The organism is Mojavia sp., from assembly GCF_059505145.1.
In genome coordinates, this window is record NZ_JCACKA010000115.1 from 56423 (window position 1) to 113827 (window position 57405).

Below are 57405 nucleotides of genomic sequence, written 5' to 3' on the forward strand. Positions count from 1 at the left end.
CTGTCCCCCCAATACCAGCGCCATCAAGCCGTGACCCATTTCGTGAAACCAAGTTGCTAGGATAGTAAACGGGTATAAAATATAATCACCTCCCGGCACTTGCCACAGCAAAGTAGTAGCGATCGCTGCGGCAATCAGCCAGGTTAGCCCCATTCGTTCTACTTCTGGGGGAGCTTCTTGGGGGAGCAAGTTTTCAAAACCTTTTCCTGGTTCCCTCATGGGTCACTTTCCTTAACGTAATTACCTCAACGGCTTGAGTGTAGTTTAATCCATCCTAGCTTGAAAAAGTATTGAGTGCTGAGTGCTGAGTATTGAGTAATAATTTCTCCCCTTGTCCCCTTGTCTCCTTGTCCGCTTCAAGCGACGACGGAAAACCAAGCTACTTTACAGAATGACTATGGTTTTCCGTCACTGGTGCATTGCGGATGATGGGGTTCATCCTCAACAGTTATTGGGTATTAGCTAAGAGACTTGAAACAGGAATGTCATTAAGTCTCCCTTACCCAAACTAATGCGATCGCCTGGTCGCAAGCGGTGGCGATTTCCTGGTAGTAACGGCAAATTGTTGATGTATGTGCCATTGGAACTACCGACATCTTCTATATAATGAGCGTCTCCCTCAACGCGAATATCTGCATGAATCCGCGAGACAATTTCCGAATTGGGAAATCCTGAAACATCCACATCTGGGGGAATACGGTCATTAGGCTTACCAATGTGAATCACAGACAGCGTTTGTGGCAATTCAATGTCTCTGTCGGTTTGGACGTGGAATAACCGCGCTGTTATCTGCTGTAATTGCGTCCTGGAAGCACTGGCGGGTGGTGTTGCTGCTACTGGTTGGGGTGCAGTCGCTGGTTCCGGTTCAGGTGCGGCCACTGGTTCTGGTGGTGGTGTAGGAGTTCCTTGCCCAGAAACTATAATTTGAGCAGCAACCGTTGGCTCTGGCTCTGGGGGGTTGCTTTCTGGGGCTACCTGTGGGGAAACTGCCACTGCTGTCGGTGGTAAAGGTGAAACAGCAGGGGGATTGGGGCTGGCGAGTCCCAAGGGATCTGGTTGTAACAGTTCTAAAATCGGGTCAGGGGTAACTAACGGCGGTACTTCTAGAGGAACATCGGGAGCGACAGTTGCTGCTACCGCTGTTGCAGCCGTGGACGCACTAGAGCGCAGGTTATGACCACACTGACCACAGAAAGCGGCATCTGCCTGCACAGTGGCCCCACAATTGGGACAGTTATTAGTCGCTGGTAACGGCGTATAACATGCTTCACATTGGACAGCGCCGTCTGGGTTGGGGTGATTGCAATTAGGGCAGACGATCATGGATTTAAGCCTTTGTTCAAGCTCATCTTAAAATATTACTGGCAAGCAGAGAGAATTCCGAATAGCGAAAACCGCTGCTCGGAAGTTCGGCAGAGGAGCAACTCTAGCTTTCGATTCTAACAAGTACTCCTGATGGATAAATTAGGATTGTAGTTCCAAACCCGCAGCTGCATCCAGCAGCCACCAAAGCTCTCCTTGGGGTCGAATCAAGCGAGATGGGTAAGTGAAGTCATCAGCTACAGGTGCAAATACTTGCGCTAAAGCTGGTCGTTTATTAGCACCTGCAACAACAAAAATCACGCTATGAGCCGAGTTGATGAATGGGTAGGTAAAAGTGATGCGGATGCTGCTGTCTTTATTACCTACGGTAATTAGGCGATCGCTGACTTTTAATGCTTCTGTGTGTGGAAACAAAGATGCCGTATGTGCATCATCACCCATTCCTAGCAACACTACGTCCAAAGCCGGAAAATTTCCGGGTGCAGAGTGGAAAAATTCTTGTAGATGTTGTTCATACTTAGTAGCTGCAACTGTGGGGTCAGCTTCTAAAGTTGGGATGGCGTGAATGTTAGCGGCTGGGATATCAACGCGATCCAGCCATGCACGACGCGCCATCAGTTCATTGCTATCAGGATGATCTGGTGGCACATAACGTTCATCGCCCCAGAACACATGAATTTTATCCCAAGGCAGTTTTTGATTAGCGATCGCTTCGTACAACGGCTTAGGTGTACTCCCACCAGATAAGGCGATCGTAAATCGCCCCCGCTGCTCAATAGCAGTATCTATCTTAGACAGGATCAAGTCTAGCGCCCGTGCAATCAGCGCTGCCTGATCTGGTAGAACTTCAACCGTTTTGTTCATGGCTTCATCATCATTTTGCCTGCTTCCAGCAATACAATACCCAACTTATTGCAATCCTCCTTTTTAACTTTTGAAACTTTTAACATCAATATTGGGCATGGGGCATTGGATGAAGAGGACAAGGAGCATGGGAGATAGGGGGACAAGGAGCAAGAGTTAATCATAGTTCTTTCCCCTTGTCCACCTGTGTCAACTTAAGCTTATATAGCTTCACGCTTGGCCTTCTCACCCGCCTGGGAATTTATTCCCAGGCTAATAGCTAAAGTCTACTTTAGTAGACTCAAGATTTTAGGGAATATATAGTCATCTGAAGATGACTTTTGCTATAAGCAAGGAACTGAAGTTCCTTGTGGGACAACGGTTTTGCGTTAAGTTGACACCAATGCCCCTTGTCTTCCCTGCTCCCTGCCCAATGCCCCATGCCCCATTCCCTAATCTCCACCAAACAGTACATCCCAATCGACGATCGCATTTCGTTGCGCGATTAACAATTGCTGTATTCCTTTTTCTGCGAAATCTAACAACTGATTCAATTGGCTGCGGCTAAAGCTGCCTTCTTCCCCGGTTCCTTGAACTTCAATAATTCCCAAATCTTGATTCATCACGACGTTGAGATCAACTGTGGCAGCTACGTCTTCGATATAGTTCAAATCTAAAAATGGTTCTCCCTGCAATAACCCGACGGAGACCGCCGCTACCTGTCCACACAGTGGCGATCGCGTCAATGCTCCCTGCTGCAATAATTTAGAAATCGCATTAGCTAAAGCTACAAACGAGCCTGTAATTGCCGTTGTCCTGGTTCCTGCGTCTGCTTGCAATACATCGGCATCCACAGTCAGTGTGCGTTCTCCCAATGCCTCGAAATTTATTGCTGCCCTTAAGCTGCGTCCAATCAACCGTTGAATTTCTTGCGTCCGTCCGGACAATTTTAACAATTCTCTTTCTTGGCGTTGTAGCGTGGCACTTGGTAGCATTCGATATTCAGCAGTCAACCAACCCTTGCCAGTTCCTGCTAAAAACTTAGGCACTCCCTCATTGACGCTGACGGTACATAGTAATTGAGTATCACCACATTTTGCCAGCACAGAACCGGGAGCAAAACGCGTAAATTCGGTGTGAAAGCTGATGGGACGGAGTTGGTAGGGATGTCGACCATCTGGACGCTGCCAAACCATTGGTGTTGCCTCAAAATTTTTATATAGAATACTGCCTTAAGGTTACCTTAGTGTCGTAATCTATCTAGACAACTTATTTACGAATCAAACCCCGCAGTTAAAAGATGAACTGTGAAATATAAACTAAATATCGAAGGTTAATCATTAGAAGAACTGCATATTTTCTTAAGGAATTGAAAGCAGATTCAGAATGTTCTGCTCTACCATCTCTGGTATCTGGTCACCATTGATAGTCAACAAACGGCGGCGACGGTCGTAATATTCCAGAATTGGAACGGTGCGATCGTAGAATAACTCTATACGCCGCTGTACAATTTCCGGTTGCTCATCTGGAAGAGAACGTCCCAAACAGCGAGTAACCATAATAGCTTCTGGTACTTGTAAATAAATTGCCCAGTCTAACTTTTGCTGTAAATAGTCCAATAAAAAATCCAATTCTTCTGCTTGGAACGCAGTACGAGGATAGCCTTCCAAAAGCCAACCAGATTCGACATCAAGCTGTGTGAGTTGTAGCCGAATCAACTCAATCATCATTTCATCCGGAACTAGCTCTCCTTTTTGTACGTATGGCTTTGCATAGCGTCCAAAATCACATAAGTTAGCATTAATCCATAGACGCGGGGCCTCTTCCCGTAAGGGTAGCGGTGATGCAGCCGCAGCCCTGGTGGTTTCCGTCGGTTGCGTTCGCGTAGCGTCTTTGAAGGAGTTACTGCCAAACCCGTTCGTCGAAGACGTTCCCGAAGGGTAGGGCGAGTCAACAGACATCGCTTCTCGTAGAATTTCACCTGTAGAAATCTTAGGAATATCAAACTGTCTACAAAGCCTGTGTGCTTGAGTGCTTTTCCCAGATCCTGAACCTCCCAGAATCACCAATCTCACAACAATTCACTCCTCATCCTGTCACATTCACTACTTTCTAACTCTGTTTTGCCCAAACAGACTAGAAATCTAACATCTGCTGATTTTTAGCTATTAAAGTCGGCTTTTTTGATAATTTTGAACTGTTAGTTACGTGTTCTCCTGTTTACGACTACTTGCATTTACAAGAAATAAATGGCAATATCATTAACTCTTGACTTCAGCACAAACCTAGTGATTGACTAAGATTGACTAAGAATGCATCTTACCCAATCCACCAAATTTGTAAAAAATATATTGATTATACAGGTAGATTTTTGATAGCTAGTTTCAGCAAAAGTTCTTAAATTATTTGTAACATTACGAACTTACCCTTATGATTGCCCAGCTAGACACCCCAAGTGTAAATTCGACCCCGAACCTACCATATCCTTTAGAAGGACTAGTGCAAGTTTTCACTAGCTCTCACCGTAACTTTTTTACTAGTGTTATGGCACAAGCACTGAGAATTGCCGGTCAAGGGACATCAGTGTTAGTGGTACAGTTCCTCAAAGGCGGGATTCGCCAAGGACATGAACGACCCATGCAAATGGGACAAAATTTAGATTGGATTCGTTGTGATATTCCCCGTTGCATCGATACACCACAGCTAGACGACACGGAAAATGAAGCTTTACAAAAGCTGTGGCAACATACACAAAAAGTAGTATTTGAAGGTAAGTATTCTCTTGTCGTCTTAGATGAGTTAAGTTTAGCGATTAACTTTGGTTTAATCCCAGAAACCGAAGTTTTAGCATTTTTGGCAAAACGCCCTCCCCATGTCGACATCATCCTCACCGGGCCCGAAATGCCGAAATCTCTTCTAGATGTGGCAGACCAAATTACCGAAATTCGTCGCAGCCATCGTCCGTAAATAATGTGTCAGTTCACGATATCCTATTATTTCTGTGTGAATTACCTGTGAATCTGTGATTAAGAACGATATTTGGATTACGGAAATGGCTAAGAAGGGTATGATTTCGCCCTTTGAACCAAGTTTAATCCGCAAAGTGCAACAAAACCCAGAGATAGGGACAAAACCAGTAATCAGCTATGGTCTGTCTTCCTATGGCTACGATATCCGTCTTTCCTCGAATGAGTTCCGCATTTTTCGTCACATTCCGGGGACTGTAATTGATCCCAAAAATTTTAATCCTCAAAATCTAGAATCAACGCCACTTCATACAGATAGCAACGGCAGTTACTTTATCTTGCCCGCCCACTCCTATGGTTTGGGTGTTGCCCTAGAAAAACTAGAAGTTCCAAATAATATCACTGTGATTTGCATTGGCAAATCTACGTATGCACGTTGTGGAATAATAGCAAATTTAACTCCTGCTGAAGCGGCATGGAGAGGTCATCTGACCCTAGAATTTTCTAATTCTTCTAGTGCCGACTGTCGCATCTACGCTAATGAAGGAGTTGTGCAGTTGCTGTTTTTAGAAGGCGAACCCTGCGCTATAAGTTACGAAGCCCGTCAAGGTAAATATCAGGATCAATTAGAAATTGTGACGTTAGCTAAAGTCTAATTTTTGAATTTTGAATTAGCACAGCGACTAGTACAATGCCTTACGAAACGGTAATTACGAATTATGAATTAGAAATTACAAATTCCGCGCAGCGGTACTAGGGTGCTAATCTCGCTAAAGGGCTTCTTCAACTTTTTGCTCAGGAGATTTTCGTCAAGCAGAATTAGCACAAGTAATTTGCTCCTGATTCAGCATTGCTTTTGCAATTATCTCCAATACTTGTAAAACCTGAGTTTGTAAATGTGGAAAATCTGTCAAAAATTCTGCGAAACCTGCTTCACCTTCCAAATAGTCGAAAAAGTTTGCAATGGCACTCTTGTTCCTACAAACACAGGAGTTCCACTCATGATATCTGGATCAAAGTAAATAATTCGGCGATCGCTTAGAACTTTTTGAATATCCATCGTCGCGTAACCAGTATTTAAATATAAGTCTAATACATATAAGCCTAAACCCTGATTTTGGCTCTTGAGTTAGTTTATCCATCGTACAATTACCTTATTTTCAAGGTGCTAATCTCGCTTTACCCAGACGAGACTTTTCATACCATTCTGCGATCGCTGGAACCCAATCTGCAAAATGAGGCCACATCATTTCGCATAACTTTTGAATTTCAAGTTGAGCGTCTTTCTTGTTTCTTAAGTCACAAAAATGCAAGAAAGACCTTAAATTAAAACTCACTACAAAATGCTGGCGATAATCAAAAGGCATTTTACCTCTTGCATGTTCCTCAGACATACCCGCTTCAAAGTCAGCTTTGTAGCGCTTGGCTGCTTCAAAACACCACTCTAAATCTGAGGCTCTTTGCTCTGGTGAATAGTAATACTTTTTGCCTTGTCTATCAGTGTAATAACCAACAGGACGCAGATAAAAAACATCTTCGATGTCTTTCTTTCCCTCTACTACATCAATGAATTGGTTACCAGTATACCTAAAAGATTGGACATCGAATGATACACTAATACGGTGAGTACGGGCCTGCTGCATCACACTGTGGGGAAAGTAGCCACAGTTGAAGACTATCTGGGGATGCTCTAAAGGCCCATAATGTCCCCTCTCTCCTGCTAAAAGTCGCTTGACAATAATTTCGCCACATTGTGACTCCGAGGGCCACGAGTCTCGTTCGTCAAACACGAACCCCTCTGTATAGTCTTGGTGCATGGCGGCATAAATCACCTGCTGAGGGTTTGGTGTTTTGGTAATAACCTCTACTCGGAATCGCTGCATGACTGATTTAGGACTGATTGGAGCCTGTTTGTTAGATATCGCTATGCGATCAATTCACCATCATATCTCTTAGACTTCATCTTCAGCAGACGAATTGAGTTTACAAAATTTAATGATGCATTACACTTCGTTACATAGTGATTCATAACGGGCGGAAACTGACACAAGAGGGGTAAATCTGGCTTTCTTAATTTTGCGAAAATTTGCCAGGAGGGTTTCCAACGCCAGTCGCGCATGGGGGAAACCCCCAAGACTGCGCTGGCTCCTCCGTAGCAAACTTTTCAAGACGAATTTTGAATTGGTATTACTTACTTTGCAGATTGGCATCTTTTCCATCCCCGCATACCAAGGTAGGGGTAGGGATGGTTTTAGCTTGGTAAGCATTTTTCACGCCAACCCAGTTGCTAGCAATTGGCATTCGCCAACCAGTACCAAAGGCGCGGTCGGTAATTTTTAGTCCTGGGGGTGCTTGTCGCCGCTTAAATTCGGCACGGGCTACCATTTGAATAACTCGGTCTACAATCACTGGCTCATGACCAGCGGTGACAATTTGTGCTGCTGATTGGTGGTTGTGGATGAGGCGTTGCAAGATGTCGTCCAAAATCTCGTAGGGGGGTAGGGAATCTTGGTCAACTTGTCCTGGTTTGAGTTCGGCACTGGGTGCTTTAATGAGGACGTTTTGCGGAATAATTTCGCCGTGACGATTTAACCAATGGCACAGGGAATAGACACGGGTTTTGGGAACATCAGCAATCACTGCCAACCCGCCGTTCATATCTCCATAAAGGGTGCAGTAACCGACTGCCATTTCTGACTTATTGCCGGTAGACACCAAAAGATAGCCGAATTTGTTAGCGATCGCCATTAATAAGTTACCCCGAATCCGGGATTGCAAATTTTCTTCGGCGATACCAAACTCAGTACCAGCAAATAACTCAGCTAGGGTTTGATCAAAGGATTGCATCGGTTCTTTGATCGCTAAGAGAGTAGTTTTAATTCCGAGATTTTCCCCTAATGCCAACGCATCGCTGATCGAATGTTCGGAACTGTAAGGAGAAGGCATGAGGACACCAAGGACATTTTCTTTACCGAGTGCAGCGGCGGCGATCGCTGCTACTAGTGAAGAATCTATTCCTCCACTTAAACCCAGTACAATTTTAGAAAAGCGGCACTTACGGGCATAATCTCGCACTCCCAAAACCAAAGCTTGCCAAATTTCCTCGTCTTCAAATTCATAGGCAGGTGCTACAGTATTTAATTGCAAATCATGCTGTTCTTCATCAAATTCGACTATTACCAAGTCAGTATCAAAACCACGGGCGCGACATACAATTTCACCTTGACGATTCATGGCAAAACTGTGACCGTCAAATATTAAATCATCATTGCCTCCGACCTGGTTAGCATAGATCATTGGCTGTTGAAAGCGTACCGCACTATGCCTCAGCATGACTTCTCGAAAGTTATGCTTGCCGACAGTGTAAGGTGAGGCAGATAAATTCACTATCAAATCCACACCCAAAATTGCTAAGTCAGCAATTGGGTTTATTGTGTAACTACGTTTGCCCCAGAATTCTTCATCGTTCCATAAATCTTCGCAAATAGTAACGCCAATATCGATATTATCCAACGTGAAATAATTAGCTTGTAACCCTGGTTCAAAATAGCGTTGTTCGTCAAATACGTCATAGGTTGGCAAAAGCCGCTTGTAAAAAACTTGCTTTACCTGACCGTCTTCTAACAAAGCGATGCTATTAAATAAAGATTTACCGCCTGTAATATTCGCTTTGAAATTTTCTTCTACAGTTCCTACCAAAACAGCTAAATTTGGCGGTAAATCTCTGGCTAATTTTTGGAGGGTAGTACCCATCGCTGTCACAAAACTGGGATTTAGCAATAAATCCCTTGGTGGATAGCCACACAAAGATAGTTCTGGTGTTAAAAGCAACCGCGCACCTACAGCTACTGCTTGTTGCGCTGCTTCCAGAATTTGTTGGGTATTTCCGGGCAAATCACCAATTGTAGGATTAAGTTGAGCGATCGCAATCTTCATTTTGGCTGTTAGGTTTAGTTATTAGTTATTAGTCGAAAAGACTTTTGACTTTAGACTCGGCGTAGGCGATCTAAGAGAGGCGTTCTCGTAGAGTAGCGATTTTTTAAATAAAGACTAAAGGCTTATCCTTAAAAGGAGCAAAAGCCTCGGCGTCAAACTTATACAAACTAGCTGGACGGCCAGCACCACGTGATACCTTAATTCCGGTATCGCATAAAAAACCTAACTTGAGTAGGCGTGCCCGAAAATTAGAATAATCGGCGAAATTTTCGCCTAAAACAGTTGTGTACAACTGATATAAATCATTCAAAGTAAACATTTCTGGCAAAACTTCAAAAGCCACTGGGCTGTATTCCAACTTATTGCGTAAACGCCTGTGTCCGTAACTCAAAATTTCGTTATGGTCAAAAGCTAATTTGGGCAATTGTTTTACTGGATACCAAGCTATGCCAGTGACTTTATCAGCAATCAATTCTGCTTCTTCAAATCGCACTAAAGCAAAGTAACTCACTGATAAATAACGCACACCATAACTATCAGTGGCTTCCCGTGGATCGCGAGCGGGCCCGCCAAAAGTATACAATTGCTCTAAATAGAGATTTTTCACTCTAATTTTCTCAGCCATTATGCGATAGGCGGCATCTTCTAAAGACTCACCCTGACGCACCAAAGTACCAGGAAGACTCCAATAATTTAAAAATGGTTCCTGCTGTCGCATGACCAAGAGAACTAGCAATCGATTTTGTGCAGTATCTACAGAAAAAATTACATTATCAACACCAACCTTGAAATCAGCCAAAGGTTGTTGATTTAGCGAAGTTGAAATCTTTTTGTGGTTGCGTTCTGGCATTTGTACAAATGCTCTTGATGAATATAGGCAACTATAGGGGGAGTAAGTGCTTGAGAATCTCCATGTTCACGATAGGCTGTAGAGGAAATATCTAGACCAGTCAAGCTGGCGATCGCAATCTTCCCTCCTAGCTGTTGCACTCCTTCCAAACTGAATTCATCTATTGCATATCCCGGTCGCGGTACTACTAGTAATTGCACTTGCCGTAACAAATCTTCAACTCGATACCACCGAGGCAGCTGACTCAATAAATCTGAACCGATCACTAAGGTGTACTCAGTGTCTTCTCCCCAACGCACTTTTGCTTTATCTACCGTCTCTAGCGTTCTGAGGCTGCTTAATTCTTGTTCTAAAGCAATATTGTGTCGTGATGTATCAATATCCGCAATTAACAATCGCAGCATTGCCGCCCGATGTTGTAAGGGAGTTTGATGGGCTTTAAATGGATTATCTGCCGCCCAAACCGCCACCCAATCATAACGCTCAGATAACCAACTCAGAATCGCCTGATGCCCAGCAGTTGGTGGATCGGCACTAGTCCCAAACAAAGCAATTCTCATAATTTACCTCTGTGTTCTTTGTGCTTTTGGGGTTAGTTTCTGCTGTTCGTCTGTGCAACCAACTCTTGCAGCGCGTCCGAAATCTCTACCTGCACTGACACAGGATTATCTAAACGCCGCGTTTCTTCTGGTAAACTCGCAACTGAGGTGGCGGTACGTTGGCGAATTGTCGCTAGAGTTTCTGGTGGTTGGATCTGTTTACCTTCCTTAATTACCAGTTGCAACAAAGGTTCTTCTAATAGAGGGCTTTCTGTAGCTAAACCCAATCTGTCTACTTTCACTTTGCTACCGGCAAATGAGCGAAAAATCTGCTTGCGTCCTGGATAAGTAACTTTACCACTAGATTTTTTCATGACTGGGATGCCATCAATTTCCACAAGTTTATAAACTCCATTGACAGGCGAACCCGTAACTAGCCGTGTTCCTAATCCATAGCCATCAATTTGGGCATCATTTGCTTTTAGCTTGGCAATTTCCCACTCGTCCAAGTCGCCACTAGCGAAAATTGACACACCAGGAAGAAGCGATCGCACTTGTTTTGAGAGAGTAACCAAATCTCCAGAATCTAACCTTACCCCAGTCAATTTCATTTCCCCAGAATTTACTTTCAGTGCCAACTGCTGGGCAGCAGCGATGGTATCGTAAGTATCAATCAACAATGGCGCACCCGGAAAATATCGATGGAAAGCTGTAAAAGCTTTGTCTTCACTACCTTCCATTGCTGACAGCGCCATAACCAAGGCGTGAGCCATCGTACCACTTGGTTTTTCACCCAGTTGTAGCGCTGCTAACACATTAGAAGTAGAATCTAATCCTCCTGCTAACGCCGCCCGTGCTGCCCACAACGACCCTTGGGGGCTAAATGCCCGTCTTGTACCAAATTCTAGAAGTGTTGCTTGCTCTCCTGCGACATCTCGTAGCCGCGCTGCTCTGGTGGCAATTAAGCTTTGATAATTTAGAGTATTTAGTAAGTAAGTTTCTACTATCTGGGCTTGCCAAAGAGGTGCTTCTACCCGCAATATTGGCTGATTCGCAAACACGGCTGTCCCTTCGGGTACTGCCCATACATCTCCAGTAAATCGACCTTCAGCTAGCAATGACCAAAAGCGATCGCTAGCATGTGCAAAAATTCCTGTTGCCTGCAAAGCTACTATATGAGCGGGACTAAAACGAAATTTCTGCAAATATTCCAAGGCTTGCGCCAGGCCCATAGCAATTAAATAGCCAAAACCCTCTGGTAGCTTTCTGGCAAATAACTCAAAACTGGCTCGTTGTTGTTCTACACCTTCACCTGTGTAACAAGCTGCCATTGTTAGCTGATAAAGGTCAGTCAGCAGGCTGTAATCATCAGCAGCAAAATTTAGTTCCTGATTATGGCGGTTTTGCTGTTGTTGATTGTTTGTACATATCTCCAAGTCTGGAAAAATTGTCATACCAGAGCTTCCTTACAAGAATGCTTCTTTTATTTATGGTAACTTTTACCATAAATAATGTCAACTATTGAAGAATTCGGGTTACGGGTTGCTATAAACTAGTAGTTTTACAGGTAGATTAATCCGAAAATCATAAATTATTTAATCTTTTTTAATAGTTATTGCTAATAATAATGGAATTGCTTCCAAGGAGTATAATGAAATGTAACAACTATTGAACTCTTAATTTACCAGCACCTTTATTAAGCAAGGATTTGAGAAATTACTCATTTACAATTAGAATCAAACATAGAAGTGGAAATAGGAGACAAGCTAAAGTATTGCAACTTTATCTAAAAAACTATTGCAGAGATTGTTGATATATTGAGGACTAGAGCAAAGAAATAATATCAGAATTAGAGTATAAACATCACAATTAAAGCAACTTGTAAAAAAGGAGTCTGAGATTATGGCTATTTCCAGAATGATTGCTAGCATAACTCAGTATATTTCTGAAGCCGTAATGCGGATTTTTGGCCCTAATGATGATGCTTATCCTTCAATTGGTGTACAACCCTTTACAGGCGATCCTTACAAAGAAGGTACAACCGATAATTGGTAGATAATTGTTTAACGATAAATGACATATTCTGAAATTACTAATATAAAGGCGTGGGGAAAACCTCACGCCTTTTTTGTTTAAAGATTCTGATATGCGGTATATCACACCAAAATAATGAGTACAAATTCTTTGAGTCTACCAATCTAGACCGCGAAAGAGTTGATAAACTTTTTATTTAGGTAGCGCAGCTTGATGATTAAAAACTAGTCGTAGCTTATGGTTGAGCAGAATTTTCTAGGATAGTTTGTTGTTGTAACCAATCCTTACCCACCTGAATACTAATATCAGAACCGAGATTGCCAGTGCTTTCTACGCGTACTTCTCCAAATCCTAAACTTTGGCGAATTAATTCTGCACTATTACCATCTCCTTGTTGGGCAACAATGTGAGTCACCTCTAAAGGTTCACCCCATGCTTTAGCCACATAGACATTACGATATCCAGCTCTTTCTAGCGATCTAATTAAAGGTCGCAACTGAGAGCGATCGCTACCTGTGCTGTCTTGAATTGCTACTCGCAAAGAACCTGGTTCAGTAGTCTGCTGTTCTTGTCCTTGGATTGATTCCAAACCAAAGTGTTGTGCCATCAATTTGGCAATATTATCTCTGTTTGGCAACCAATAGCTAGCATCATACTCACCCTTCTCGCTAAAGCGACCAGGAACCATTAACATTTGCATATTAGAGCGATTGGTTCGCACTCCAAAGCCTACAAGCGCCACTAGCTCCTCAACTGTCAAATTAGTATCGATGTGTTCTTTGACTACATCAAGCACTTTAGGCATTTGTGCTACAGTCGCAGGGTTGAGGGTTTGCTCCATCAAAGCACGCATTACCATTTGCTGCCGCTGAATCCGCCCAATGTCACCCAGTTCATCATGGCGAAACCGTAGTAATTGCAGCACTTGCTCACCCTTGAGATGCTGCTTGCCCGCCTTTAAATTAATGTATAGGTGCTGGGAATGATCATGGTACTTCATATCTTTGGGGACATAAACTGTCACTCCACCCAAAGCATCGATTAGCTTGGCAACTCCCAGAACGTTAATTCGGACATAGCGATCAATTCCTACCCCACCCAAAAGATTACTGACCGTTTTAGCGGTCAAGGCTGGCCCACCTTCGAGATTCGCAGCATTAATTTTTTTTACGCCATACCCCTCTATTTCTGTGCGGGTATCTCTAGGGATAGAGAGCATGATCATTTTTTTCGTCTCTGGATCAAATTTGATCAAGAGCATTACATCAGCAAGCCCATCAAAGGAGTTTACCTGGGGCAGGTATCTAAGATTTTGGGTTTCGACGGGGGGGCTTTTGACATCGGGTGGCAGTACGCTCATCCCCATAACTAATATATTTACGGGGCGAGTTAATTCCGAAAATCGCAATCCACCTCCAGAGATGCGATCGCCATCAAATACCGCCTCTTCTTGGGGACTTAGCTGGGCTTGCTGCAATGGCGTACTCGTCAAAGAAACTGCCAACAGCGCCCCTGCTGTTGCTGAAACCATAGCAATGCCGCTCATACCCACCCAAAACCACAACCAACGCCCAGATTTAGAGCTTTGGGAATTTTTGCCCCTAGACTTGGAGGCTTTTGCCGATTGGTTTTCTTCCGATGAAGTTCTTTGAATGGTCACAGACTTCCTCACACTTACTGATCAAATTCGGTAAATTTCTAGACTAATAAATATGCAAACAAATCAAAACATAATAGCTAATTTTTAATTATTAGCGCTAACTTTTTCACTGTTGTGTCAACCACAACACTTATAGCAGTCTTTTTCTTTATTTTCGACAATTTTGGCAATATTTTATTGCAGTATGGCAACAATAAACCGGTTTGACCAGATCCATTGAGAGATAAACTGTAATTTGGCAAAAATTCCGTAAAAATACCGGGACAGTTATCAACCAGGATATTAGGACAAGTACTTGCCCAGTACTCGCTCGGCAAAACGGCTAAATCCAGGTAAACGGCCAGACTTTCTTTGAAACAGGCGAACAATCAACCAGAGACTCACTAAAAAGTAACCAGAAGTGAGAAAGCTATTGAGAATTAATAAACGCAGTGCGAAAAATTCTGAAGTTTCAGCCCCGGTTGCTAACAACAGATATCCCAAAAACCAGGTAAATGCCAAAGTAATAGACAGACGGCTAGCAGCCTGTTGTTCCCGACTTCCTTGACGGCAATAGAGAGTCCACAACGAGGGAAAAAAACCAATAACTGGAATTAAATACAAAAGCAGTTGTCTTTTAGCGATAGCTGAGTCTTCACGGGCTATCGGGGATTGGAAAGATAAAGAAGACGCGGTGAAATCACTCTGCGTGTCGCCTTTCCCAGATCCAGGTGAATTGTCAATTGAGTGAAAATTTTTCATATGGGTGAGTCTAATCCTAAACTAGGAGGATGAATGACGGTAATGTAGTTAGAGATAATAGGCTATAGAGAAGGATTTTATTTAGTTCTATCCCGTAATCGGCTAAAGATGCAGACACGCAAGCTACTCGACTGGTGGGACACCCTAACACCCATAGCGCGCATCGCAGCGATCGCGTTATTCATCCCGCTGCTAGTTCTCAATGGTTGGGCGATTTCGGCAATTTTTAATTACTTTCACTCCTTGATAGTGATTTTAGTGGGAGCCTCAGTACTAGCATTTCTGCTCAACTACCCCGTTAGCTGGATGGAGCGTCACGGTGCCAGGCGAGAGCCAGTTGCTATCTTAGTGTTTCTTTTGGCTTTATCAATTTTATTAGCGTTGGGTGTCACCCTGTTTCCGCTAGCCCTTACCCAAGCGCAGCAACTAGTGGCTCGTTTGCCGGAGTTGATTGACTCTGGACGCTCTCAGTTAATGATGTTAAACGAAAAAGTAGAGGTTTTTGGGTTACCAATTAATCTCGATGCTCTAGTAGTCCAAATTAACGATCGCGTTAAAGGACAATTGCAGGCGATCGCCGGACAAGTTTTAAATCTGGCTGTAGTCACTGTCACTAGTCTGTTAGACTTCGTTTTGACTATGGTTTTGACTTTTTATCTTTTGCAGCATGGAGGCGAACTCTGGCTGAGTTTAGTAGACTGGTTACCCACCCAATTCCGAGCGCCTTTTTCTAAAACAGTACGTCTCAGCTTTCAAAATTTCTTTATCACCCAGCTGATTTTATCTACCTGCATGGCATCAGCTCTGATTCCTACATTTTTGTGGCTGAAAGTACCATTCGGTCTATTATTTGGTTTAACGATTGGCATCATGGCTCTCGTCCCCTTTGGTGGCTCTGTGGGCATCGCCTTAACCACCTTGTTGGTTGCGTTGCAAGATTTCTGGATGGGAGCAAGAGTCTTGATGGCAGCAGTAATAGTCCAGCAAATTCTGGAAAACTTAATTGCCCCCCGAATTTTAGGGAGTTTTACTGGCTTAAACCCGGCTTGGGTGGTTATTTCAGTTTTAACAGGGGCAAGAGTTGGTGGACTTTTGGGTGTGATTGTGGCAGTACCTACTGCTGTTGTGATTAAGACGGTTTTAAGCACTCTACGTCCTGAGGCACTGAGTAACGACACGGATGAGTATGCCAATGGAGAGATAGTTGCACCCATTGCACCAGAAGCATCCCCAAAGGCTGAAGCGAAAAATGCCCTGAGTGTTTCCGAAGCCACATCACCATAGCAATTCAAAATTTTTTCATTTTGAATTTTGAATTGATTACTGTGGCTCCATAATTGAACCCATAAACAAAACGCTTCCTGTTTGGTTATCCCGAATAGCACAGAAGAAGGGACGATCAACAATCATTCTAAACGGCTCTGGTTCTTGCATCGCAGATGTTGCTACTATTCCTACTGAAGTAGCCGCAGTTGCTTCGGTGCCTTCTTCGTTTACCTCGACAAAAGTTTTATGTTTAACTTGGCTGATGGCGAGGTTTTTACCCATGCCTGAAAAATTAGCTTTGCTGCTAAAAGCTTCCTCCATACCTAAAGCTTTCAACGCATCGTTGAGCGTAACATCGTAGTCTGTCTTAAACCGAGGCAAACGAACCGACCCTTCCCGCTTTCGGAATTGAGTCATCCATTTTTCCCAGTTTTCAGCGCTTAAGTTTTGATAGAAGGCTTTCAGGTTTGAGTTCTGTTTAGGCAGAAAGATATAAAAGCTGACTTTGCCATCTTTGCCATAAGGTAAACTAACTGCCTGAAATTGTTCGGTTTCATGGTATCTATAGTCACCATCTTTCGACATCATTGGATGTTGTTTCTGTTTACCTGATGCGAGGTAAAAAGGATATACAGCAGTTTGACTTTTATCAAATTCATTGCTCCATCTTCCTTTGAAGTGTATGGCATTAATGAGAAATAACACCTGCTCCGGGTCAATTGTTTCAACTATTTTGTTAATTTTCCCTTGGGTATTTTCTTTGACCCAGTTATTGATAATATTAGGCGCTTCAGCATCTTGAAAGTTTAAATTTGTTACCTTTGCTTGATAAAATTCCCGGTTCTTTTGAAGAAATTCTGATTTAAACTGAGCATCTTTATCAGCCCAAAGTGAATTAGCAATAGTCAGTTGCACGTCTGCATCAGGCTTTTGTAATATCTTTTCTAAAGATGCATAAGAAGAGTTAATTTCTTGTAGATTCATACCCTGTAATTCTAAGGTTTTCGCCATTGCTTTTTGGGTAGAACCGCTAGCTCCATTGTAGGTCATAGCAAGGGCGATCGCTACACTTGCAGGCGAGACAAAAATGTTCTTTTCACTACTTTCATTTTGCAAAACTTCTGAAAATAGTTTGAAGCCAAACTTATTGTTAGCATTAACTATTTTCGTATCAGGGTTGACTGTTTTTTTTGGCAATGGCGACTCTGACCCAGGCAAACGAGATTCGGCAAGCGTACCCGTACTACTATCAACCTGAGAACAACCTAATACACCTAAGAGAACAACGCTAGCAGCCGCAAGAACGTAGCGCCTTCCCAAACTAACACCGTAACGTCTTTGCAAAAAATTTTCTCTCACACTACTAAATTTCTGCCGATTCATTCTGCCACCTCGCTCGCCATAAATTTCTGTAGCTGTCTTTTAGGATTGACGCTAATGATGTGTCAATTGTTAATATCGCATTTGCATCAATAAAAAACTCGACTGTTACAGTTTTGGTAACAGTCGAGAATTGGCAAGAATTCAACAGAACTTATGAAAGCTGCTAATTGCTGATTAAAACAACATTGCAGATGAATTATATTTAAATATTTTTAGAGTTTTGGATGAATGTGTTTGAAACTACATAACTTATTATAACTAAGTATAATTAGCATTTTTTTATGAAGTGATTCTAGACGAATTTCCTAGTAAAATTTAGAAAATTTGCAACTTACCTAATCTATTACCTAATGCATATATTAACGATAATAGCTTAGATATTTTCACCTTTGATAAATTTAGGAATTACTGAATTTATGGCTTGCTAAATTAAAATATGGTTCAGGCTTTTTGGATAAAATCGAATCATTTTATCCAAAAAGCGTACCCCAATAGATAAATTTCCTTACCTGAACCGTATTGGGGTAGATTTTTATTTCATGCTTCAATTTACAGGTACAGTCCACCAAGCTAAACCATAGTCCTGAGTTGGTTCGTTGATTTGTTGACGAAATTGGACGCGGATTTTGTAATATCCAGTTGCAGGAATAGGGCAAAAAATATGTTCTACACTATCAATTTGGCTAATTGAAGAGCAAACACTACCAGTATTTGAATTTTGCTCATCAGCTTTTACTAAGTAGAGGTCGAGATTATTCAAGCCGCGATCGCTGAAACTCTCGCCTACATCATAAAGCTCATTTCTATTCTTATCGTTGAGATTTACCAATCTGTCCCAATTCAAGGTAATCGCAACAAAGCTACCTTGTTTTAAAGGTTTTGCTATCACGTATTCTACAGGCGTAATAGTATCTAGTGTTCGGTAGTCCCAACCAATGGCAGGCACAGCAACTGACGGTTGCCATTGACCAGCGCTAAATTGTTGATAAGCGCGAAATGCATTCAAATGACCCGTTCCCATTTGGGAATCTAAAGGAATTTTAGGATCTTTGTAAGCATTAGAAGCTAGCCAATCTTGATTTTGTTTATCAATGAGCGTCCGGGTCATTGCCAACCGCAAGCCATTGCCGCTATCTTGGATTTTATCGGCTGAATTGAGTAATACAGCCTTCATCACTTGATGATGGCGAGAATCAATACTCCAATTGAGTTGTTTTGTCCGTAGTTGGCGATCGGCAAATTCCTGCAATAAGGCAACTGTACCTGTAACGTGAGGTGCTGCAAAACTAGTGCCTGTAACTTTGTTGAGTTTCCCATCAGGATTGAGCAAAGCAATGTTATTGCCAGGCGCAACTAAACTAATGGTGCCACGCCCATCAATATTAAACTCTTTCCCTACTAGCCGTCTGGTTGCTCCCTGGTTAGCACCTACTAGATTAGAAACGTCAACTTTATTAAAAATCCCCCCACGTCGGGATGAAAAAGCCACGTTCACTCCATTAAAATTATCTGTAGGAATAGGAATACCACCTTTGCCCTGGTTACCGGCGATCGCATACAGGACATTATGAACGCGACTCGACCAGTCAAGACATAGCGTGAGTAAAGCATTGCCATCTAAAATTGCATCCGGGCGTGGATCTCTGTTTAGGGGTTCACCAAAGCTGAAGTTAATGGCACGGACATCACCACCATTTTGCAGCGCCACGTGCTGCGCCGATAAACACTCTTCTGGCTGTCCCATATTTTTAGTTGAACCAACAGCAGAAGAATACAGTCGCGCTTCTGGAGCAACTCCCGGCCAGGCTTTGTCTTTACTGACCATAACGCCAGCAACATTATAGGCGTGGGGATCAACACTGCTGTTTGACTTAGCTGGACCATTGCGTAAGAAGACTCCCGCAAGAGATATAGCAAGGTTTTTCGACACCGCTTTATCCAATCCAAACATTCCCGGACGCCCAATTTCCACTTGACCAATGGCAATCTTGCGACCGCTTAAATTATAAGGAGGTTGGCGTAGCTTCAAAGCATTTATACCGTTGGTGCCAAAAGACGTTTGTAAAGCTGAAGCAAGTACTGGCGCACTCAAACACGAAGCACCCAGCCCCAAAATTATCCAAGTTAGTTTTTTATTCATAATCATTAATCATTAGTCATTAGTCATTTTCCCTCACTCCCCCATATCTCTAGCAAAGGCGGGATCAAATTGATGAGCGATTGCTCAATGTTTTGTTACAATATTTACAGACGAGGACGCTTGAAAACCCACTAGCCATGACCCAAAACCTATCTAAAAAGCCCATTGTGATTGCTCCGTCCATCCTGTCAGCCGATTTTAGCCGTCTGGGTGACGAAGTTCGCGCTGTAGACGCGGCTGGAGCAGATTGGATTCATGTTGATGTAATGGACGGTCGTTTTGTACCTAATATTACGATAGGCCCTCTGGTTGTGGAGGCGATTCGTCCGGTGACGTCAAAGCCATTGGATGTCCACTTGATGATTGTGGAGCCAGAAAAGTATGTAGAAGGGTTTGCTAAAGCGGGCGCTGATATTATTTCAGTTCATGCTGAACACAATGCTTCGCCACACCTGCACCGCACTCTCGGACAAATCAAAGAACTCGGTAAAAAAGCAGGAGTCGTACTTAATCCTTCAACACCTTTGGAATTAATTGAGTACGTACTGGAGCTTTGCGATTTAGTGCTGATTATGAGCGTCAACCCTGGCTTTGGCGGTCAAAGCTTTATTCCAGGTGTATTACCTAAAATCCGCAAGCTGCGTCAGATGTGTGACGAACGCGGTCTTGACCCTTGGATTGAAGTAGATGGGGGACTAAAAGCCAATAATACTTGGCAAGTTTTGGAAGCAGGTGCTAATGCGATCGTAGCTGGTTCAGCTGTCTTTAACGCTCCAGATTACGCTGAGGCGATTACAGCTATTCGTAACAGCAAGCGTCCTGCTCCAGAATTGGCAAAGGTCTAGTCAGCCGATTTTGAATTAGTATCAAACCAAAAATAGAATTAGGGTGGGCAATTCACCCACCCTAATTTTTTACCGAATATATTCTTTTATCATCTACTGATTCTTGCCCATTTAGTTATCTTCCAAAAACTAAAAAATAAAGCCGCAGAAACCAAAGCTCCCAAATTCCATTTAACCGAACTTTTGATCAAGGTCAGGCGCTGAGAAGACTGAGTGGCTTTTGCTTGAGTTTTGATTTGTGCCTTGGCTTTAGATACTTCTGACAAGATTTGAGTTTTTACTTCTTGAGGATTTTTACCATCAAATGAGCGGCCTTGTCTCTTTAAAAAAGTACCTAATTGTTCGGGCGTAGCTTGGTTAAGTTGCTGTTCTACTTGTTCCGCTCGGGATAATTGTTGTTGAGATAAATTATTTACCTGAGCAATACTTTGTTTATTAAGCCGGACAGTATTACCAATTCCCAAAGGAATTAGTACCAAAAAAATTACTGCCAATAATAAAGTTAACCAAGATAAAAGCTTTAAGCTTAATAATTCCCATTTACTTCGTGAATGTAGCTCTCCATAAAACACTAGCGCTAACCCGATTAAAGGTACAGGTACTCGTTCAACTAATGATCCGAAAGTCTGGAACTCCCAAGCAGGATTCATAAAGTTGGGTGGAACAAACATCTCAACTACGTCGAACAATGCTAATATTAACAGTCCATAGCCTAGCGTTCGCAAAATATTTATTGAGACTGTCTGGCTAAAAGCAAACTCCTGTAGCTCTTGTACTAAAGCGGGGATGAATTTATCGCTACTTGATTTAGTCATGTTATTAGCAAAATGAAATAGAAAGTGAACTGAGAAAAATCAAAGTTTGAGACAGAGGGTTTGCCGCTAATTGTTGAATACGACTAGGCATTTTGTGACACATTTTAATTATTGAAGTTAGCAGTTATATCCTTGTTGCACATCAAACCTCTATGTAATTCTCACTCCTCTATCCCTCTGAAAAAGAGAGACAGCATTATAGTGTCCTCCAAAACGGCAAACTATGCAAATGTAGTTTTCAACATTGCAATATATATATTAGATTCTTGCCTAGGCTGTTCTGATTTTGGCTTATCTATACTTTTCATTAAAAATACCTTCACTAAAACGAAGAGGACGCCACCTAGGGTTACAGCCAAAAACATAATTCGCAGTTGTTTCCACTGAGCCATCAGCTTTATAACTCCGCAACATCCTAATTTTTATTTCTAAATGTAGTAGCAGAAAAAGATAAAATATGCCTCACATTAACGCCTCAATCACTATCCCTATAAAAATATAAAGGTTAATGGTAGTGCTTTAACCAACAAGACAAATTATCAATACTTCAAGCTAATTGCATATTAAAGCCCTTACAAGCTATCAGTTCAGGTGTAGTCACTACAACCAGCAATAATGATGAGTGAAGTATTTCATCTCAAGTTATTCATTGATATTAAATTGGCAGTTTTTCCGTAATTATTCTGACGAATCCGTAATTATTCTTACTTTAACAGTATTTATAATCAAGAATTTTATCTAATTTTAATATAAACTTTAATTTTATGTGATTTTCTAAATTTATTAGATATACTCAAAAAAGGTATATTTTCTTAAGATTTCTGAGTAAATAAGGTTATTTTACTATATAAAGTTTGTGTGAATCTGGTTGTAAAAATAAAAATAAATGTATTATTTACTACAATTAAATAATTAACTTATAGTTAGCTATGAAGATTAAGGGTAAATTCTATCTGCGATCGCACATAACAGCTTCTCCAGCAGGTGAGCATTCAACCTGTCACAAAAAAAGGTGAGCATTGCCCACCTTCTTTCTGACTAAAGTATTTAAAATTTGGAACTTAGTAATTACTTACGACTACCTAACCACTTAGCTGCTGCAATTCCAATAATGCCTGCCACAATGGGGTTGCTAAGAAACTTCATAATACCTGGTTGTTCAGCCAGCACTTCACGGAAAATATCAGGGTGGTTGTGATAGGCGAAGGACGCAAGTTTGCTAACATCATCAGCGCTCATACGGCTGGCGTGATGGGTAGAAAGACCCAGTTGTTGCTCTAGATGGCGTTCATCCAGCCCTCGTTGCTTCAAATGTTTGAAAAAGGCGTGTGCTACATCATCCCGTTCATTTGGTTTAATTTGAGCGATCGCCTTTTGTAATTCTGGTTCCATTTGGCTGGTAGGAATTTTCTCTGGATGTAGAGACCGACCAAATAACTGACGACGCTGATCTGGTGTGGTGCGTTGCGCGAAATCGTCAAAGTTTTCGTATTCCGTCGTTGAATCGGTTTTAACATCATCTAAAGATTCGACATGGCCCCCAGCCAAATCTTTCATTATTTGACGCTTGTACTCTTCGCTGCTTGTCACTTTACTTCTCTCCTTTTTCAGGTCAATTTTTTTAGTCGCCTGGCAGGTAATTTTTCTCAACTCAAAACACTTTTGGAATTTTGAATTACCCGCAGGGGTAAATCTTCTTCAGCTTGATACCAAAGCCATTAAGTGTAGTTAATTTGGCTTGTTTGAGTATCGTACTTAGCAGTCACAATCAATTTTTTGTCAGGAGCATATATCAAAACTGTTAAGTCTTGGTTAGGGAAATTCTTCCGAAAACCTTGTACTAAAGATTTTGCTAATGGTCGTACTTCATTAGGACGCACTTGTTGGGAAATAACAACGCCTAGCTTGTTGTTATCACGTACATAAGCATCTTTAATTAATCCTTTAGATGTTTGTACAACCCATTGACCAAAGTTTTGCCCTGCCGCAGTGTTCCCTTGCTCTAATTGCCTATCTAGTTGTCTATAGTTTACATCTCGACCAACTACTGGTGGGTTAGTTGTGCGGTCAAGCTGTGCCACGTTACTGCCGCCGCAGGCAGTGGTTATCGTAAGAACCAAAATCAAGATAAAACTCATCAAGATTTTGCGACTCTGCTGAAGCAGCATCATTTTTTAACCTCCCAAAAAACATTCAAGGAACAGATAGAATAACTCAAGTTAATTCCATTTTTGATTTTTATATGCTTACCTTTTAAAGGCATTTTTAATAAATAACACTGGTAAGCTAACAAAATATATCTCAGCTATTACATCTTAAAAAAGAAAAATTTTTCTAAATCAAGATGTATTTTCCCTACTATTCCCTTAGAGTAAAGGGGATAATAGGGGTATAGGGTAAAGCCGGAGCTTCAATTCTGTGTTGTTTTTTGCAAAAATTAAGCAGCACCCAGTTATATACTTAAACTTTTTGCAAAAAACTTAATTTTTAATCAAGCTTTTTCTTCACGTTATCTTTTACATCTTCGATGCCGTGACGAACTTCGCTTTCAGCTTGCTTTGCTTTGCCTTCAGTTTTATCTTCAGGATCTCCTGTTACGTTTCCTGCGGCTTCTTGCGCTTTACCTTCAATATTTTTAGCTGTAGCTTTTGCACGATCTTCTAAACTCATTTTCTACTCCTTCTTTTAATATGGAATTTGCTGCAAAGTTAGTTTGTAACTCTGAGCTTTTTTGTGATTACCTCTACAAAGTAACTTAATCTTTTCTCTCTAGCCTTCCGCCACTAGATATATTAACCATCTATACTAGAAGACAGAGAAGAAAACTATATTTTCTTGTAGAGCAGCACTTTATGTAGGTGAGATGGCAGGCTACAAGAATGTTTAATTAATTACGATGTGTGCAAAATAAAATGACCGCACCTAAAATCTGGAAAGTCTGGAGAGTTAATCATTAAAGAATTCGCTACTATTTTTGAAAAATATTTGATATTTATTATAAATATTGCTGACTATTAAATAAATAAACCCGGCTTCTCTATAGAGCCGGGTTGATAAATTTATGGAAATAAATTGTGTGTCTAATATGTGTCTAATCGATAAAACCCATCAGACCGTCAGAATCGTCAATGACATTGGATGCTATTGGACGGTTACCGAACACCGAATAGTTTTCAGAAACTACCAGTGCGCTTGAGGCAATTGGACGAATGCCAGAAAGGTTCATGCTATCAACGACTTGCATTGTATTAGCACCAATGGGACGAATTCCCATAACGTTATATGTCTCAACCACTTCTAAACCACCAGCGCTAATTGGACGTATCCCGGCAATTGAAACTGTCTCAGCAACTTCTAAATCGCTGCTCGCTATGGGACGCACTCCAGCAAGCGCGAGTGTTCCATGAGTCTCATTCTGCACTGGCTGATCGCTACCTTGTTCGACTTTATCTGTATTCAAGCTATTACCCTGGTTATTTTCTACTTCCACTGTACTTTCTCCTTTTAGCTTGGCACGCTTTTGTCGAGGACTAACCGCTTTGCCAGTGCTGCTGATACTCATAATTTAACTCCTCCGGTTTGTTAACTGTTTTTTACAATAATTAAACTGACGTGAATTTTTTCTATATAAGAGAGTTTAACCTTAAAAAACCTCATATAGGTATAATTATCTTCAAAATGTACACATAAGTAAATCCAATAAAATAATTTATGTAAAGAAAGATTGCTATCTATTTGTTTAACTAATCTGGTACGACGAGTGCAGAGTGAGATCGCTACTATGGGAGAGGGTATTTCTGGCACAACTGTATGACAGAATTTTGTCTTCAAGCTCCTTTTAGTCCAACAGGCGATCAACCACAAGCGATCGCACAACTAGTAAGTAGTATTCAAGCTGGCAATCGTTACCAAACTTTACTAGGAGCTACCGGTACTGGTAAGACATTTTCAGTAGCAGCAGTAATTGAGAAGATTGGCAAACCTACTTTGGTACTGGCGCATAATAAAACCCTCGCCGCACAACTTTGTAACGAGTTGCGCGAGTTTTTTCCCAACAACGCCGTCGAGTATTTCGTCAGTTATTACGATTACTATCAGCCGGAAGCGTATATTCCAGTTACCGATACTTATATTGAAAAAACAGCCTCAATTAATGATGAAATAGATATGTTGCGGCACTCAGCGACGCGATCGCTGTTTGAACGCCGTGATGTGATTGTCGTTGCTTCCATTAGCTGTATCTACGGTTTGGGGATTCCCTCAGAATACCTCAAAGCTGCCATTCCTCTACAAATTGGTATGGAAGTCAATCAACGCCAGATTTTGCGGGATTTGGCAAATGTGCAGTATAGCCGCAACGATTTAGAAATGGGTCGGGGACGTTTTCGGGTACGGGGAGATGTTTTAGAAATTGGCCCAGCTTATGAAGACCGAATTATTCGTGTAGAATTTTTTGGCGATGAAATTGACGCGATTCGCTATATTGACCCAGTAACGGGTGAAATTATCAACAGTCTACAAGCTGTCAATATTTACCCTGCACGTCACTTTGTCACCCCAGAAGAACGCTTAGAAGCAGCTTGTAATGATATTGCAGCAGAATTAAAACAGCGAAAAGCCGAATTAGAGCAAGCTGGGAAATTATTAGAAGCACAACGTATAGATCAGCGCACACGGTATGACTTAGAAATGTTGCGTGAAGTCGGTTACTGCAACGGTGTGGAGAATTATTCTCGCCACTTAGCAGGAAGGTTAGCAGGTGAACCGCCAGAGTCTTTAATTGATTATTTTCCTAAAGATTGGCTTTTGGTTGTTGATGAATCTCACGTTAGCGTACCGCAAATTCGCGGTATGTATAACGGTGACCAAGCCAGAAAAAAAGTCTTAATTGAGCATGGATTTCGACTTCCTAGTGCTGCTGATAACCGTCCCTTGAAAGCAGAAGAATTCTGGGAAAAAGTTAATCAGTGTATTTTTGTTTCTGCTACCCCAGGAAATTGGGAATTAGAAATTTCTGATGGTCATATAGTTGAGCAAGTAATTCGACCAACCGGCGTAATTGATCCAGAAATTTCTGTGCGTCCTACAGAAGGACAAATAGATGATTTATTAGGAGAAATAAAAGACAGAGTTGACCGCCACGAAAGAGTTTTAGTTACTACACTAACTAAGCGTATGGCGGAAGATTTAACAGAATATCTGGAAGACCACAGTATTCGCGTGCGGTATCTGCATTCAGAAATTAATTCAATACAGCGGATTGAGATTTTGCAGGATTTGCGCGGTGGTAAATTTGATGTTTTGGTTGGTGTAAACTTACTGCGCGAAGGTTTGGACTTGCCAGAAGTTTCTTTAGTCGCAATTATGGACGCAGATAAAGAAGGATTCTTGCGAGCCGAGCGTTCCTTAATTCAAACTATCGGTAGAGCCGCACGTCATGTTAAGGGACAAGCAATTATGTATGCTGACAACATGACAGATAGCATGATTAAAGCTATCGATGAAACAGACAGACGGCGGGGAATTCAAATGGCGTACAACAAAATGCACGGAATTACGCCACAACCGATTGTGAAAAAATCGAGTAATGCAATTTTGTCTTTCTTAGAAGTTTCTCGGCGGTTGAATGCAACAGATTTAAAAGTAGTAGACGAACATATAGATGAATTACCACTAGAAGACATTCCCGACTTGATTGTGAAACTCGAAGCACAGATGAAAGAAGCAGCAAAAAAACTAGAATTTGAAGAAGCTGCAAGTTTGCGCGATCGCATTAAGCACCTGCGAGATAAATTATTGGGGCGTTAATACTCGGTCAGGATAGCAATAAAGCGATCGCTCTTTTTTCGCTATCCTAGATAAAATAAAACATTTCCCAATCGCGCCGATGGTTGCTCTACCCGATCGCATTTTGATGAGTGCTGAAGAATATCTCGTTTGGGAACCCATCCAAGAACAACGCTACGAGTATTGGGACGGGGAAGTTGTAGCGATGAGTGGTGGTACGCGCAACCATAATCGGGTTTCTGCCAATTTCTTTAAGCTTTTAGATGATGCCTTGGGCGATCGCTCCTGCGAAGTATACATTGTAGATGTAAAGGTGCAGGTTGAACCGGGGCAAAAGTATTTTTATCCTGATGTAGTGGTAACTTGTGACGAAAGAGATACCGAGCCACAGTTGATACAATTTCCCTGTTTAATTATCGAAGTGCTATCACCTTCAACAGAAGCAGCAGATAGGGGAAAGAAGTTTGCCAAATATCGCCAATCTCCAACCTTGCAAGAATATGTTTTAGTACAAGTAGCGCAACCAGGGGTGGAAGTGTTTCGGCGTAACGAACAGGGGAAATGGGTGCTGTCGGAGTATAATTTGGATGAGAAATTGCAGCTGGAATCGGTGGATGTAGAAATAGTGATCGCCCATTTGTACCGACAAGTACAGTTTGAACCCGAGCCCACCGATGATTCTGTTTAGGTACGACCGGAATTCAGTGAGAGGCGATCGCATTAAGCATCTGCGGGATAAATTATTGGGACATTAGTACTTAGTCGATCCTCGTCGGCGAGTCTTTGATACTCGTGAATGAGGCTTTTATCCTCGTCAGCGAGTCTTTTATACTCGTCAACGAGTCTTTAATACTCGTGAATGAGGCTTTTATCCTCGTCAGCGAGGCTTTGATACTCATTAATGAGGCTTTTATCCTCGTCAGTGAGTCTTTGATACTCGTGAATGAGGCTTTTATCCTCGTCAGCGAGGCTTTGATACTCGTGAATGAGGCTTTTATCCTCGTCAGCGAGTCTTTGATACTCATTAATGAGGCTTTTATCCTCGTCAGTGAGTCTTTGATACTCGTGAATGAGGCTTTTATCCTCGTCGACGAGTTTTTGATACTCATTAATGAGGCTTTTATACTCGTGAACGAGTCTTTGATACTCATTAATGAGGCTTTTAGCTCCATGAACGAATATCCAATGTTAACTCTGGATACAAACTTGTCATTGCAAGTGAAGCGATCGCAATGATTGTAAATATTTTTGTGCCTGTGCGCGGCTCACAGTGGGAAAATCTTCTAGAAATTCATCAAGGCGATCGCATCTCCCTTATCTTCATTGCGTCTGTTCTCTAGGCAACCAAACAACAATCATCCTGTGCAACAATAGCTGTAACTTTGTCGGAGTAGAAACTATGGACTGGCGACAGTACATTCATTCAGACCCAAAAATTTTGCTGGGTAAGCCGACTGTGAAAGGAACTCGTTTATCTGTAGAGTTCTTATTGGGTTTGTTTGCTGCGGGATGGACAGAACAACAAGTGCTAGAAAACTATCCTACCCTGAGTTCAGAAGCATTAAGGGCGGTATTCGCTTTTACAGCAGAGTGATTTTTGATATTACAGCTATTTTTTAGGTAAATAGACCATGCTGTAAGGGTTTACCATTGCTAAATCCCTACGCAAATGTCGTACAAATACGTAAAAACTTTTTTAATGAGTAATCATCGTATTCTTGAATCTCCTCATTTCTCTCATCCCCCGCCATTTCTCATCTTTGTGTCTCCGCGTCCCACCATCCCCTCATCCCCCGTCAAAAATCTCAATTCATCCGGCATTTATGCAACGCTGTGGGTGCAAATAAACCACACATATATTACGCCCTTACCAATTGAAACCGAAGCCACCGATAGTCAGTGACTTTAGATATCTCGCTATAATGCTTGTTAAACTCTAACTTGCCGCAGATGCCTATGACTTCCCAGCAGCTTGAAGAACGATCTCAACAACTCGAAGCGCGAGTTGCAACTTTAGAGACAGAACTGGCACAAATGAAACAGATGCTGTCTGGGTTTCTCCAGAAGCAAACCCCCTGGTGGTTAAAAGTTGCGGGTAGCTTTGAAAACGACCCGACCTTTGATGAAGCGGTTCGCCTTGGGCAAGAATGGCGTAAATCTGCTGAGTAGTTCGCTAATACTCCAAAATGTACATTCTTGACACCGATCATCTCAGCCTCATCCAGCGTAACAGAGAAGAGGGAAAGCGAATCCTGACGAGGCTGACAGCGGTTGAAGGGCTTGAAGTTGCAGTGACTGTGATTACCTACGAAGAGCAAGTCAGAGGTCGGCTCAATCTTCTATCTAGGGCGAAAACGCTAGAGGAACAAGTCCTTGCATATCAAGGATTACAGCAACTTGCAACAGACTACCAAGCGATCATAATTCTCCCTTTTAGCCGTATAGCTGCTCTAGAGCATCAACGCTTACGAAAAGCCTATCCTCGTCTAGGGAATATGGATCTGAAAATTGCCGCGATCTCGTTAACCAACAACGCAATCTTACTCACCCGTAATGAGTCAGATTTTGGAAAAATCGTAGAATTGCGGACTGAAGACTGGTCAACAGCATAAATATCTGTAGGGTCATTTTTGCAGATTTTGGGTTAGAGTCAACATCGTCCCAGCCAAGCAATCAGCAAGATACAATCGGCTAGACTTGAGGGGGCGATCGCATTAAGCACCTTTGCGAGAAAATGCTGGAACATTAGTACATAGACTATCGCCATCCTCGTAGATTTTTATGTACTCGTGCTAAATACCACATATAATCATCAATTTTGTAATTATCAGCAGCTTTAACTATATATCCCTGAGCTAATTCCAGATTATTCTCAACTTCGTAATATAATCCTAGATAAAGATGACTATAAAAATTACCTTTGACTCCTTCTGATTTCCCAACATTTAAAACATCATCTGGTGTGCAGTTTCCTGCATACAACTCATACACACTCTGCATAATTCGGCGAGGGTCATTTTTGACAGTTAATAGGGAACTGCGTGCTGATTCCACATTAGAAAGGCGAGCTATGCACAGATATCGCCATACTGTTTCTTCTATATCTTGGGCGTTAACTGTCAAATCTATTTCAAACTGTTGAGCGCCTTCAGTAAATCTTTCTGCATAATAGTACGATAAGCCACGTTGCCACAGATATGGTTTGAGACGGGCATCTAATTTTTCTGCTGTATCAAAATCTTGAATGGATTCATCAATTTTCGCAAGCTGAAAATTAACCATACCGCGACGAATGTAAGCATTGGGATGTTGTGGCTGATTGCGGATGGTTTCGTTCCAACGCTGGAGTTGATTTTCTAAGGAATTAGCAAAAAACATGAGTTTGAGCAGCAAATGTGAATTTAATACCAATTCTCTATGAATTTGGGTTTAATTTAAAAAACGAACCGCAAAGTACGCAAAGTACGCAAAGAAAGAGAAGGGTATTTATTAGGATGAACTAAGCAACACACCAATTCTGCACATGGGAAAATAATTGTGGAAAAAATTCTTGAAAGTCATCCTCAAAAGCATCGTAGTGGGTGATGAGTTCGCTGATAGCTGGGGTTAAAAGAAACGGTCTGTTCAGTCGCCGCGACAGACGCTTTGATATCCGCAAGAGAGCGTTTTCTATACCAGCCACATTGCGGTTAGCTCCTAACCAATCTTCAGCAGCTACGTGAGAAATTACTTCACGAACTAGCAAAGGAAGCTGACCTTGATAAGCTCGAAATGAGTTGTATATCTCTGCTGTAAACTCATCAAGAGTTACATTGGAATATTCCAACCAATTTTTTGCGAGGAAGTGATCGTAAAAAACATCCACAAGTACGCCAGCGAATCGCCTATAGCTTGAGTCAATGCGCTCTTTACTTCGTTGCACAACTATGTGACTGTCTGTAAACCGATCAATTACTTGATGACACGCAATTCCGCGCTGGATATTAAAATTCAATTCCTGACGAGCCGTCCCTTTCACAATGTCAGCCAGGAGATTACCTAAGCGGCTCTCAACATTCGGTTCAGACAATAACAAGTGGGCTAGCCAGTTCATTGTGACAATGCTTCTACCTAACTGCTTGGCACGCTTGCCTACAGCAGAACAACCAGACTATTTTACTGAATCATCGCTACAGTAACAAAGTAGACATAAGGTGAATTTAATATAGCGAATCTCTGGAAAGAGCGATCGCCTATCTGCCAAAAGCATTAATCATCTGTATATCTATCCACGAGGTAGAAGCAACTACTAGCAAAAGTCAGTACTGTGAAGCTAGTTGCTTATAGATGAGGAATTAACGCCCGTGGTTCCAATTAGAGATAATAATCCCACAACAATCACGCCTTATGTAACTTTTGGACTAATTGCTGCCAATGTCCTCGCTTTTATTTATGAAGCTAGTCTTCCTCCGCAAGCATTAGATGGGTTTTTACATCTTGCGGCGGTAGTTCCGCGAGAACTTACCTTAAGTTTTGCTGGTATATCTGTACATCAACCTGTACCAGAGTGGGCAAGTTTAATTACCTCACAATTTTTGCACGGCGGTTTATTGCACTTAGCTGGCAATATGTTGTTTCTCTGGATTTTTGGTAACAACGTTGAAGATAAGTTAGGCCATGCCAAATATTTGCTTTTCTATTTATCTTGCGGCATTTTGGCATCATTAACTCAGTGGTACTTTGCCCAAAATTCTAACATTCCTTCCTTGGGGGCGAGTGGTGCGATCGCTGGTGTTATGGGAGCATATATTCTCCGCTTTCCCCAAGCTGAAATTCTTGGTGTAGTACCATTAGGCTTTTTCTTTCCTACTTTTCGCGTTCCTGCATATTTCTTTTTAGGATTTTGGTTTCTCCAACAAGCTTTCTACGGTGTTGCTAGTCTCGAAACACCCACTAACATCGGTATGGAAAGTGGCGGAATTGCATACTGGGCCCATGCGGGTGGTTTTGTTTTTGGAGCTATTCTTGGGCCTATATTGGGTTTGTTTAGCGATAAACCTAAGCAAGAATATTTTTAATAGCACAAAAGTATAGCGAAGAAATTCTGAATTCACTCCTGTGTTGGGCTGTTTAAGTGCAAATATTAGTAGCGCTGTAACGCTACTCTAAGGGGCTTCCAGATAAACATTGTGGGATGGTATCTTGTCTATCCCACAAAATGAATAATTTAATTTTTGATTAGTTGTTCTTAGAAATAACTGGAACTTCTGCTTCCGAATCTTCTATAATTTCAGATTTTTCCCCAAGTGAAGAATCTGTTGCTTTTTCAATTGGCTGAGGCAAAGAAACGGTGATATCAGCAGCATTAATAATAGCTCCTAACAGCCCTAGCTCAGATTCAACTAATTGATCAATAGCTTCACCTAACATATTTTCTTGTGTATAGTTTGGTCGGGCAACAATTACTATAGCGTCGCTGTATGGTTGGATTAATAAAGGATCATTCGATAAACTAAGAGGACTACTATCTAAAATTACTAAATCATAACGTTCGCGTACATCCTCCATTAGCCGCCGCATTTCGCTGGATTCAATGACAGCAGCAGATTGACGCACAGGGCCAGGGCTAGGCAGAATATATAAATTTTCTACATCAGGAACTAAGCGAATACATTCACTTAAAGTGGCGTAATAACGCAAAGGTTCAATAGTAGCATCAGGGTCAGGAGTAACTTTTAATGATGAACAGCAAGAAGGCGATCGCAAATCAGTTTCAATAATTAAAGTTCTTTTACCAGCACGAGCAGAAGCTATGCCCAAGTTATAAGCACTTGTAGTCTTACCTTCAGATTTGCCAGTGCTGGTGATTAAAAGTATTTTCAAATTTTTGCCACCAAGACGGCGCACATTACTACGAAACTTCTCATAAAATTCTAAATAAGGAGAATCGGCAGCCAGTATGACTGGCAAAGCTTCTGTAGGTAAATCATCAACTGGTATAAAAGGTAATTCTCCTAGTAAAGTTACTTCCCGTTGCTTAAGACTCTCGCGGATATCTTCTCTAGTTTTGAAAGTACCTTCTAGCGAACCTAACAGAAAGACTACACCACCACCAACTACTAATCCCATAAAACCACCAATGCCCAATGTAACAGGCAAACTTTTCGGTTTTACGGCATCAGCAATAATGGTTGGTTCTCTAGCAATGCTGAAGCTACTGACAGTTTCTGCTTCTGCAGTCTTAGCATCGGCGAGCTTCGCTTGCATTTTGTCATAGACAGCTTTTTTAAGTGTTACCTCCTGTTCCAAACGCGATCGCTCTAATTGTTTATTGGGTATTAATGAATACGCTTGTCGTAGTCGGGCTTCTTCTCGTATTTGCTGAATTAATTGTTGCTGAAGCGTGTCCTTCTGGGTTTGCAAAGCCACCATCTGATTTGCCAACTGTTGCCGTGCTGGATCTAAGTTACTGCGAGTGCGAATATTAGAGACATCACCAGCCAAAGGTGCTGTTGTACCGCCACCTCCTACCACCTCAACAGCACGTTGCTGTAGCAATTCCTCCGCCGCTTGTTTTTGACGCTGCAACTGAATCATCGTTGGATGTTCTGGTCGTAAATCTCTGCGGAGAACAGCGATTTGTGACTCAACTTGATAAATTTGCGATCGCAAGTTCGCAATAATTGGATCAGCACTCAAAGCAGAAGAAATATAAGCTTGGCTAACATTTAAACCTAATTTGTTTTGCAAACTGCGAATTTGGGCATCAATACCAGAAATAGTCAGTTGAATTTGACGTTGTTGATTTTGACTACTAGTAACCGCAGTCAGTAAACTACCATTCTCAGATGCTAATATTGCTGGTCGTTCTCTGCGATCGTACTGTTCTAACCTCTTCTCTGCCGTTTGTAGTTCTAACTTCGCTTGTGGTAAACGTTCATTGATTTTTTGAATAATTGCTTTTAATCGTCCTGTATTAATCTCACCACTCAACTTGACCATTGCTAGCATCAATTCCTGCGCTACTTCTGTGGCCCGTTTAGCGTCGCTATCTTTATATTTAAGATCTAATATTGTGGATTCTAATTGTCCAGTCTTGGGATTTTTTTTAGGTAAAACAAGAACTACATTTGCACCAATTGTTTTGGGTTTAATGTTGAGTTTTGCTGCTACAGCTTCGATGAGTGTATTTGATAGCAAAACCTGTTCGTTTAGTTCCTGCCCTTGTTGCTGAATTTCGCTACCAGTCGCTGAAAATAAAACTGGTGGACGATTGTAGGTAAGTGCAGCGTTTGCTATGTAGCTAGCTGGTGGTTCTGGCTGTATAGCCACTACCGTTGACCCTGCTACAATTAAAGCAAAACTGGCTAATCCAATCCACTTATACTTCTCAAAGGCAATAAGATAGCGTTTAACAATTGGTAGAGTCATAGCAAATTAGTCATTGGTCATTGGGCATTGGGCATGAGGCATTGGCATTTGTCATTAATTATTTCCTTTCATCTCCCTTCTGTTGTCCCGCTATTTCCCTCATCCACCCTCACAAATATAGGTTTTTCACATTCAATCTGAAGCCGATTTTTTCGTTCCGAAATCTTTCCCCGCGTTGCCACGTCGATTAAAACGCGAAATTTAAAAAACCTACACCTTTCAGCCTCATCCTCCTTATCTTTCCAATCTGGTAACTATTTTGACCCACCGTTAAAGAAGTCAAAAAAGCGAATAAAGCTTTGAACATTAAAAAATGGTTGTGTAATCGTAGTGAGGGCATTGGTAATTCTACCAATGAGGTTTCGACCAACAACAATAACATCATTATCTTGAAGCGGCACGTTTTGAGACATATCGCCTCTAAGTGCTTTTTTCGCATCAAGCCTTTGAGTAACGGCTTGCCCTCTTTCAGGATCGAAGCGTACTAAGGCAATATCCCGGAGGTTAGCAGTGTCTAAATTAATCCCTCCCAAGGCATCTATAAAAGTACTCCCATTAGGCAGTACTTGATTGGCAATACCCCCCGCAGCATAATTTAAAACTCTAATTCTAATCTGTGGCACAGCCAATGTGGAACGAGCTACCAGATTGCGGTCATAACCATCATCAGTCCCAATTTCACGACGTGGCACGATTACTGCATCGCTGTCTTGCAACCGTAAATTAGGTAGAGATTTGCCATTTTGCAACGCTGTATACAGATCAATAGTTTGTGAAATCACAGAACCATCAACCAATCTCCTACGCACTTGTACTTGTCGCAAATCTGCAATCATCGTAGAACCACCTGCTGTTAGCAAAGCATCAGCGACACGAGGTGTTGACGATGCAATAGAATAAATTCCTGGCCGAAATACTTCCCCGCTAATGGTAACTTGAACTGGTCTTGCACCTGCCAACGACACTACTACAATTGGATCAACAAAAATACGGCTCAAACCCAAGCGAATTTTCTCTTGTGCTTCTTCCAAACTCAAGCCTTGTAAGGATATTGTGCCAACTTGTGGCACAACAATATTACCTTCTAAGTTAATTGCAGTTTGAAAATTTAAATCTTGACGCTGCCCTGCCAATGACAAAACTACTGCTGGATTAATTACATAACGATTGAACAGCAAGCGCATTTTATCTTGTGCTTCTTGCAAAGTTAAACCTTGCACTGACACGGTTCCCAACAGGGGCACAATAACATTTCCTTCTGGGTTAATTGCTGCTTGAAAGCTCAAATCAGAAAAACGTTGAACTACGACACTAATGCTATCTCCCGGCCCTAAGCGATAGGGGCCAGGAGGGCGTTGAAGTGCAACACTAATTACATCTCCTGGCCCTAGAAGGTATCGGTTGAGTTGGGGAGAAATTTCGTCATTGAAAGCCGGAAATACAACGTCAGTAGGTGACGGGGGTGAAGAGGATTGCCCTGATGGTTGCCCTGGAAAAGGTAAAGACTGAGCAACAACTTGGGCTGTTGTTGTTAAACAAACACCTACTTGAAGAGTGACAACACACATGGCACTGAATGCGCGCCTATGAGAACTGTAAAATATAAACATTATGTGCAGGAAAGCTAGACTCAGAATGGATTATGCCGAGCCGTTATTTTACTCTGGAAATACCTAAAGTGTCTCTGATTCCTACGAGAAATTACCATGTGTAAAAAGGATAAAATATAGCATGGTTAATCGCTGCCGAGCTAGCGATTGCGCGAAGCGCAGTGCCCTTTAGGGCAATCGCATCACTACCAATATCTCAGCAAAAATCTGCGGTCTGACACCACATAACTATATCTCTGCACAAACGCACTCGTTAATTGCTCTGTAAAGAGTCTGCCATTAATGCAGCTTGTACTTTCTGGCCAATAGATTCGGCTAAAGGCCAAATTTTTTCTACTTGACCTAAAGGCTCCATTGGAACGAGAATGCTCACACCTACCCAAGGAACTCGCTGCTTACGCCACTGTGCCAATTGATCGGCTACAAACCAACGAAAAGGTGATGGGTGTCCCCCGTTCGGTAGAGCATACCACTGCAACACACCAAAAGTTTCCTGTTGTGTAGAAGCGCGAAAGAACCTAGCTTCTACCTGAGTTTCTCTAGGCTGTTTCACAGCAAATTGAGCCGAGCGATATTGAGCTATATCCCACTTTCCCCAACGTGACTTTCCCCAACCGTTAATGTCTGTCCACTCCACCTCAGGTTGATCCATTGGGCCATTTTGCGGTAGCAACAGCAGTATAGCTTGAGTTTGCGAGTCTTCTTTCTTAATTAGCTGTAACGACCATTTTTGTTCACCAATTTGTTGTTGCACCTGCTCAATAGTTTGCCAACCAGGAAGAGTTAACCCAGAGTTGCGTATATGTTTCAATGCTTTCAAGCTGGTGATAGGTGGTGGCTGTTTCCATTGCCAGTGTCCTGTCAGGTATCCGGGAACGCTTCCAATAGCGAACAGCAGTAGTAATAATAAAAGCGCTACTACTTGATTCCATTGGCTTACTTTAAAAAACTTATTTAAGTAAATCATTAATAAATTTCTAATATTTAGACAAAAGTTTACTTTTTAAGATAACGTTATGAGTTCAGTAATATTGACATTGTTCTTTTAAGAATTCATAGATTAGCGATCGCAAAATCTGTATAAATAGTTTTGTTCAATTAATTAAGCTATCGGGCATACAGATTGCATTATTAGGGCGGGCAAGACGCCGACTCCACAAGATGGATAATTTATACTAATCTAACTTTCTGCTTCTGATTCAATATCTGAAACTGTTGAAAAATAGCTATTAATCCGATTTAGCAAAGGCACTAATAGCAGCAGCATTAAACCAGAGTAGAGGTCGCCACCCCAGCCGTCATGCAACCATTTAAAAGCCGCTTCTTGACCCGTACCATGAAAGAAGGTAAGTATAGTGTTGCGAACAATATTGGCACTAATACTAATCAAAACAGCAATTAATAAAAACCAACTAGTTGTGCGGCGTGAAGACAAAGCACCTGTCCAATAAAGCAGCATCAAGCTGACATAGAGAGTAGTAAACAGCATTTTTAGCCCTGCACAATAAGGGGCAACTTCCACAATCCGTCCACCCACATAAAGATTAATCTCATTAACACTTACTTCCATGCCAAACTGATTCAATATAAAGCCTACCGTACCAGCAATGAAACTTTGAAGAGGTAAGGTGTAAGGAGCAATAAGGTAAGGAACTGCCGTTGGAGTTGCCAAAAATACCAAAAGTAGAGGAAATCCTTGCGATCGCAATCCTGGGATACCCTTGAACCATAAGCATAAACCTGCCAGGATCGCGGGGAAGGAAAGGTTAACCCACTCGGTGACACCACTTAAATAAAAAATTCCTCCTATTAAAAGCAACACAGCACCTAAAGGATGGATAATATCTGGCAGACGTTGCCATTTTTTTCGGTTCATCCAAACTAGGTAAGCGGCAAATGGTAGACCAATAAGACCATGGCTGAAATATTCGTGTTCTGTACTAATATTTTTGTGCAACCAACCATCCAGCCAGTGCAGTAATATAGGCGCATAAAGCAGCACTAAAACCCCTAAAGTTGCTAAACTGAGCAATTGTCTCGTGTTTCTATTTTTAACCTGCTGGAGTGCCATGATTTAAGTAGTTTAAAATTGAAATTATTTTCAGTTACCAGTCTGTTTACTGATAACTGATCGCTGACTAAGTAGTTAGACAGAAAATTAAATGCACAACAACTGTTGTTGTTCACTACTAAGGATTGATGCAATAGCCGCTACCACTTCTTGAATTTGGCTATTACTTAACCCTGGGTACATAGGTAAAGATAATATTTGCTTTGCCAACTTTTCTGCTTGGGGGAAATCTCCTAGTTGATAACCTAAATTAGTAAATGCTGGCTGAAGGTGGCAGGGAATCGGGTAATGAATACCAGTTTGAATTCCTTCTGCTGTAAGTTTGTCCTGGATTTGCTGGCGTGTTAGAGGGCAAGACTCATCAACTTTAATGACATAAAGATGATATACGTGCCCTGCATCGCTTTGATTTTGCATAGGGATAATGCCAGCAGATGCTGAGGGTAATAGTTCAAGATCATACTGCTGGGCAATACTGAGGCGATCGCTATTCCATTTTGGCAAATATGGTAGTTTTTCTAGTAAAACTGCTGCTTGCAAGGTATCCAAACGACTATTCGTACCTGCCTCAACATGAAAATACTTTTGGGATGTACCATAATTCCGCAAGCGCACCATTTTTTGAGCTATATCTGGATCTCGCGTTACTACCATTCCCCCATCCCCGAAAGCCCCTAAATTCTTACTAGGGTAAAAACTAAAAGCTGCTGCTATTCCCACTGAACCAGCACGATATCCGTCTCTTTCTGCTAAGTGTGCTTGTGCTGCATCTTCAAAAATTAGCAGTTTGTAGGTATCGGCAAAGTCCAACAACTGTCGTGGCGACACCATCTGTCCATAAAGATGTACCGGGATAATTGCTTTGGTACGAGGTGTAACTACCTTTGCTGCTGCCTCTAAATCAATTAAAGCTGTTTGAGGATCGCAATCTACCAATATTGGTTTTGCGCCAACCCGTAGTACCCCAATCAGTGTTGCGATAAAAGTATTAGTGGGTAAAATCACCTCATCGCCAGTGCCAATATTACACGCTTCCAAGCCGAGGGCGATCGCATCGGTACCTGATGCAACACCTACACCATATTCTGTACCAGACGCTGCCGCAAACGCTGCCTCAAAATTCGACAGTGCCTCTCCTAAAATAAAATCTCCTTGTTTCAAAACAGCTTGTATTGCCTGTTCTAGTTGAGTTTGAATCGGCTGGTGTTGTAAATTAAGGTCTACAAAAGGAATTCTAATAGCCCTTTTATTCATCGCCAGATAGCCTCAAAATTAAATATCAAAAATCTGTCTGAAAATAGCTAATTCATTTATGGCTTAATATGAAAAAATGGGCAATTATATTAATTAGTAATTAGTAATTTTCTTATTAATTTTGTGTTTTGATTATACAAAGTTTAAATTAGCTATTTAGAAGTTTATTTAAAGCAATTATTCTAGATAAAGTTTTTATTAATTAGCATCTAGCTTGGTAAAATAAAATATTAACTAATACACAATTTTCATAATTAGTATTTTTTAAACAACAAATTACTCTATTTACCTAAAGTAAATGTATTTTAGATAAACAAAAATTGAGTATAGACACAACGAATTTACTTGCTATATATAAAAATTGTAAAAACTTTATATTTTCCATCCTTAGTGTTATATTACCCAGGTCAAAGTCAAAACTAACGCTAACTGACATCAAAACCTCAAGTAATACTGATTGCACCAGCCTAGATTAGAACATTTAGTGCCAGTCGCTATGAATCTGTCGATGATCGCATCAACTTTTAACGGTATGGATGGAAAATTTTTGCTCCAAGCTTGTTTATCGGAGGTTAAATTGGGGAATGCTTAAAAATAGCAAATATTAACCCAGTAACAGCGGTTATATGAATTCTAGTATCGAGCAATTATTAAGGTAGCGATGGCAATGGTAGAGCCTGAAAACAAATTATTTGCCCTGAAGGATGGTTGGGCTTCCCAGGAAACAAGAGAACAACAACGCCTAGAAGCATTGTCAGAATTAGGTTTGCGGCAATCCGAAACAATTCCGGTCTTTGAAGAAGCCACTCAAACTGCTGCCCACTTTTTGGAAGCACCAATTTCCATCTTGGGCTTTGTGGATCACGAACGTCACTGGTTCAAGTCAGCGTTTGGCTTAAGGACACTAGGAATCATGAATCATTTGGCACAAAGCCGCCAACTTTTACGCCATGAATCCTTCTGTACCCAAGTGGTAGATACTTCTCAATTTTTAGTGATTAATGATACGTATAATTTCACGGATACAGTACTGGCTGCCAGCAAGTTAGTGCAGGATTATGGCATACGGGCTTACTTAGGAGCACCCTTGATTGATGCTTCAGGGCATTGCCTGGGTGCATTAGCAGTCATGGATCTAGTACCACGTAACTTTACCACTCGAGACATTGAGTTTTTACAAATCATCGCTCGTTGGAGCATGAGTGAATTTGAGCGTAACCGACTGTTACAAGGAAAGTCAGAAATCGCCCCTGTCAAGAGTACTTTTACCTTATCACTGAATAACAATAGTACTAGTGAGATCAAAATTACCCCGCCTGCCTTAGAACAAGGCTCTGTTTCTACCAAGCAACTAAAACTTGAACTTTTAGGACAGCTAACTCAGGAGTTACGTACACCTTTAACATCTGTACTAGGCATGGCTAGCGTTCTAGGACGTGAGATTTACGGGCCTTTGACGACTAAGCAAAGAGAATATCTAGACATTATCCAACATAGCGGTCGATACTTACTATCCTTAGTAAACGAAATTACCGAACTAGGAGCAATGGTTGAAAGCTCAACTGAGCTGAATTTAGCTCCTGTGGATATTGAAATGGTATGTCAACAAGCTATCAATACTCTAGAAGAAGCTGCTAACCGCCGTGAGCAAGATATTCGCTTGTCTATAGAACCAGGACACAGCCGCATTTGTCCTTTGGATAAAGAAAAGGTGCGACAAATACTATATCACCTAATTTTTAGCGTAATTCAACTCTCTGCTACAGGTAGTATTGTTCGCATTCACGTCTCTTACAAAGAAAATATGCTGAACATCAGTGTTTGGGTTTCGCATCCTTGGCTAGGAGACGGTATAACTGAGGTTGACCCTTATTTTCGCCTTAGCCCCTTGTCTCTGCTTGAGCTTACAGGTGAGACAGCAAGTTACGATATTCATGCCGAAACCCATGAGCAGTTAGGGAATTTGTCGTTAGCAGTAAATAACTCAAAAAACTTGAGTGATTCCGACTCAGATATCATGACTGTTAATTCAGGAATAGATCTAACTAAAGCGCACAGTAGTTTGTCTCGTGAAAGTTTAGGCCTATTACTTAGCTGTCAACTGGCGGAATTGCATGGTGGACAAATTTCGATTCAAGGCTCACCAGAATCAGGATACCGCTATGTGCTTTCTTTACCCTTGCAACTGGCGGTTTCCTCGGAAGCAAGTAGTGATATCTGACAAAAAGTTACTAAATAGCTGTATTGAATTAGCACGGCTGGAAATTTTTCATAATCATAGGTAATGGGTAATAATCAAGAGTCAAAAGTATTCAATTATTCAATATTGACTAATGGCTATAGATTATTGGTTAAATTTCCAATTTGCAATCTGCGTTATGAGCTTTTTATAACTACCCGCATTATGATCAAGTCGAGGTTCTGCGCCGGCGTGCTAATTGATCACAGTCTTTTTTATGAATTTAGTCTGGCAACGATTTACTTTATCTTCTTTCCCGGTACAAGAATATCTTGCTACCAGCTACCTATACCGCTCTCTGGTGGGGCAGTTACACTCTTGGCGGCAAAGTAGTGTCTTGATCCAGTGGGGAGATACAATAGCGGCCGCCTTAATTAGTTTGGTATATGCTCTAGCACCTTTTGTCTCGACTACCTTACTAGGGTTGTTGCTGGCGGCTTGTGTAGGATTTTGGCTATTGCTGACTTTATCGGATGAAGCAACGCCAACAAATGTCTTATCAGCCACCCCCATTCACCTACTGGTATTGCTCTACTGGGGAATTGCCGCAGTAGCCACAGCATTATCACCAGTGAAAAAGGCAGCGTTGAATGATTTGGTAACTTTGACGCTTTATTTACTGCTTTTTGCCCTTTGTGCTAGGGTGCTGAGGATACCTAGGCTCCGGTCTTGGATGATTGTTCTGTATCTACACGTGTCGCTCATTGTCAGTGTATACGGATTACGGCAATGGTTTTTTGGTGCCGCAGCACTGGCAACTTGGGTTGACCCGCAATCACCTCTTTCTAAGACTACAAGGGTCTACAGTTATTTGGGTAATCCGAATTTATTGGCTGGGTATCTTGTACCAGCAGTAGTTTTCAGCTTGGTGGCAATTTTCGCGTGGCAAAGCTGGATTAAGAAAGCTTTAGCATTGACCATGTTTCTTGCCAATACTGCCTGTCTAGTTCTAACTTTTAGTCGCGGTGGCTGGATTGGGTTAGTAATAGCAATTTTAACAGCGATCGCTTTACTAATTTATTGGTGGAGCGTACAAATGCCTCGTTTTTGGCGCACTTGGTCGCTAGCAATTATTTTGGGAGGTTTAATAGGGGTATTACTGTTAGCGGTCATATTTGTCGAGCCTGTGCGCCTCAGAGTAGCGAGTATTTTTGCTGATCGCCAAGACAGCAGTAATAATTTTCGCCGAAATGTCTGGGATGCTGTCTTCGAGATGATTCGCGATCGCCCTATTCTAGGTATTGGCCCTGGTCACAATGCTTTTAATAAAATCTATCCCCTTTATCAGCGTCCCCGTTATAGTGCTTTAAGCGCCTATTCAATTTTGCTTGAAATCATCGTAGAAACTGGCTTTATTGGTTTAGCCTGTTTTCTTTGGCTACTAATTGTGACCTTTAATACAGGCTACTTGCAAATGCGACGATTGCGGCAATTGAGAAATGTAGAGGGATTTTGGTTAATTGGCGCAATTGCATCTATGGCAGGTATGCTCGCTCATGGTACTTTCGATACTGTCTGGTTTCGTCCTGAAGTTAATAGTCTCTGGTGGCTATGGGTTGCCTTAATTGCTAGCTACTGGACACCTTTAGCTCAAAACAAAACTCCAGAACTAGTTACAGCCGAGTAAAAACCTACGGCAAAATCAAATCAGTCAGTCGTCAGTAATAACAAGGTAAGGTAACAACTGACAACTGACTTTTTTTAATTTTAAATTGCTTACTCCCTGTAGCCAGTTGCCCCTGGGGTACTTGGATCTCGATAACGGGTTGGTTCTTCAGAACGCTTTTTACCTGCTAAACCAGCTAGACCCAATAGACCAGCTAATCCTAACCAACCCCAATCAAAATCATCGCGCTCATAAGTTGTGGTAGTTGGAGCAGTATCGGTTCTTGTTTCAGTAGTAGTTTGGGCTTGTACAGGTAGAGTTAAGGGCAACATAGCCATACTCAAAGTGATAAAGCCAGCGCCAAACACTTGGGTTAAATTACGTTTCATAGCGAAGTTTCTCATCCCTTTCAAAAGTTACTCTTAACTTTACCGGGTTTGACAATAAGCAAAATCAATCTGCGGCTATAAAGTCGGGATTTTCTTAACTCACGCTGAGGATATACAACAGCCTTTTTACTTCATTAAAATTCTCACCCTAGTGTGATAGTTTGGGCACATTGAATCCTTAATAATTTTTCATTGCCCGTTGAATATCGCGTTGATCTTGGCGTCGTTTTAAATCTTCTCGCTTGTCGTGGAGCTTTTTGCCTTTACCAAGGGCTATACTAACTTTCACCCAACCACGTTTGAAGTACATCTTCAAGGGAACTAAAGTCAAACCTTGCTGTTCCACTTTGCCAATTAGCTTGCGGAGTTCCTGGCGATGCAATAGCAGTTTGCGTGTACGACGTGGTTCATGATTAAAATATTGCCCACTAGCAACGTATGGGGAAATATGTACATTGATTAACCATGCTTCACCATTACGAATTAAAGCATAGCCATCTTGAAGATTGACTTTACCTGCACGAATCGACTTGACCTCGGTTCCTGTCAACTGAATTCCAGCTTCGTAAGTCTCTAGAATTTCATACAAATAACGGGCTTGACGATTGTCGCTAATAACTTTGTAACCTTCGCTCTTGTCACTCATTGAAAATTATACTTACCTAAAATGTGTCTAAAAAATCGTTTGAACTGGCTGATGAATTTATAGGAGGGATATTAAACCACGATCAGTGGTCAATTTGGCTCTCAGGCTTATCCTATTAATTTAGCTTTTTCAAGTTCTCGATTAAAAATTTTCCCGCAACTTTTGCCTCAGGAATACTGTTTATCAAGTAAATTGTAATTTACAGTAGGGTAAAAGATGACTCTATCGTTTTGGTGAGTTGTTATGAAGTGCAAAATTATCTGCGCTTTTCAAGCACTGAGAGTAGAAACTGCGTTACATTTAGTTAACCCTTTCTAAAGATTTAAGATTTTCTTTATAAATCAACCCTCAGGCAGTCATTAGCTGGTAATCCTGTCATAGTATGAAACATAAGAACACACTATTATTGCCTGTGTTCACTAATAGTGCTCATAAAAGTAAATTTATTACTAAAAAAAATGCTAGGGGTGTACTGTCCATGCCCTTGACGATCCTTGTAGTGGATGACGACCTGGGCACTCGTCTGTCTATTAGCGATTACCTTGAACTGTCTGGCTACTCGGTAATCACGGCTAATGATGGTCAAGAGGCTTTAATGATGGTGGAGGAGTACCAGCCTGATTTGATCGTCACCGATATTGTCATGCCGCGAATGAACGGCTATGAATTGGTGCGCCGGGTGCGTCAACAACCAGCGTTCCGTTTATTACCTGTAATTTTATTAACTGCGCGTACCAAGACCCAGGAGCGAATTCTGGGCTACCAGTCTGGGTGTGATTTATACTTACCCAAACCGTTTGAATTAGAAGAGTTAGCAGCAGCTATTCGTAATCTTCTGGAGCGATCGCAAATTATTCAATCTGAGTACCGCTTTTCTCATCAAGAGAATTTGGGCAATTCCAACCAAACAAAAGCCTTGGAAGCCCATCCCTCTCAGTTTATTTCTATTGAAAAATCTCAGATGCTCTCATCTCTGACTCCCAGAGAACAAGAAGTGTTAGAACTGTTGACTCATGGTCTTTCTAATGCCGATATGGGTCATCAGCTACATCTGAGTGCACGTACAGTAGAAAAATACGTTAGCAGTTTATTAAGAAAAACAGCAACCAGTAACCGAGCAGAATTGGTGCGTTTTGCAATCAAACATGGTCTAGTAGACTAGTATGTTGTCGCACTTTAATACTCAGGTGTTTAGTTGCTGATTAATAATATCTTTGAGCAGACCTTCACATGCATCAACCAGCAGATCTATCACGTGATTAAATCCCTCTGAACCTCCGTAGTAGGGGTCGGGAACTTCTTTGAGGGTATGCTGAGAGCAAAACTCACACATCAAACTTACTTTGTCGTGGTATTGTTGGGTTCGATCAAGAGAAAGGATATCCTCATAATTCGCTCGATCCATTGCCAAAATCAAGTCAAAGTCTTGAAAGTCTGATTTGTGAAATTGGCGGGCTTGACCACGCAATTCAATTCCCAGCTTTTTAGCGGCCGCAGCACTCATACGTCGGTCAGGTGGGCTACCAACGTGGTAACTAGACGTACCAGCAGAATCACAGACAATTTGATTGCTCAAGCCAGCCTGTTCGATCAGATGATTCATTATATTCTCTGCCGATGGCGAGCGACAGATATTACCCAGGCAGACAAACAGCAGCTTGTACGGCATAAATAACTTTTGTCCTTTGTCCTTTGTCTTTTGCCCTTAGTCATTTGTCCATAGTTTAATTCGGGACTTATAAACGCCAGTCGCCACAACAGGAGAAACCCTACGTACCCCTTCGCTTAAGCAAGCTAGCAAGAGCGTCTTTGCTAAGAGAAATTCTGATACTTGCGGTAACCCGATAAGCGTGTACGGAGATTTCGCAAGAGGCTTTTCTTTGCAACGCGCTGGCTCCTCATGACTAAGGACTAATGACTAAAACCCAGGCAATTCCAGCCCACTGGTCAAATCTTCCATGCGTTCCCGCATTGTGGCTGTGGACTTGTTGTAGGCATCTTTCATTGCCACTGTCACGAGATCCGACAGTACTTCTGCGCCCTCTTTTAGAGCTTCTGGAGAAATTTCTACCCGCTTAGGTTCTTGGTTGCCGCTGACAATTACTTTAACTAGACCACCGCCAGACTCTCCTAGAATCTCCATCTGCTCCAATTCTTCTTGGAGTCGTTTTGCGCCTTCTTGAACTTGCTGTGCTTTTTTGAAAGCTTCGGCCAGTTCTTTCATTTTTCCTAAGCCAAAGCCAAACCCCTGTCCTTTTCCTGTCATAATAAATAGTCCGCGTGTGCGTTGAATAACAAATCAAATTCAATTATAGATGCGGTAGGCAATTTGCCTCTTTTTTTACTCATAATTAATGCGCCCTAACATTTACAAAGCTATCAGCGATCGCCTATTAGTTAGTATTGGCTGCTGACTACTTAAATGTTGGATGGATAAAGTTTCTACAAGTTCAACAAGCAGGTTGAAACTCTCCAAGCATTTTGACTTCTGGCTCTAACCAAATCGACCAACGGTCTTGCACTTGGTGCTGGATATGACGGATCAGACAAAAGATATCGCTAGCTTTTGCCCCACCACGGTTAACGATAAAATTGGCATGGAGTTGTGCGACTTGCGCTCCACCGATTTGGAAGCCTTTTAGCCCAGTTTGTTCAATTAACCATCCAGCAGAGTAAGGTTTGGGATTACGGAACACACTGCCACAACTAGGGAAGTTGTAAGGCTGGGTAGTTAACCGATGCTGTTTGTGTTGCTTGGTTACTGCTAAAACTTTTGCTGGATCTGCACCGGGTTGGAGTTGCAGGGTGGCTTGGGTAACTATGAGATCGCTGCCTTGCAATAATGAAGTTCGGTAGCTGTAACCTAATTCCGCAGGAGTAAGAGTTTCTAGCGTACCATCAGGTAAAAGTATCTGAGCGCTAACTAACATATCTGCGATACAGCTATTGTGAGCGCCTGCATTCATTACTACAGCACCCCCAACGGTTCCAGGGATACCTACAGCCCACTCTAGTCCTTCCCATCCCAATTCTGCTGCGGCCCATGCCAAGCTAGGAATTGATTCACCCGCTGCGACGGTTAATTGGCCTGTCTCTTGGTCAAAGTGACTATGGCGCAGGTGACGAGTAGCGATGACTAAGCCTGGTAGACCGCGATCGCTGACTAATAAATTTGATCCTGCACCGACTATTGTTACCGAAAGACCACGTTCTTTTGCATACCTAGTGCCTGCTTGTAGTGTTTCTAGGTTGCGGGGAGCAAGAAACCATTCAGCTGCTCCACCAACTCTATAGGAAGTAAACGCTGACAAGGAAGCTTGGGACTTAATTGTACAATCAGTGTTTGGTAAGTAAATTACCTGACTTTCGGCGGAATTAACTGTTTCCTGTTTCTCTGTAGCCAAAGTAGAAACTGTGCAGACGTTGCCAGCTGCCTGAGAGATTGTCATTTTTAAGTTAATTAGTAAAATTTTTACATTTATTTACCGTAAAACTACGGCATTCTCGTGAAAATTCTATGAAACTGTCGTAAGTTAGGAGGACACTTGGCTGAGACATACAACCTAGCCAGTGTCATCACTTAAGATGTGGCTTTTGCTGGTTCGCAAAGTGTAGCAATTACTTCGGGAATCGCTTGATTTAAGTTTCCCGCACCCAGAAACAATGCTAAATCTCCAGGACGCAGTGCTTTGAGTAAGAACTCGCGTACCAATGGTAGGGTTGGTTGATAAATAACCTGCGGGTGCTGCTTAGCAATTGCCGCTGCTAATACTTCTCCGCTGATTTGCCCTAAATCGGGTTCCCCTGCACTGTAAATATCAGTCAGCACGACTAAATCAGCATGAGTAAAGGAATCAGCAAATTCTTCTAAAAAGGTAAGTGTACGGCTATAGCGGTGGGGTTGGAAAATAGCAACGACTCTCTGCCCTGGTCTTGCTTGGAGGCGTGCCGCCGCAAGAGTAACGCGAATCTCGCTAGGATGATGGGCGTAGTCATCAATGAAGGTAATGCCATCGACTTCACCGCGGAACTCAAAACGGCGTCTTGCACCCTCAAAGGTGGCAATACCTTTGGCAATTTCCCCGAATTCTAAGCCCACGGCTCGACCTACAGCTACTGCTGCTAGAGCGTTACTGAGGTTGTGTCGACCGAGTAACCGCAAATTCAACATACCTAAGGCTTTGCCATGTTCCCAAACTAAGGCAGTTGTGCCATCAGCACGATAGTCAATATTAGTAACTGTATAGTCAGCGTTGGTATCTAAATGTAGGCTGTAACTAATTGATGGTTTCAGGCGATCGCGTACTGTTGCACAATCGATACTACCTATTAAAGTTCGACAACCTTGAGCAAATTCTTGGAAGATATCAACTACTTCTTCCAATGTTTCATAATGGTCAGGATGATCGAGTTCAATATTGGTAATCACACCAATTGCTGGGGCGTGTTTCACCAATGAACCATCAGATTCATCTGCCTCGGCTACTAAATATTTACTTTTTCCTAATCTGGCATTGCCTTCCCAAGCATTAACTTCACCACCGACAAGAATCGTTGGATCTAAACCAGCTTGTAGCAGCATATAGCCAATCATACTACTGGTTGTAGTTTTGCCGTGGGTTCCAGCGACGGCGATGCTATGGTAATCAGCAATTAACGCAGCTAGCACATCTGAACGATGCAGAATTGGGCATCCTAATTCCAGTGCTGCTTTGTATTCTAAATTAGTTGTGTTAATTGCTGTTGAACAAATTACTTGGGGCAGTTTTGACTTATCAGCAGTAGGTAATTCTTCTTGCGAGTTTAATGCTACTTCAGACGATAGTCTAGGACGAAAAAATTCGAGATTGCTGGCTTCTTGTCTACCAAAAATATGAGTGCCGATAGATTCTAATTTTCGCGTTATGTGATTTGGACGAAGATCAGAACCTGATACTGGCAATTCACGTTTGGCGAGAACATATGCCAGAGCAGACATACCTATACCGCCGATCCCAATGAAATGAAATGGTCTACCGCTAAAATCTACCGAATTACTCATTGATTACTCCTCTTAACACCACACCACACCATAATCACAAATGACACGCGTATCATAACAGGAATTTGATTTTTACTGTAACTGCTCCTGTATCTATTTAAAGTCCGATGTTCCGTTAATTTTTCTCCTCTTGTTTTAGTGATTCAGAATGATTTTACCTTTGTTGGAGGTTTTTACTATTTCTGAACTGTATCTTATGATTATTCTGAAAATTTCCGCCATATCCGGGAAAGAAATTCTTGTAATGCCAAACACATATTTTGGCTGACTTACTGGAATTGGCTACGATACTACATTCTTGGTGAAACTGGTTTTAAATAGCATAAAGCATAGGCGATAATTGGCTACAATGGTACATTGATAGCGAAATTATTTTGAAATTAAATAGAAGCCCAAATTAACTGGATGCAAAAACTAGCAATCTTTGGTGGCACATTTGATCCTGTTCATTGGGGACACCTGCTCGTAGCCGAAACAGCTTTGCATCAAGTACCTGTAGAACAAGTAATTTGGGTGCCATCGCTACATCCTCCACATAAACAAGCGGCTGTGTTTGGGCATCGCTTAGAAATGCTGAAACGAGCCACAAATGATAATCCCGCGTTTACTGTCTCACTAGTTGAAGTCAATCGCTCTGGCAAATCTTATGCGATCAATACTTTGATCGACTTATCTGCTTGTTACCCGAATACTCACTGGTACTGGATTGTAGGCTTAGATACCTTCCGAACCTTGCCTCATTGGTATCGTGGTCACGAACTAGCACAAATGTGTGATTGGTTAATTGCACCTAGACTCGTAGGTGGTGAGACTATAGCTCAAAGCGAATTAATCTGCAAGCAAGTAGCGCAACAACTTGGTGAACATTGTTATACTATTCGCTGGCAATTCTTGCATATACCCTTAGTAGGAGTTTCGTCAAGTCTGATTCGTAAATCAATTTGCGATCGCCAGTCTATTCGTTATTTAGTCCCGGAGTCGGTAAGGTCGTACATCACCATTCACAAGCTCTACTCCGACAAATCTGAATAAATTATGTGTTTTTTTTGTATCTAACACTTTATAGTTATTAATACTCCTCCCCTTTGCGATATGATTGGGGTCAACAATATAAACTTATAGGCATAAATACAGAGGGCAAGACACTGTGATTAGAGTCGCAATCAACGGTTTCGGGCGAATCGGGCGTAATTTTGCACGCTGCTGGCTGGGTAGAGAGAATAGCAATATCGACCTTGTGGCTGTTAATGACACATCAGACCCTAGAACCAATGCTCATCTGCTGAAGTATGACTCGATGCTAGGGAAGTTAAAGAATGCTGACATTACAGCTGATGATAACTCTATCATCGTTAACGGTAAGACCATTAAGTGCGTATCTGATCGCAACCCAGAAAACTTGCCCTGGAAAGAGTGGGAAATTGACCTAATTATCGAAGCAACCGGAGTATTTACCAGCAAAGAAGGCGCATTGAAGCATGTGAATGCTGGAGCCAAGAAGGTTCTAATTACTGCCCCTGGTAAAAACGAAGATGGCACCTTTGTGATTGGTGTGAATCATCATGACTATGACCACAACAAACATCACGTTATTAGTAATGCCAGCTGTACAACCAACTGCTTGGCTCCCATTGCCAAGGTGTTGAATGATAAATTCGGGATCATCAAAGGTACTATGACCACCACCCACAGTTACACAGGTGACCAGCGCTTGTTAGACGCTTCTCACCGCGATGTACGCCGGGCGAGGGCAGCAGCTATCAATATTGTACCCACCTCTACTGGTGCAGCAAAAGCAGTAGCACTGGTAATACCAGACCTCAAAGGCAAATTGAATGGCGTTGCCTTGCGCGTACCTACCCCGAACGTCTCAATGGTAGATTTCGTAGTTCAGGTTGAGAAGCGTACTATTACTGAAGAAGTGAACCAAGCTCTTAAAGATGCTGCTGAAGGGCCACTTAAAGGTATTTTAGACTACAGTGAATTACAACTAGTATCATCTGATTATCAAGGTACTGACGCTTCTTCAATTGTCGATGCTAGCTTGACTATGGTTCTGGGCAATGACTTAGTAAAAGTCATGGCTTGGTACGATAACGAGTGGGGTTATAGCCAGCGAGTTCTGGATTTGGCAGAACTGGTAGCCGAAAAGTGGCAATAAGTTGTTATTAGTCATTGATAATTGGAAAATTGACTGACTAATTACTAAAAATGTTGAAATCCCTGGCTAAAACTCAAAACTTGGTCAGGGATTTCTTTATTTGCATCTTGTAATATCACTGTTGCTTGTGATGTAATCGTGCCGATTATCGCTGCATCTTGACCTAGTTGTTGTACCAGAGTAGATGCTACATCTTGTGGCAAACACAGCACTAATTCAAAATCTTCGCCACCATACAGGGCATATTCCAGGGCTTGCTCTTTGGCTAACCAGTGATTAAAAGCTGCTGGTAATGGAATTTGCCTAACTTCTAGAATAGCCCCAACATTACTAGTGCGGCAGATTTGCAAAATAGCATCAGCCAAACCGTCACTGCTGTCCATACCTGCGACAGGGAGATGCGGTGATTGAGAGTAGGAATCTAAAATTTCCCAGAGGATAGGTAAGACATCTAATCGTGGCTGTGGACGCTGGTGTGCTTTGATAAGAGCCGCCTTTAACTCATCTTTGAGGCTTTGCCCTAATTCGGGATGCAAGAGCAGTTCTAAGCCAGCATGGGAGGCTCCATGAACACCCGTGACAACGATCGCTTCTCCTACCTGAGCAGATGAACGGCGGATAATCTGACTAGGGTGAACTTGACCAAAGGCAGTAATGGAGAGAGTAATCACAGGCGAGCGCACAATATCACCGCCCACAATCGGGGTATTGTAATTTTGCAGGCATTCTGTCATTCCTTGGTACAAGCGCTCAACCCAACTTATGCTTAAATCGCCAGGAAGTCCTAAGCCAACTGTAATCCCTAAAGGAGAAGCCCCCATTGCTGCTAAATCTGATAAATTGGCTGCTGCTGCTCGCCAACCAGCATCTTCTGGGGAGGTAGTGACATTACTAAAGTGTACACCATCAACTAATACGTCTGTTGTTACCACTAAAGATTTTTCAGGCGCAGTTACAAGCACTGCTGCATCATCTCCAATAATTTCTGCGGGACAAAAGCGTTGTAATTTTGCTAAAAGTCCTTGCTCGCCAATATGTTTAACTTGGTCATTTGTCATTGGTCATTAGTCATTTGTCATTAATCATTAGCTATTCTCCTGCTTTCTCATCTATCTGCCTTAGCACTCAGCACTTATCACAAGTTACGATAAAGCTATCGTCTAAGGGGCTGTGGGGATGGTCGCTACACCAGTAACAAATCTCACATTTGAAGAGTACTTAAACTATGGTGATGGCAGTGGTTTTCACTATGAACTGGTGGATGGCAGGCTGGAATTAATGAATTCCCCGACGGTTGAACATTTCTTGATTGCTAAATTCCTTGAGCAACTGCTGGATGCAGAAATCACACGGTTGAGTTTACCTTGGTTAACTTTTCGGGAAGCTGGAGTGAGGACGGGGAGAAATAAGTCTAGATTAACTGATTTGTGTGTGGTAACGCAGGAGCAAGCAAGAGAACTGATCAATGTATCAGCAGTCTTTGAGTCACCACCATTACTAATTGTTGAGGTGGTTAGTCCAGATTCAATCAAGCGGGACTATCGCTATAAGCGGTCTGAATATGCGGCGTTTGAAGTGCCGGAGTATTGGATTGTAGACCCTTTAGAACAGAAGATTTCCGTGCTGTTGCTGGAAGAGGGACTTTACGAAGAAACGGTGTTGACTGCCGACCAGAAGATTGTATCGCGGACGTTTCCAGAATTAGCGATCGCAGTTGAGCAAGTATTCAATTCAGGCAACCTCAGTTAGGGCATTGGGCATTGGATAAAGAAGACAAGGAGCATCGGGGATGGGGGGACAAGGAGCAAGAGTTAAACTGGAATTCCCCTTGTCCCCTTGTCCCCAGTCCCCAGTACCCAGCCCATTACGCTGCTTGCGGCTCAACCAAATTTTCTATTCCTTGAACGACAGTTGCTGACTCAATTTTGTCACCTGCCTTCAGTTGATCCAAAACTTCTTCGCCCTCGGTGAGATAGCCAAAAACGGCGTACCGACCATCCAACAGGTTACGTCCTGCTGGTGTAAGTTCCGGTTCAAACAGAAAGAAGAAAAATTGCGAAGAACCTCCATTCACTTCACCTTCAGGACGGGCCATCACCACAGCACCAAAGGAAGAAAAAGGTAAAACAGGCATATCAATGTAACGTCCTGCTTCTTCTAGAGTGATGCCATAAGTGGGTTCTTTATCACCTTCAACTAAAATTTCCAAGGGAATAGCACGGTATTTCCCAGTTTTTGGATCAACGAAACCTACATCTTTCCCTGGTGGATCTCCAGTTTGCAAAAAGTAAGATTCTTCTGAACGGGTGAATTCTAAACCGTTATAAAATCCGCGTTGCACCAAATCAACAAAGTTACCAGCAGTGACGGGGGCACTATAACCATCCACCACAACCGTTAGGTTGCCTTTGTTGGTTTTTATTTCTACTGTGGCACGACCTTTAAGTTGGGGTAAGTTACTGTACTCTTGAGGCACTTTAAAGGGAAATTCCTTCACCATCGCCTCTTCTAGCAGAGTAACAAGATTAAGCAATTTGGCACGTTCTTCTTGGATTTTTTCCTTATCCTTAACTTTTGCTAATTCTTGCAATGTATTCACACCAGACTGCAATTCAGCAATCCAAGCTTTCGCTTGGGGTTGGCGTTCTTTGGGAACGCTTGCTAGGATTTTGTCAGGTTGATCGAGAACTCTGGAGGCTTGGCTAAGGTCTTTGGAGATAGCACCCCAACGCCGATTCGCCCGTAGTTGGTTGGAGATATCTTCTAAACTGGCTTGCAGTTGCCGCACAGGTTTATTGTCTATTGGGAGTGCATACCGCAACAGAGATCTGCCGTCAGTAATCGCATTCCCAGCTGGCAGGGCGGCGCTACTGGAGGGAGTCCACCCAGCTGTACTTATGCCTAAAAATATTGTTACCAGCAGTATTGCCATGAGGCTGTTCTTCAGCCAGGATTTTAATAAGTTAAACATGGTATGGCTTAAATGCAGCATCAAATTGTTGACTGGACGTAACCCATCAATCATCTTCCCACAGTATTGGGGGCTGAGGACTAGGGATTAGGGATTAGGGACTAGGGACTGGGAAGGGGACAAGGGGAGGGGGAGCAGGGGAGACAATGGGACAAGGTGAGACAGCGCTCTTGGTAGGGTTTCCAACGCCAGTCGCTCATGGGGGAGACCCCCAAGACCGCGCTGGCTTCTCCGCAGGCGACTGCGTACACGCGAAGCGGGTTCTCGAAGAGTACCCGAAGGGGGACAAGGGGAATTCCAGATTAACTCTTGCTCCTTGTCCTCCCATCCCCCATGCTCCTTGTCTTCTTTATCCAATGCCCAATGCCCAATCCCTGGACTAATTACTCAATGACTAATAACCAATGACGACCCTTGAGGGGTACAATAAATGCCGATTGTCTTCCAAAACTTGAAAGCTTCATGATCTCTAGTAACGACTTTCGACCCGGTGTCTCGATTGTATTAGATGGGTCTGTATGGCGAGTGGTAGAATTTCTCCACGTTAAGCCAGGTAAAGGCTCCGCTTTCGTAAGGACAAAACTGAAAAATGTCCAGAGTGGGAGTGTAGTGGAAAGAACTTTCCGGGCGGGGGAAACAGTACCACAAGCTAATCTCGAAAAAAGTACAATGCAGCATACCTATAAAGAAGGTGATGAATTCGTCTTTATGGATATGGAAACTTACGAAGAAGGCAGATTGAGCGCGACGCAAATTGGCGATCGCGTAAAATACCTTAAAGAAGGTATGGAAGTTAACGTCGTCCGTTGGGGCGAACAAGTACTAGAAGTGGAACTGCCTAACTCTGTAGTTCTGGAAATTGTACAAACAGATCCGGGTGTTAAAGGTGACACCGCCACGGGTGGTACTAAACCAGCAACTGTAGAAACTGGGGCAACTGTGATGGTTCCCTTATTTATTGCTCAAGGAGAACGTATCCGTATTGATACCCGCGACGATAAATACTTAGGCAGGGAATAACTGTTAACTCTCTCATCTGAGAGCCATCCCGATTTCAATCCCTTTATAGGGATTAAATCCCTGCCACACTTAAAATTTTTCTTTACGGACAGGTCGAGGTAATAATAACTGTGCCATTGGACTTTAATGAAATTCGCCAACTGCTGGCAACTATTGCACAAACAGATATCGCAGAAGTCACCCTCAAAAGCGAAGACTTTGAACTAACGGTACGTAAAGCTGTTAGCTTCAGTAATCACGTTGTGTCGGTGAGCCAAACAGCGTTAGGCGGTGTGGCTGGTTCAGGATTGACATCGGTTTCACCTACTGGTTCCCAGACAGGATCAACTCCGGTAACGGAGATGGGGACAAGTCGCGTATTAGAAACCACCACGACTGGCTCTAGTGTGCAGTTGTCAGTAAACGCTCCCTCATCGATTGATCAGAGATTAGTAGAAGTACCTTCTCCAATGGTGGGAACGTTTTATCGCGCTCCCGCACCGGGTGAGGCTGCCTTTGTAGAAGTGGGCGATCGCGTCCGCAGCGGTCAAACAGTCTGTATCATTGAAGCTATGAAGCTGATGAATGAGATTGAGGCTGAAGTATCGGGACAGGTGATGGAAATTTTGGTGCAAAACGGAGAACCTGTAGAATATGGTCAGCCTTTAATGCGAATTAACCCTGATTAAGTATTAATCTATATATGACATGAGTCATTGTTAAAATTGTCAGTTCGCGCGGGTTAATCCTGATGAAACAAGTGTTGCCTGTACCACCCGAAGTGGTGCAACAAGTAGCTGAATACTTCAGTCTGTTAAGTGAACCGATGCGCCTTCGGTTGTTGCACTTACTACGGGATGAAGAAAAATGCGTACAAGAATTGGTAGAGGCAACACAGACTTCACAGGCAAATGTGTCAAAACACTTAAAGGTAATGTGGCAAGCAGGTATCCTCAGCCGCCGCAGTGAAGGAACCTGCGCCTACTACCGGGTGGAAGATCAAATGATTTTTGAATTATGTAATCGGGTTTGCGATCGCCTCGCTACTCGCTTAGAACAGCAAGCCCATAATTTTCGTGTGTTAAATAGCAAACTCTAAGTCAGTTATCAGTTATCAGCCTGATTACTGTTCACTGATTACTGACCACTGACTAAAGCGGATAGTTGTTCTTAAAGCTTTCACGTGTCATTGGCTGTTGCAATTCCACGCCTTCGCCACCTAAAACTTCTAACGGTTTTCCGTTGACTTCAACATAAACTTTGGCGTTAGGATTTAAAGTAGTAGCAGTGTAAACAACTTGCCCTACACGACCCACCATTGAACTACTGCCACCGCCACTAGTAAAATCTTCAGATAAATTTACACGAACTTCATCATTTTCTACCTTCAATCCCAACAGCTTAGTACCTTTGGGAATAGTAGTAGAATCTGACCCTTTTGTAGGCCCTGCTAATAAATTTTGAAAAGCTTTTTCTAAAACTTGGTTAGGCTGGACAGCAGCTACTCTAACGGACTGGGGAGCTAGTTGCAAATTTCTACCATTGTCTTTTAGCCAATAAATATTAGCAGTTTGCTCTTGACCAGGTTGTGTTGTTGATGGCTGTCCTGGCTGGTTTAATGTTTGCGAAGAATTTGGCGGTGTAGGAGGATTACTAGAATTCCAAGTCAGCCAAGCCACGCCGCCACTTACCGCTACGACTGCTGCTGAGACAGCTGCAATTACACCTGACGAATTACGATTAGATCCTTGTTGGTCTTTCATATTTAAACCTGTTTCACTGATGGCTGAGATGGTCTTTGTGGGAAGAGCAGCCTGATTATGGACGATACTAATAACTGGAGAGTTTCCAAACACCTAGAGTAGGGCTATTTTTATCAA

59 protein-coding genes (1 of these 59 running past the window's edge) are annotated in these 57405 nt (G+C 42.2%); 23 read left to right on the forward strand and 36 right to left on the reverse strand.

What is annotated here, in order from left to right:
* The 5 genes from AC5JL8_RS30715 to AC5JL8_RS30735 form a co-directional block, all read right to left on the reverse strand.
* Positions 1–219, reverse strand: partial view of a M50 family metallopeptidase gene (locus AC5JL8_RS30715; RefSeq protein WP_495883459.1) — the beginning only. Its footprint begins 522 nt before the window's first position; only the first 219 of its 741 coding nucleotides appear in the window; it begins with the start codon at positions 217–219; its stop codon lies beyond the left edge, outside the window.
* Between the two features lie 243 nt (positions 220–462).
* A complete protein-coding gene (locus tag AC5JL8_RS30720; RefSeq protein ID WP_495883460.1) occupies positions 463–1323 on the reverse strand; it encodes a double zinc ribbon and FHA domain-containing protein in 861 nt (286 codons plus the stop codon).
* Positions 1324–1464: 141 nt separating this feature from the next.
* A complete protein-coding gene (gene pgl / locus AC5JL8_RS30725; RefSeq protein ID WP_495883461.1) occupies positions 1465–2187 on the reverse strand; it encodes a 6-phosphogluconolactonase in 723 nt (240 codons plus the stop codon).
* Between the two features lie 431 nt (positions 2188–2618).
* A complete protein-coding gene (rph, locus tag AC5JL8_RS30730) occupies positions 2619–3362 on the reverse strand; it encodes a ribonuclease PH (RefSeq protein ID WP_495883462.1) in 744 nt (247 codons plus the stop codon).
* A 165-nt stretch (positions 3363–3527) separates the two neighbouring features.
* On the reverse strand, positions 3528–4241 hold the full coding sequence (locus tag AC5JL8_RS30735; protein WP_495883463.1) for an adenylate kinase family protein: 714 nt from the start codon (positions 4239–4241) through the stop codon (positions 3528–3530).
* A 355-nt stretch (positions 4242–4596) separates the two neighbouring features.
* Here AC5JL8_RS30735 and AC5JL8_RS30740 point away from each other — a divergent pair, with 355 nt between their 5' ends.
* Together AC5JL8_RS30740 and dcd are read left to right on the forward strand one after the other, a co-directional pair.
* A complete protein-coding gene (locus AC5JL8_RS30740) occupies positions 4597–5133 on the forward strand; it encodes a P-loop NTPase family protein (RefSeq protein WP_495883464.1) in 537 nt (178 codons plus the stop codon).
* An 85-nt stretch (positions 5134–5218) separates the two neighbouring features.
* Complete coding sequence (gene dcd, locus AC5JL8_RS30745) at positions 5219–5788, forward strand: dCTP deaminase (protein ID WP_495883465.1); 570 nt, start codon at positions 5219–5221, stop codon at positions 5786–5788.
* A 254-nt stretch (positions 5789–6042) separates the two neighbouring features.
* Here dcd and AC5JL8_RS30750 read toward each other — a convergent pair whose 3' ends face one another.
* From AC5JL8_RS30750 to AC5JL8_RS30775, 6 genes are all read right to left on the reverse strand, one after another.
* Positions 6043–6192: a DUF433 domain-containing protein gene (locus AC5JL8_RS30750; protein WP_495883466.1), complete on the reverse strand. Its 150-nt coding sequence runs from the start codon at positions 6190–6192 to the stop codon at positions 6043–6045.
* 100 nt (positions 6193–6292) lie between these two features.
* Positions 6293–7015: an FAD-dependent thymidylate synthase gene (gene thyX / locus AC5JL8_RS30755; protein WP_495883467.1), complete on the reverse strand. Its 723-nt coding sequence runs from the start codon at positions 7013–7015 to the stop codon at positions 6293–6295.
* Between the two features lie 304 nt (positions 7016–7319).
* Entirely contained in the window at positions 7320–9068 is a 1749-nt protein-coding gene (locus AC5JL8_RS30760) for an NAD+ synthase (RefSeq protein ID WP_495883468.1), read from the reverse strand.
* A gap of 103 nt (positions 9069–9171) precedes the next feature.
* Positions 9172–9918 (reverse strand): NUDIX hydrolase, encoded by a 747-nt coding sequence (locus tag AC5JL8_RS30765; protein ID WP_495883469.1) that lies wholly within the window; start codon positions 9916–9918, stop codon positions 9172–9174.
* On the reverse strand, positions 9879–10478 hold the full coding sequence (locus tag AC5JL8_RS30770; protein ID WP_495883470.1) for a nicotinate-nucleotide adenylyltransferase: 600 nt from the start codon (positions 10476–10478) through the stop codon (positions 9879–9881). The genes AC5JL8_RS30765 and AC5JL8_RS30770 overlap by 40 nt, the downstream gene beginning before the upstream one ends.
* Before the next feature lie 32 nt (positions 10479–10510).
* A complete protein-coding gene (locus tag AC5JL8_RS30775) occupies positions 10511–11911 on the reverse strand; it encodes a nicotinate phosphoribosyltransferase (protein WP_495883471.1) in 1401 nt (466 codons plus the stop codon).
* A 448-nt stretch (positions 11912–12359) separates the two neighbouring features.
* Here AC5JL8_RS30775 and AC5JL8_RS30780 point away from each other — a divergent pair, with 448 nt between their 5' ends.
* Positions 12360–12512 (forward strand): hypothetical protein, encoded by a 153-nt coding sequence (locus AC5JL8_RS30780; protein WP_495883472.1) that lies wholly within the window; start codon positions 12360–12362, stop codon positions 12510–12512.
* Between the two features lie 214 nt (positions 12513–12726).
* Here the strand turns inward: AC5JL8_RS30780 and AC5JL8_RS30785 are convergent, their stop codons facing one another.
* Both AC5JL8_RS30785 and AC5JL8_RS30790 read right to left on the reverse strand, forming a co-directional pair.
* Positions 12727–14151, reverse strand: coding sequence for an LCP family protein (locus AC5JL8_RS30785; RefSeq protein WP_495883473.1), 1425 nt, complete (start codon positions 14149–14151; stop codon positions 12727–12729).
* 282 nt (positions 14152–14433) lie between these two features.
* Positions 14434–14892 carry a hypothetical protein gene (locus AC5JL8_RS30790; RefSeq protein WP_495883474.1) on the reverse strand — a complete coding sequence of 153 codons (459 nt, stop codon included), beginning with the start codon at positions 14890–14892 and terminating at the stop codon, positions 14434–14436.
* A gap of 108 nt (positions 14893–15000) precedes the next feature.
* On the opposite strand from AC5JL8_RS30790, the gene AC5JL8_RS30795 reads away from it, so the two are divergent.
* Entirely contained in the window at positions 15001–16176 is a 1176-nt protein-coding gene (locus tag AC5JL8_RS30795; protein ID WP_495883475.1) for an AI-2E family transporter, read from the forward strand.
* 36 nt (positions 16177–16212) lie between these two features.
* Here the strand turns inward: AC5JL8_RS30795 and AC5JL8_RS30800 are convergent, their stop codons facing one another.
* On the reverse strand, positions 16213–17541 hold the full coding sequence (locus AC5JL8_RS30800) for a serpin family protein (RefSeq protein WP_495883476.1): 1329 nt from the start codon (positions 17539–17541) through the stop codon (positions 16213–16215).
* Positions 17542–18085: 544 nt separating this feature from the next.
* Positions 18086–19681, reverse strand: a complete 1596-nt coding sequence (locus AC5JL8_RS30805; RefSeq protein WP_495883477.1) for a S8 family serine peptidase — start codon at positions 19679–19681, stop codon at positions 18086–18088.
* A gap of 137 nt (positions 19682–19818) precedes the next feature.
* Between AC5JL8_RS30805 and rpe the strand changes: the two genes are divergently transcribed.
* Positions 19819–20526 carry a ribulose-phosphate 3-epimerase gene (gene rpe / locus AC5JL8_RS30810; protein ID WP_495883478.1) on the forward strand — a complete coding sequence of 236 codons (708 nt, stop codon included), beginning with the start codon at positions 19819–19821 and terminating at the stop codon, positions 20524–20526.
* A gap of 89 nt (positions 20527–20615) precedes the next feature.
* Here the strand turns inward: rpe and hpsJ-A are convergent, their stop codons facing one another.
* From hpsJ-A to AC5JL8_RS30835, 5 genes are all read right to left on the reverse strand, one after another.
* The gene (gene hpsJ-A / locus AC5JL8_RS30815; protein WP_495883479.1) at positions 20616–21341 is read right to left on the reverse strand and encodes an HpsJ-like protein, cyanoexosortase A-associated; all 726 of its coding nucleotides are present in this window, start codon (positions 21339–21341) and stop codon (positions 20616–20618) included.
* A 1068-nt stretch (positions 21342–22409) separates the two neighbouring features.
* Positions 22410–22931 (reverse strand): hypothetical protein, encoded by a 522-nt coding sequence (locus tag AC5JL8_RS30820; RefSeq protein WP_495883480.1) that lies wholly within the window; start codon positions 22929–22931, stop codon positions 22410–22412.
* 128 nt (positions 22932–23059) lie between these two features.
* Complete coding sequence (locus AC5JL8_RS30825; protein WP_495883481.1) at positions 23060–23512, reverse strand: hypothetical protein; 453 nt, start codon at positions 23510–23512, stop codon at positions 23060–23062.
* A gap of 316 nt (positions 23513–23828) precedes the next feature.
* Positions 23829–24011, reverse strand: a complete 183-nt coding sequence (locus AC5JL8_RS30830) for a CsbD family protein (protein ID WP_495883482.1) — start codon at positions 24009–24011, stop codon at positions 23829–23831.
* 421 nt (positions 24012–24432) lie between these two features.
* Complete coding sequence (locus tag AC5JL8_RS30835) at positions 24433–24903, reverse strand: hypothetical protein (RefSeq protein WP_495883483.1); 471 nt, start codon at positions 24901–24903, stop codon at positions 24433–24435.
* Between the two features lie 248 nt (positions 24904–25151).
* Here AC5JL8_RS30835 and uvrB point away from each other — a divergent pair, with 248 nt between their 5' ends.
* The 7 genes from uvrB (at position 25152) to AC5JL8_RS30870 (ending at position 29740) form a co-directional block, all read left to right on the forward strand.
* Positions 25152–27149, forward strand: a complete 1998-nt coding sequence (uvrB, locus tag AC5JL8_RS30840) for an excinuclease ABC subunit UvrB (RefSeq protein WP_495883484.1) — start codon at positions 25152–25154, stop codon at positions 27147–27149.
* A gap of 79 nt (positions 27150–27228) precedes the next feature.
* Positions 27229–27816 (forward strand): Uma2 family endonuclease, encoded by a 588-nt coding sequence (locus AC5JL8_RS30845; RefSeq protein WP_495883485.1) that lies wholly within the window; start codon positions 27229–27231, stop codon positions 27814–27816.
* A gap of 104 nt (positions 27817–27920) precedes the next feature.
* Complete coding sequence (locus AC5JL8_RS30850; RefSeq protein WP_495883486.1) at positions 27921–28364, forward strand: hypothetical protein; 444 nt, start codon at positions 27921–27923, stop codon at positions 28362–28364.
* Between the two features lie 163 nt (positions 28365–28527).
* On the forward strand, positions 28528–28722 hold the full coding sequence (locus AC5JL8_RS30855) for a DUF433 domain-containing protein (RefSeq protein ID WP_495883487.1): 195 nt from the start codon (positions 28528–28530) through the stop codon (positions 28720–28722).
* Between the two features lie 105 nt (positions 28723–28827).
* Positions 28828–29031, forward strand: coding sequence for a hypothetical protein (locus AC5JL8_RS30860; protein WP_495883488.1), 204 nt, complete (start codon positions 28828–28830; stop codon positions 29029–29031).
* Positions 29032–29084: 53 nt separating this feature from the next.
* A complete protein-coding gene (locus AC5JL8_RS30865) occupies positions 29085–29297 on the forward strand; it encodes a hypothetical protein (protein ID WP_334948495.1) in 213 nt (70 codons plus the stop codon).
* Between the two features lie 17 nt (positions 29298–29314).
* The gene (locus tag AC5JL8_RS30870; protein WP_495883489.1) at positions 29315–29740 is read left to right on the forward strand and encodes a type II toxin-antitoxin system VapC family toxin; all 426 of its coding nucleotides are present in this window, start codon (positions 29315–29317) and stop codon (positions 29738–29740) included.
* A 145-nt stretch (positions 29741–29885) separates the two neighbouring features.
* Here the strand turns inward: AC5JL8_RS30870 and AC5JL8_RS30875 are convergent, their stop codons facing one another.
* Positions 29886–30506, reverse strand: a complete 621-nt coding sequence (locus tag AC5JL8_RS30875) for a tetratricopeptide repeat protein (RefSeq protein ID WP_495883490.1) — start codon at positions 30504–30506, stop codon at positions 29886–29888.
* 121 nt (positions 30507–30627) lie between these two features.
* Entirely contained in the window at positions 30628–31221 is a 594-nt protein-coding gene (locus AC5JL8_RS30880; protein ID WP_495883491.1) for an acyl carrier protein phosphodiesterase, read from the reverse strand.
* Positions 31222–31471: 250 nt separating this feature from the next.
* Here AC5JL8_RS30880 and AC5JL8_RS30885 point away from each other — a divergent pair, with 250 nt between their 5' ends.
* Positions 31472–32185, forward strand: a complete 714-nt coding sequence (locus tag AC5JL8_RS30885) for a rhomboid family intramembrane serine protease (protein ID WP_495883492.1) — start codon at positions 31472–31474, stop codon at positions 32183–32185.
* Positions 32186–32345: 160 nt separating this feature from the next.
* Here the strand turns inward: AC5JL8_RS30885 and AC5JL8_RS30890 are convergent, their stop codons facing one another.
* The 5 genes from AC5JL8_RS30890 to AC5JL8_RS30910 form a co-directional block, all read right to left on the reverse strand.
* The gene (locus AC5JL8_RS30890) at positions 32346–34538 is read right to left on the reverse strand and encodes a GumC family protein (protein WP_495883493.1); all 2193 of its coding nucleotides are present in this window, start codon (positions 34536–34538) and stop codon (positions 32346–32348) included.
* A gap of 254 nt (positions 34539–34792) precedes the next feature.
* Positions 34793–36148 carry a polysaccharide biosynthesis/export family protein gene (locus tag AC5JL8_RS30895; protein WP_495883494.1) on the reverse strand — a complete coding sequence of 452 codons (1356 nt, stop codon included), beginning with the start codon at positions 36146–36148 and terminating at the stop codon, positions 34793–34795.
* Positions 36149–36401: 253 nt separating this feature from the next.
* A complete protein-coding gene (locus AC5JL8_RS30900; protein ID WP_495883495.1) occupies positions 36402–37115 on the reverse strand; it encodes a cyanoexosortase B system-associated protein in 714 nt (237 codons plus the stop codon).
* A gap of 213 nt (positions 37116–37328) precedes the next feature.
* Positions 37329–38219: a cyanoexosortase B gene (gene crtB / locus AC5JL8_RS30905; protein WP_495883496.1), complete on the reverse strand. Its 891-nt coding sequence runs from the start codon at positions 38217–38219 to the stop codon at positions 37329–37331.
* Between the two features lie 87 nt (positions 38220–38306).
* Positions 38307–39473 (reverse strand): DegT/DnrJ/EryC1/StrS family aminotransferase, encoded by a 1167-nt coding sequence (locus AC5JL8_RS30910; protein WP_495883497.1) that lies wholly within the window; start codon positions 39471–39473, stop codon positions 38307–38309.
* Between the two features lie 667 nt (positions 39474–40140).
* On the opposite strand from AC5JL8_RS30910, the gene AC5JL8_RS30915 reads away from it, so the two are divergent.
* A complete protein-coding gene (locus AC5JL8_RS30915) occupies positions 40141–41694 on the forward strand; it encodes a GAF domain-containing sensor histidine kinase (protein ID WP_495883740.1) in 1554 nt (517 codons plus the stop codon).
* 235 nt (positions 41695–41929) lie between these two features.
* On the forward strand, positions 41930–43339 hold the full coding sequence (locus AC5JL8_RS30920; RefSeq protein ID WP_495883498.1) for an IctB family putative bicarbonate transporter: 1410 nt from the start codon (positions 41930–41932) through the stop codon (positions 43337–43339).
* An 89-nt stretch (positions 43340–43428) separates the two neighbouring features.
* Here AC5JL8_RS30920 and AC5JL8_RS30925 read toward each other — a convergent pair whose 3' ends face one another.
* Both AC5JL8_RS30925 and smpB read right to left on the reverse strand, forming a co-directional pair.
* Positions 43429–43707 carry a WGxxGxxG family protein gene (locus tag AC5JL8_RS30925; protein ID WP_495883499.1) on the reverse strand — a complete coding sequence of 93 codons (279 nt, stop codon included), beginning with the start codon at positions 43705–43707 and terminating at the stop codon, positions 43429–43431.
* A 178-nt stretch (positions 43708–43885) separates the two neighbouring features.
* Positions 43886–44353 (reverse strand): SsrA-binding protein SmpB, encoded by a 468-nt coding sequence (gene smpB, locus AC5JL8_RS30930; protein WP_495883500.1) that lies wholly within the window; start codon positions 44351–44353, stop codon positions 43886–43888.
* Between the two features lie 478 nt (positions 44354–44831).
* On the opposite strand from smpB, the gene AC5JL8_RS30935 reads away from it, so the two are divergent.
* On the forward strand, positions 44832–45515 hold the full coding sequence (locus tag AC5JL8_RS30935) for a response regulator transcription factor (protein ID WP_495883501.1): 684 nt from the start codon (positions 44832–44834) through the stop codon (positions 45513–45515).
* A gap of 21 nt (positions 45516–45536) precedes the next feature.
* Here the strand turns inward: AC5JL8_RS30935 and AC5JL8_RS30940 are convergent, their stop codons facing one another.
* The 4 genes from AC5JL8_RS30940 to murC all read right to left on the reverse strand — a co-directional run bounded on the left by AC5JL8_RS30940 (position 45537) and on the right by murC (position 49394).
* On the reverse strand, positions 45537–46022 hold the full coding sequence (locus AC5JL8_RS30940; RefSeq protein ID WP_495883502.1) for a low molecular weight protein-tyrosine-phosphatase: 486 nt from the start codon (positions 46020–46022) through the stop codon (positions 45537–45539).
* A gap of 249 nt (positions 46023–46271) precedes the next feature.
* Positions 46272–46619 (reverse strand): YbaB/EbfC family nucleoid-associated protein, encoded by a 348-nt coding sequence (locus tag AC5JL8_RS30945; RefSeq protein WP_495883503.1) that lies wholly within the window; start codon positions 46617–46619, stop codon positions 46272–46274.
* Between the two features lie 184 nt (positions 46620–46803).
* Complete coding sequence (gene murB, locus AC5JL8_RS30950) at positions 46804–47802, reverse strand: UDP-N-acetylmuramate dehydrogenase (protein WP_495883504.1); 999 nt, start codon at positions 47800–47802, stop codon at positions 46804–46806.
* Positions 47803–47933: 131 nt separating this feature from the next.
* Positions 47934–49394, reverse strand: coding sequence for a UDP-N-acetylmuramate--L-alanine ligase (gene murC / locus AC5JL8_RS30955; protein WP_495883505.1), 1461 nt, complete (start codon positions 49392–49394; stop codon positions 47934–47936).
* 405 nt (positions 49395–49799) lie between these two features.
* Between murC and nadD the strand changes: the two genes are divergently transcribed.
* Together nadD and AC5JL8_RS30965 are read left to right on the forward strand one after the other, a co-directional pair.
* Positions 49800–50426, forward strand: coding sequence for a nicotinate (nicotinamide) nucleotide adenylyltransferase (gene nadD / locus AC5JL8_RS30960; RefSeq protein WP_495883506.1), 627 nt, complete (start codon positions 49800–49802; stop codon positions 50424–50426).
* A gap of 115 nt (positions 50427–50541) precedes the next feature.
* A complete protein-coding gene (locus AC5JL8_RS30965) occupies positions 50542–51555 on the forward strand; it encodes a type I glyceraldehyde-3-phosphate dehydrogenase (RefSeq protein ID WP_495883507.1) in 1014 nt (337 codons plus the stop codon).
* Positions 51556–51599: 44 nt separating this feature from the next.
* On the opposite strand, the gene thiL is transcribed toward AC5JL8_RS30965, so the two are convergent.
* A complete protein-coding gene (thiL, locus tag AC5JL8_RS30970) occupies positions 51600–52613 on the reverse strand; it encodes a thiamine-phosphate kinase (protein WP_495883508.1) in 1014 nt (337 codons plus the stop codon).
* Positions 52614–52731: 118 nt separating this feature from the next.
* Between thiL and AC5JL8_RS30975 the strand changes: the two genes are divergently transcribed.
* Complete coding sequence (locus AC5JL8_RS30975; RefSeq protein WP_495883509.1) at positions 52732–53304, forward strand: Uma2 family endonuclease; 573 nt, start codon at positions 52732–52734, stop codon at positions 53302–53304.
* A gap of 115 nt (positions 53305–53419) precedes the next feature.
* Here the strand turns inward: AC5JL8_RS30975 and AC5JL8_RS30980 are convergent, their stop codons facing one another.
* The gene (locus AC5JL8_RS30980) at positions 53420–54580 is read right to left on the reverse strand and encodes a peptidylprolyl isomerase (protein WP_495883510.1); all 1161 of its coding nucleotides are present in this window, start codon (positions 54578–54580) and stop codon (positions 53420–53422) included.
* 92 nt (positions 54581–54672) lie between these two features.
* Here AC5JL8_RS30980 and AC5JL8_RS30985 point away from each other — a divergent pair, with 92 nt between their 5' ends.
* From AC5JL8_RS30985 to AC5JL8_RS31000, 4 genes are all read left to right on the forward strand, one after another.
* Positions 54673–54909: a hypothetical protein gene (locus AC5JL8_RS30985; protein WP_495883511.1), complete on the forward strand. Its 237-nt coding sequence runs from the start codon at positions 54673–54675 to the stop codon at positions 54907–54909.
* 79 nt (positions 54910–54988) lie between these two features.
* Positions 54989–55546 carry an elongation factor P gene (gene efp, locus AC5JL8_RS30990; RefSeq protein ID WP_495883512.1) on the forward strand — a complete coding sequence of 186 codons (558 nt, stop codon included), beginning with the start codon at positions 54989–54991 and terminating at the stop codon, positions 55544–55546.
* A 110-nt stretch (positions 55547–55656) separates the two neighbouring features.
* Complete coding sequence (gene accB / locus AC5JL8_RS30995; protein WP_495883513.1) at positions 55657–56214, forward strand: acetyl-CoA carboxylase biotin carboxyl carrier protein; 558 nt, start codon at positions 55657–55659, stop codon at positions 56212–56214.
* Positions 56215–56276: 62 nt separating this feature from the next.
* A complete protein-coding gene (locus tag AC5JL8_RS31000) occupies positions 56277–56624 on the forward strand; it encodes an ArsR/SmtB family transcription factor (RefSeq protein ID WP_495883514.1) in 348 nt (115 codons plus the stop codon).
* 52 nt (positions 56625–56676) lie between these two features.
* On the opposite strand, the gene AC5JL8_RS31005 is transcribed toward AC5JL8_RS31000, so the two are convergent.
* Positions 56677–57288 (reverse strand): GerMN domain-containing protein, encoded by a 612-nt coding sequence (locus AC5JL8_RS31005; protein WP_495883515.1) that lies wholly within the window; start codon positions 57286–57288, stop codon positions 56677–56679.
* Between the last annotated feature and the right edge of the window lie 117 nt (positions 57289–57405).

Coding starts and splice junctions, on each gene's coding strand:
- AC5JL8_RS30720 (WP_495883460.1), bottom strand. CDS start 1,323: ATGATCGTCTGCCCTAATTGCAATCACCCCAACCCAGACGGCGCTGTC.
- pgl (WP_495883461.1), bottom strand. CDS start 2,187: ATGAACAAAACGGTTGAAGTTCTACCAGATCAGGCAGCGCTGATTGCA.
- rph (WP_495883462.1), bottom strand. CDS start 3,362: ATGGTTTGGCAGCGTCCAGATGGTCGACATCCCTACCAACTCCGTCCC.
- AC5JL8_RS30740 (WP_495883464.1), top strand. CDS start 4,597: ATGATTGCCCAGCTAGACACCCCAAGTGTAAATTCGACCCCGAACCTA.
- dcd (WP_495883465.1), top strand. CDS start 5,219: ATGGCTAAGAAGGGTATGATTTCGCCCTTTGAACCAAGTTTAATCCGC.
- AC5JL8_RS30750 (WP_495883466.1), bottom strand. CDS start 6,192: ATGGATATTCAAAAAGTTCTAAGCGATCGCCGAATTATTTACTTTGAT.
- thyX (WP_495883467.1), bottom strand. CDS start 7,015: ATGCAGCGATTCCGAGTAGAGGTTATTACCAAAACACCAAACCCTCAG.
- AC5JL8_RS30760 (WP_495883468.1), bottom strand. CDS start 9,068: ATGAAGATTGCGATCGCTCAACTTAATCCTACAATTGGTGATTTGCCC.
- AC5JL8_RS30765 (WP_495883469.1), bottom strand. CDS start 9,918: ATGCCAGAACGCAACCACAAAAAGATTTCAACTTCGCTAAATCAACAA.
- AC5JL8_RS30770 (WP_495883470.1), bottom strand. CDS start 10,478: ATGAGAATTGCTTTGTTTGGGACTAGTGCCGATCCACCAACTGCTGGG.
- AC5JL8_RS30775 (WP_495883471.1), bottom strand. CDS start 11,911: ATGACAATTTTTCCAGACTTGGAGATATGTACAAACAATCAACAACAG.
- AC5JL8_RS30780 (WP_495883472.1), top strand. CDS start 12,360: ATGGCTATTTCCAGAATGATTGCTAGCATAACTCAGTATATTTCTGAA.
- AC5JL8_RS30790 (WP_495883474.1), bottom strand. CDS start 14,892: ATGAAAAATTTTCACTCAATTGACAATTCACCTGGATCTGGGAAAGGC.
- AC5JL8_RS30795 (WP_495883475.1), top strand. CDS start 15,001: ATGCAGACACGCAAGCTACTCGACTGGTGGGACACCCTAACACCCATA.
- AC5JL8_RS30800 (WP_495883476.1), bottom strand. CDS start 17,541: ATGAATCGGCAGAAATTTAGTAGTGTGAGAGAAAATTTTTTGCAAAGA.
- AC5JL8_RS30805 (WP_495883477.1), bottom strand. CDS start 19,681: ATGAATAAAAAACTAACTTGGATAATTTTGGGGCTGGGTGCTTCGTGT.
- rpe (WP_495883478.1), top strand. CDS start 19,819: ATGACCCAAAACCTATCTAAAAAGCCCATTGTGATTGCTCCGTCCATC.
- hpsJ-A (WP_495883479.1), bottom strand. CDS start 21,341: ATGACTAAATCAAGTAGCGATAAATTCATCCCCGCTTTAGTACAAGAG.
- AC5JL8_RS30825 (WP_495883481.1), bottom strand. CDS start 23,512: ATGATGCTGCTTCAGCAGAGTCGCAAAATCTTGATGAGTTTTATCTTG.
- AC5JL8_RS30830 (WP_495883482.1), bottom strand. CDS start 24,011: ATGAGTTTAGAAGATCGTGCAAAAGCTACAGCTAAAAATATTGAAGGT.
- AC5JL8_RS30835 (WP_495883483.1), bottom strand. CDS start 24,903: ATGAGTATCAGCAGCACTGGCAAAGCGGTTAGTCCTCGACAAAAGCGT.
- uvrB (WP_495883484.1), top strand. CDS start 25,152: ATGACAGAATTTTGTCTTCAAGCTCCTTTTAGTCCAACAGGCGATCAA.
- AC5JL8_RS30845 (WP_495883485.1), top strand. CDS start 27,229: ATGGTTGCTCTACCCGATCGCATTTTGATGAGTGCTGAAGAATATCTC.
- AC5JL8_RS30855 (WP_495883487.1), top strand. CDS start 28,528: ATGGACTGGCGACAGTACATTCATTCAGACCCAAAAATTTTGCTGGGT.
- AC5JL8_RS30860 (WP_495883488.1), top strand. CDS start 28,828: ATGAGTAATCATCGTATTCTTGAATCTCCTCATTTCTCTCATCCCCCG.
- AC5JL8_RS30865 (WP_334948495.1), top strand. CDS start 29,085: ATGACTTCCCAGCAGCTTGAAGAACGATCTCAACAACTCGAAGCGCGA.
- AC5JL8_RS30870 (WP_495883489.1), top strand. CDS start 29,315: ATGTACATTCTTGACACCGATCATCTCAGCCTCATCCAGCGTAACAGA.
- AC5JL8_RS30875 (WP_495883490.1), bottom strand. CDS start 30,506: ATGTTTTTTGCTAATTCCTTAGAAAATCAACTCCAGCGTTGGAACGAA.
- AC5JL8_RS30880 (WP_495883491.1), bottom strand. CDS start 31,221: ATGAACTGGCTAGCCCACTTGTTATTGTCTGAACCGAATGTTGAGAGC.
- AC5JL8_RS30890 (WP_495883493.1), bottom strand. CDS start 34,538: ATGACTCTACCAATTGTTAAACGCTATCTTATTGCCTTTGAGAAGTAT.
- AC5JL8_RS30895 (WP_495883494.1), bottom strand. CDS start 36,148: ATGTTTATATTTTACAGTTCTCATAGGCGCGCATTCAGTGCCATGTGT.
- AC5JL8_RS30900 (WP_495883495.1), bottom strand. CDS start 37,115: ATGATTTACTTAAATAAGTTTTTTAAAGTAAGCCAATGGAATCAAGTA.
- crtB (WP_495883496.1), bottom strand. CDS start 38,219: ATGGCACTCCAGCAGGTTAAAAATAGAAACACGAGACAATTGCTCAGT.
- AC5JL8_RS30910 (WP_495883497.1), bottom strand. CDS start 39,473: ATGAATAAAAGGGCTATTAGAATTCCTTTTGTAGACCTTAATTTACAA.
- AC5JL8_RS30915 (WP_495883740.1), top strand. CDS start 40,141: ATGGTAGAGCCTGAAAACAAATTATTTGCCCTGAAGGATGGTTGGGCT.
- AC5JL8_RS30920 (WP_495883498.1), top strand. CDS start 41,930: ATGAATTTAGTCTGGCAACGATTTACTTTATCTTCTTTCCCGGTACAA.
- AC5JL8_RS30925 (WP_495883499.1), bottom strand. CDS start 43,707: ATGAAACGTAATTTAACCCAAGTGTTTGGCGCTGGCTTTATCACTTTG.
- smpB (WP_495883500.1), bottom strand. CDS start 44,353: ATGAGTGACAAGAGCGAAGGTTACAAAGTTATTAGCGACAATCGTCAA.
- AC5JL8_RS30935 (WP_495883501.1), top strand. CDS start 44,832: ATGCCCTTGACGATCCTTGTAGTGGATGACGACCTGGGCACTCGTCTG.
- AC5JL8_RS30940 (WP_495883502.1), bottom strand. CDS start 46,022: ATGCCGTACAAGCTGCTGTTTGTCTGCCTGGGTAATATCTGTCGCTCG.
- AC5JL8_RS30945 (WP_495883503.1), bottom strand. CDS start 46,619: ATGACAGGAAAAGGACAGGGGTTTGGCTTTGGCTTAGGAAAAATGAAA.
- murB (WP_495883504.1), bottom strand. CDS start 47,802: ATGACAATCTCTCAGGCAGCTGGCAACGTCTGCACAGTTTCTACTTTG.
- murC (WP_495883505.1), bottom strand. CDS start 49,394: ATGAGTAATTCGGTAGATTTTAGCGGTAGACCATTTCATTTCATTGGG.
- nadD (WP_495883506.1), top strand. CDS start 49,800: ATGCAAAAACTAGCAATCTTTGGTGGCACATTTGATCCTGTTCATTGG.
- thiL (WP_495883508.1), bottom strand. CDS start 52,613: ATGACAAATGACCAAGTTAAACATATTGGCGAGCAAGGACTTTTAGCA.
- AC5JL8_RS30975 (WP_495883509.1), top strand. CDS start 52,732: ATGGTCGCTACACCAGTAACAAATCTCACATTTGAAGAGTACTTAAAC.
- AC5JL8_RS30980 (WP_495883510.1), bottom strand. CDS start 54,580: ATGATTGATGGGTTACGTCCAGTCAACAATTTGATGCTGCATTTAAGC.
- AC5JL8_RS30985 (WP_495883511.1), top strand. CDS start 54,673: ATGGGACAAGGTGAGACAGCGCTCTTGGTAGGGTTTCCAACGCCAGTC.
- efp (WP_495883512.1), top strand. CDS start 54,989: ATGATCTCTAGTAACGACTTTCGACCCGGTGTCTCGATTGTATTAGAT.
- AC5JL8_RS31000 (WP_495883514.1), top strand. CDS start 56,277: ATGAAACAAGTGTTGCCTGTACCACCCGAAGTGGTGCAACAAGTAGCT.
- AC5JL8_RS31005 (WP_495883515.1), bottom strand. CDS start 57,288: ATGAAAGACCAACAAGGATCTAATCGTAATTCGTCAGGTGTAATTGCA.